General features: G+C 34.8%; 54 protein-coding genes (1 of these 54 running past the window's edge). 8 read left to right on the top strand and 46 right to left on the bottom strand.

Annotated features, from left to right (window positions below; genetic code table 11):
• The 3 genes from FOL89_RS11365 to tpx form a co-directional block, all read right to left on the bottom strand.
• Positions 1-531, bottom strand: partial view of an HD domain-containing protein gene (locus tag FOL89_RS11365; RefSeq protein ID WP_144282921.1) — the 5' portion only. Its footprint begins 54 nt before the window's first position; only the first 531 of its 585 coding nucleotides appear in the window; its start codon is at positions 529-531; the stop codon falls past the left edge of the window.
• 117 nt (positions 532-648) lie between these two features.
• Positions 649-2,661: an adenylate/guanylate cyclase domain-containing protein gene (locus FOL89_RS11360; protein WP_185146970.1), complete on the bottom strand. Its 2,013-nt coding sequence runs from the start codon at positions 2,659-2,661 to the stop codon at positions 649-651.
• A 548-nt stretch (positions 2,662-3,209) separates the two neighbouring features.
• On the bottom strand, positions 3,210-3,707 hold the full coding sequence (gene tpx, locus FOL89_RS11355) for a thiol peroxidase (protein WP_144282919.1): 498 nt from the start codon (positions 3,705-3,707) through the stop codon (positions 3,210-3,212).
• Between the two features lie 167 nt (positions 3,708-3,874).
• Here tpx and FOL89_RS11350 point away from each other — a divergent pair, with 167 nt between their 5' ends.
• Positions 3,875-6,094, top strand: coding sequence for an NADP-dependent isocitrate dehydrogenase (locus FOL89_RS11350; RefSeq protein WP_144282918.1), 2,220 nt, complete (start codon positions 3,875-3,877; stop codon positions 6,092-6,094).
• A 78-nt stretch (positions 6,095-6,172) separates the two neighbouring features.
• On the opposite strand, the gene FOL89_RS11345 is transcribed toward FOL89_RS11350, so the two are convergent.
• Both FOL89_RS11345 and FOL89_RS11340 read right to left on the bottom strand, forming a co-directional pair.
• A complete protein-coding gene (locus tag FOL89_RS11345; RefSeq protein WP_144282917.1) occupies positions 6,173-6,514 on the bottom strand; it encodes a phage holin family protein in 342 nt (113 codons plus the stop codon).
• A 50-nt stretch (positions 6,515-6,564) separates the two neighbouring features.
• Complete coding sequence (locus tag FOL89_RS11340; protein ID WP_144282916.1) at positions 6,565-6,987, bottom strand: PaaI family thioesterase; 423 nt, start codon at positions 6,985-6,987, stop codon at positions 6,565-6,567.
• Positions 6,988-7,065: 78 nt separating this feature from the next.
• Between FOL89_RS11340 and FOL89_RS11335 the strand changes: the two genes are divergently transcribed.
• On the top strand, positions 7,066-8,373 hold the full coding sequence (locus FOL89_RS11335) for a DEAD/DEAH box helicase (protein WP_144282915.1): 1,308 nt from the start codon (positions 7,066-7,068) through the stop codon (positions 8,371-8,373).
• 19 nt (positions 8,374-8,392) lie between these two features.
• On the opposite strand, the gene FOL89_RS11330 is transcribed toward FOL89_RS11335, so the two are convergent.
• The 7 genes from FOL89_RS11330 to namA all read right to left on the bottom strand — a co-directional run bounded on the left by FOL89_RS11330 (position 8,393) and on the right by namA (position 12,399).
• On the bottom strand, positions 8,393-9,400 hold the full coding sequence (locus FOL89_RS11330; protein WP_144282914.1) for a cytochrome-c peroxidase: 1,008 nt from the start codon (positions 9,398-9,400) through the stop codon (positions 8,393-8,395).
• A 14-nt stretch (positions 9,401-9,414) separates the two neighbouring features.
• Positions 9,415-9,714 (bottom strand): type II toxin-antitoxin system RelE/ParE family toxin, encoded by a 300-nt coding sequence (locus FOL89_RS11325; protein WP_144282913.1) that lies wholly within the window; start codon positions 9,712-9,714, stop codon positions 9,415-9,417.
• Positions 9,704-10,036, bottom strand: a complete 333-nt coding sequence (locus FOL89_RS11320) for a hypothetical protein (RefSeq protein WP_144282912.1) — start codon at positions 10,034-10,036, stop codon at positions 9,704-9,706. Before FOL89_RS11320 ends, FOL89_RS11325 begins: the two co-directional genes overlap by 11 nt.
• A gap of 107 nt (positions 10,037-10,143) precedes the next feature.
• Positions 10,144-10,527 carry a DoxX family protein gene (locus FOL89_RS11315; RefSeq protein WP_144282911.1) on the bottom strand — a complete coding sequence of 128 codons (384 nt, stop codon included), beginning with the start codon at positions 10,525-10,527 and terminating at the stop codon, positions 10,144-10,146.
• Positions 10,528-10,677: 150 nt separating this feature from the next.
• Complete coding sequence (locus FOL89_RS11310) at positions 10,678-11,010, bottom strand: CCC motif membrane protein (protein WP_144282910.1); 333 nt, start codon at positions 11,008-11,010, stop codon at positions 10,678-10,680.
• Positions 11,011-11,034: 24 nt separating this feature from the next.
• Positions 11,035-11,322: a DUF2752 domain-containing protein gene (locus FOL89_RS11305; RefSeq protein WP_144282909.1), complete on the bottom strand. Its 288-nt coding sequence runs from the start codon at positions 11,320-11,322 to the stop codon at positions 11,035-11,037.
• A 27-nt stretch (positions 11,323-11,349) separates the two neighbouring features.
• A complete protein-coding gene (namA, locus tag FOL89_RS11300) occupies positions 11,350-12,399 on the bottom strand; it encodes an NADPH dehydrogenase NamA (protein WP_144282908.1) in 1,050 nt (349 codons plus the stop codon).
• A 106-nt stretch (positions 12,400-12,505) separates the two neighbouring features.
• Between namA and cdd the strand changes: the two genes are divergently transcribed.
• Positions 12,506-12,988 carry a cytidine deaminase gene (gene cdd, locus FOL89_RS11295; RefSeq protein ID WP_144282907.1) on the top strand — a complete coding sequence of 161 codons (483 nt, stop codon included), beginning with the start codon at positions 12,506-12,508 and terminating at the stop codon, positions 12,986-12,988.
• 53 nt (positions 12,989-13,041) lie between these two features.
• Here cdd and gldG read toward each other — a convergent pair whose 3' ends face one another.
• From gldG to FOL89_RS11205, 18 genes are all read right to left on the bottom strand, one after another.
• Positions 13,042-14,709, bottom strand: a complete 1,668-nt coding sequence (gene gldG / locus FOL89_RS11290; protein WP_144282906.1) for a gliding motility-associated ABC transporter substrate-binding protein GldG — start codon at positions 14,707-14,709, stop codon at positions 13,042-13,044.
• A 4-nt stretch (positions 14,710-14,713) separates the two neighbouring features.
• Complete coding sequence (locus FOL89_RS11285; RefSeq protein ID WP_144282905.1) at positions 14,714-15,442, bottom strand: ABC transporter permease subunit; 729 nt, start codon at positions 15,440-15,442, stop codon at positions 14,714-14,716.
• Between the two features lie 82 nt (positions 15,443-15,524).
• Positions 15,525-16,073: a CopD family protein gene (locus FOL89_RS11280; protein ID WP_144282904.1), complete on the bottom strand. Its 549-nt coding sequence runs from the start codon at positions 16,071-16,073 to the stop codon at positions 15,525-15,527.
• A 51-nt stretch (positions 16,074-16,124) separates the two neighbouring features.
• The gene (locus tag FOL89_RS11275) at positions 16,125-16,562 is read right to left on the bottom strand and encodes a toxin-antitoxin system YwqK family antitoxin (RefSeq protein ID WP_144282903.1); all 438 of its coding nucleotides are present in this window, start codon (positions 16,560-16,562) and stop codon (positions 16,125-16,127) included.
• A 140-nt stretch (positions 16,563-16,702) separates the two neighbouring features.
• The gene (locus tag FOL89_RS11270) at positions 16,703-17,050 is read right to left on the bottom strand and encodes an arsenate reductase family protein (RefSeq protein ID WP_228444901.1); all 348 of its coding nucleotides are present in this window, start codon (positions 17,048-17,050) and stop codon (positions 16,703-16,705) included.
• A 9-nt stretch (positions 17,051-17,059) separates the two neighbouring features.
• Complete coding sequence (locus FOL89_RS11265) at positions 17,060-17,680, bottom strand: deoxynucleoside kinase (protein ID WP_144282901.1); 621 nt, start codon at positions 17,678-17,680, stop codon at positions 17,060-17,062.
• A 20-nt stretch (positions 17,681-17,700) separates the two neighbouring features.
• Positions 17,701-18,624 carry a hypothetical protein gene (locus FOL89_RS11260; protein WP_144282900.1) on the bottom strand — a complete coding sequence of 308 codons (924 nt, stop codon included), beginning with the start codon at positions 18,622-18,624 and terminating at the stop codon, positions 17,701-17,703.
• 87 nt (positions 18,625-18,711) lie between these two features.
• Positions 18,712-19,737, bottom strand: coding sequence for a glutaminyl-peptide cyclotransferase (locus tag FOL89_RS11255; RefSeq protein WP_144282899.1), 1,026 nt, complete (start codon positions 19,735-19,737; stop codon positions 18,712-18,714).
• Positions 19,738-19,817: 80 nt separating this feature from the next.
• On the bottom strand, positions 19,818-20,822 hold the full coding sequence (locus tag FOL89_RS11250) for a bestrophin family protein (RefSeq protein WP_144282898.1): 1,005 nt from the start codon (positions 20,820-20,822) through the stop codon (positions 19,818-19,820).
• An 8-nt stretch (positions 20,823-20,830) separates the two neighbouring features.
• Positions 20,831-21,505 carry a DUF2490 domain-containing protein gene (locus FOL89_RS11245; RefSeq protein ID WP_144282897.1) on the bottom strand — a complete coding sequence of 225 codons (675 nt, stop codon included), beginning with the start codon at positions 21,503-21,505 and terminating at the stop codon, positions 20,831-20,833.
• 117 nt (positions 21,506-21,622) lie between these two features.
• Positions 21,623-22,069, bottom strand: coding sequence for a VOC family protein (locus tag FOL89_RS11240; RefSeq protein WP_144282896.1), 447 nt, complete (start codon positions 22,067-22,069; stop codon positions 21,623-21,625).
• A gap of 82 nt (positions 22,070-22,151) precedes the next feature.
• Complete coding sequence (locus tag FOL89_RS11235) at positions 22,152-22,523, bottom strand: VOC family protein (RefSeq protein ID WP_144282895.1); 372 nt, start codon at positions 22,521-22,523, stop codon at positions 22,152-22,154.
• Positions 22,524-22,562: 39 nt separating this feature from the next.
• Positions 22,563-23,033: a hypothetical protein gene (locus tag FOL89_RS11230; protein ID WP_144282894.1), complete on the bottom strand. Its 471-nt coding sequence runs from the start codon at positions 23,031-23,033 to the stop codon at positions 22,563-22,565.
• A 33-nt stretch (positions 23,034-23,066) separates the two neighbouring features.
• Positions 23,067-23,522 (bottom strand): DUF1569 domain-containing protein, encoded by a 456-nt coding sequence (locus FOL89_RS11225; RefSeq protein WP_144282893.1) that lies wholly within the window; start codon positions 23,520-23,522, stop codon positions 23,067-23,069.
• A 137-nt stretch (positions 23,523-23,659) separates the two neighbouring features.
• Complete coding sequence (locus tag FOL89_RS11220; protein WP_144282892.1) at positions 23,660-26,278, bottom strand: fibronectin type III domain-containing protein; 2,619 nt, start codon at positions 26,276-26,278, stop codon at positions 23,660-23,662.
• A 164-nt stretch (positions 26,279-26,442) separates the two neighbouring features.
• Entirely contained in the window at positions 26,443-30,780 is a 4,338-nt protein-coding gene (locus tag FOL89_RS11215) for a fibronectin type III domain-containing protein (RefSeq protein ID WP_144282891.1), read from the bottom strand.
• A gap of 327 nt (positions 30,781-31,107) precedes the next feature.
• On the bottom strand, positions 31,108-35,775 hold the full coding sequence (gene dnaE, locus FOL89_RS11210; protein ID WP_144282890.1) for a DNA polymerase III subunit alpha: 4,668 nt from the start codon (positions 35,773-35,775) through the stop codon (positions 31,108-31,110).
• Positions 35,776-35,928: 153 nt separating this feature from the next.
• Positions 35,929-36,837, bottom strand: coding sequence for a DUF808 family protein (locus FOL89_RS11205; protein WP_144282889.1), 909 nt, complete (start codon positions 36,835-36,837; stop codon positions 35,929-35,931).
• Positions 36,838-36,974: 137 nt separating this feature from the next.
• Between FOL89_RS11205 and FOL89_RS11200 the strand changes: the two genes are divergently transcribed.
• Positions 36,975-37,862, top strand: coding sequence for an alpha/beta fold hydrolase (locus FOL89_RS11200; RefSeq protein ID WP_228444909.1), 888 nt, complete (start codon positions 36,975-36,977; stop codon positions 37,860-37,862).
• A gap of 29 nt (positions 37,863-37,891) precedes the next feature.
• Here the strand turns inward: FOL89_RS11200 and FOL89_RS11195 are convergent, their stop codons facing one another.
• The 8 genes from FOL89_RS11195 to FOL89_RS11160 form a co-directional block, all read right to left on the bottom strand.
• Entirely contained in the window at positions 37,892-38,608 is a 717-nt protein-coding gene (locus tag FOL89_RS11195; RefSeq protein WP_144282887.1) for a DedA family protein, read from the bottom strand.
• Positions 38,609-38,694: 86 nt separating this feature from the next.
• Positions 38,695-39,807, bottom strand: a complete 1,113-nt coding sequence (prfB, locus tag FOL89_RS11190; RefSeq protein ID WP_144282886.1) for a peptide chain release factor 2 — start codon at positions 39,805-39,807, stop codon at positions 38,695-38,697.
• A gap of 179 nt (positions 39,808-39,986) precedes the next feature.
• Positions 39,987-41,558 carry a ribonuclease Y gene (rny, locus tag FOL89_RS11185; RefSeq protein WP_144282885.1) on the bottom strand — a complete coding sequence of 524 codons (1,572 nt, stop codon included), beginning with the start codon at positions 41,556-41,558 and terminating at the stop codon, positions 39,987-39,989.
• Positions 41,559-41,858: 300 nt separating this feature from the next.
• Positions 41,859-42,146 (bottom strand): cell division protein ZapA, encoded by a 288-nt coding sequence (locus tag FOL89_RS11180; RefSeq protein WP_144282884.1) that lies wholly within the window; start codon positions 42,144-42,146, stop codon positions 41,859-41,861.
• Entirely contained in the window at positions 42,146-42,448 is a 303-nt protein-coding gene (locus tag FOL89_RS11175) for a hypothetical protein (protein ID WP_144282883.1), read from the bottom strand. Before FOL89_RS11175 ends, FOL89_RS11180 begins: the two co-directional genes overlap by 1 nt.
• A gap of 136 nt (positions 42,449-42,584) precedes the next feature.
• Positions 42,585-43,367, bottom strand: a complete 783-nt coding sequence (porT, locus tag FOL89_RS11170; protein WP_143883373.1) for a type IX secretion/gliding motility protein PorT/SprT — start codon at positions 43,365-43,367, stop codon at positions 42,585-42,587.
• A 3-nt stretch (positions 43,368-43,370) separates the two neighbouring features.
• Positions 43,371-44,102 (bottom strand): bifunctional demethylmenaquinone methyltransferase/2-methoxy-6-polyprenyl-1,4-benzoquinol methylase UbiE, encoded by a 732-nt coding sequence (gene ubiE / locus FOL89_RS11165; RefSeq protein WP_144282882.1) that lies wholly within the window; start codon positions 44,100-44,102, stop codon positions 43,371-43,373.
• Positions 44,103-44,105: 3 nt separating this feature from the next.
• Complete coding sequence (locus tag FOL89_RS11160) at positions 44,106-44,675, bottom strand: hypothetical protein (RefSeq protein ID WP_144282881.1); 570 nt, start codon at positions 44,673-44,675, stop codon at positions 44,106-44,108.
• A 100-nt stretch (positions 44,676-44,775) separates the two neighbouring features.
• Between FOL89_RS11160 and FOL89_RS11155 the strand changes: the two genes are divergently transcribed.
• Positions 44,776-45,843: a 3-oxoacyl-ACP synthase III family protein gene (locus FOL89_RS11155; protein ID WP_144282880.1), complete on the top strand. Its 1,068-nt coding sequence runs from the start codon at positions 44,776-44,778 to the stop codon at positions 45,841-45,843.
• A gap of 75 nt (positions 45,844-45,918) precedes the next feature.
• Positions 45,919-47,274 (top strand): metallophosphoesterase, encoded by a 1,356-nt coding sequence (locus FOL89_RS11150; RefSeq protein WP_228444900.1) that lies wholly within the window; start codon positions 45,919-45,921, stop codon positions 47,272-47,274.
• A 68-nt stretch (positions 47,275-47,342) separates the two neighbouring features.
• Here FOL89_RS11150 and FOL89_RS11145 read toward each other — a convergent pair whose 3' ends face one another.
• From FOL89_RS11145 to dnaA, 4 genes are all read right to left on the bottom strand, one after another.
• Positions 47,343-47,720 (bottom strand): hypothetical protein, encoded by a 378-nt coding sequence (locus tag FOL89_RS11145; RefSeq protein WP_144282879.1) that lies wholly within the window; start codon positions 47,718-47,720, stop codon positions 47,343-47,345.
• A 72-nt stretch (positions 47,721-47,792) separates the two neighbouring features.
• Positions 47,793-48,491 carry an SAM-dependent methyltransferase gene (locus FOL89_RS11140; protein WP_144282878.1) on the bottom strand — a complete coding sequence of 233 codons (699 nt, stop codon included), beginning with the start codon at positions 48,489-48,491 and terminating at the stop codon, positions 47,793-47,795.
• Positions 48,492-48,517: 26 nt separating this feature from the next.
• A complete protein-coding gene (locus FOL89_RS11135; RefSeq protein ID WP_144282877.1) occupies positions 48,518-48,973 on the bottom strand; it encodes a low molecular weight protein-tyrosine-phosphatase in 456 nt (151 codons plus the stop codon).
• Positions 48,974-49,068: 95 nt separating this feature from the next.
• The gene (gene dnaA / locus FOL89_RS11130) at positions 49,069-50,523 is read right to left on the bottom strand and encodes a chromosomal replication initiator protein DnaA (protein ID WP_144282876.1); all 1,455 of its coding nucleotides are present in this window, start codon (positions 50,521-50,523) and stop codon (positions 49,069-49,071) included.
• A gap of 136 nt (positions 50,524-50,659) precedes the next feature.
• On the opposite strand from dnaA, the gene FOL89_RS11125 reads away from it, so the two are divergent.
• Positions 50,660-51,070: an acyl-CoA thioesterase gene (locus FOL89_RS11125; RefSeq protein WP_144282875.1), complete on the top strand. Its 411-nt coding sequence runs from the start codon at positions 50,660-50,662 to the stop codon at positions 51,068-51,070.
• A gap of 283 nt (positions 51,071-51,353) precedes the next feature.
• Positions 51,354-51,791, top strand: coding sequence for a hypothetical protein (locus tag FOL89_RS11120; RefSeq protein WP_144282874.1), 438 nt, complete (start codon positions 51,354-51,356; stop codon positions 51,789-51,791).
• 40 nt (positions 51,792-51,831) lie between these two features.
• On the opposite strand, the gene FOL89_RS11115 is transcribed toward FOL89_RS11120, so the two are convergent.
• Genes FOL89_RS11115 through FOL89_RS11100 form a run of 4 tightly spaced genes read right to left on the bottom strand, consistent with a single transcriptional unit; the run spans position 51,832 to position 57,466 of the window.
• Positions 51,832-52,485, bottom strand: a complete 654-nt coding sequence (locus FOL89_RS11115) for a rhomboid family intramembrane serine protease (protein ID WP_144282873.1) — start codon at positions 52,483-52,485, stop codon at positions 51,832-51,834.
• A gap of 3 nt (positions 52,486-52,488) precedes the next feature.
• Positions 52,489-55,074 (bottom strand): DNA gyrase/topoisomerase IV subunit A, encoded by a 2,586-nt coding sequence (locus tag FOL89_RS11110; protein ID WP_394344717.1) that lies wholly within the window; start codon positions 55,072-55,074, stop codon positions 52,489-52,491.
• A 3-nt stretch (positions 55,075-55,077) separates the two neighbouring features.
• Complete coding sequence (locus FOL89_RS11105) at positions 55,078-55,560, bottom strand: hypothetical protein (protein ID WP_144282872.1); 483 nt, start codon at positions 55,558-55,560, stop codon at positions 55,078-55,080.
• Between the two features lie 22 nt (positions 55,561-55,582).
• Positions 55,583-57,466: a DNA topoisomerase IV subunit B gene (locus FOL89_RS11100; RefSeq protein WP_144282871.1), complete on the bottom strand. Its 1,884-nt coding sequence runs from the start codon at positions 57,464-57,466 to the stop codon at positions 55,583-55,585.
• Positions 57,467-57,671: the final 205 nt, after the last annotated feature.

Below are 57,671 nucleotides of genomic sequence, written 5' to 3'. Positions count from 1 at the left end.
TTTCCTTGTACTGATAGCTGTTTCTGTAAAATAATGATGACTTTCCAGGAATTTTTCCTGTAACAGGTTCCAGTCCCGTTCAGAATTGACAATCCCAAACATTGAAAGCTCTTCAAATAATTTATCTCCGATCACAAAGAAATCATTTCTGCCCAAATAATCCAAATCTGCATCAGCTAAAATCTGCTCCAGATGATTGTGTGGTGTCTGCGGAATTTTTGTCGCCATGATCATTCCTTTTATTTTGTCTGTTTGTGCCTGAGAATAACCATAATCTGAGAGATATTCTTCGGCAATTTCGCACGATTTTTCTTCGTGATTTTTAGATCCGAACAAAAACCCGGTGTCATGAAATAAAGCAGCTGTTTTCAGTAAAAGCAGATCTTCTTCATTAACGCCCTCTGCTTTTGCAATTTTTTCTACAGAATCAATTACGTCTTTCACATGCATTACGCTGTGGTAAGAAAGATGCTCAGGAAGATTTTCCCTGAGTCTATTGATGATGATTTTTTTTAATTTGCCGTATTCCATATTTAAAATAGAAAATATTTTTTTTATTTATTTAAACGTAAAGATTTCTTTGAATATTATTCTGTATATTTTTATTTCGCAAAGGCTTTTCAATGAGCTAAGGAAAACAATTGACGATCAATTTTTATCAATTTCAATTGCAAAATACATATCCATATCGCCTTTTCCTTTGGTGTGGATTTTCCCTCTGTATTCGCAGTTTATTTTTTCTTTTACCAATTGATACGTTGATTCTGATATATTTATTTTCCCTTTTTCACTATTCTGTTCCATTCTTGCGGCAGTATTTACGGTGTCTCCCCAAATATCATAAGCGAATTTTTTTACCCCCACAATTCCTGCAATCAGAGAACCTGAATTAATGCCTATTCTTATATCTAAAACATCCGGATTGGTTTTCTTTCTCTCTTCAATAAACTTAATGATATCAAAAGCTACTAAAACTGTCTGATAGGCGTGATTTTCGTTTTTAATCGGCAATCCGCAAACCGCTAAATAAGCGTCACCTATGGTTTTAATTTTTTCCAAGCCATGTTTTTCCATAATCATATCAAAGGCGGTAAAACATTCATTGAGCTCAACCAACATTTTTTCGGCACCCATTTTCTCTGAACTTTGGGTAAAATTAACAAAATCAGTAAATAAAACAGTAACCTCATCATAATACTTTGCTTTTGAGCTTCCGTTTTCTTTCAATTCTTCAGCTACTTCATGCGGTAGAATATTAAGCAGTAAATCTTCTGTTTTCTGTTTCTCTTTCTGCAGTTCAAAAGTACGTTCATCAACTTGATTTTCAAGCAAATCATTTTGATCCTGAAGAATCTGCTGTTTTTCCTGTTCCTGCTTTAAATTGATATCGGAAAGTCTTTTGACCTCATCCAACTGCTTTACTAAGCTTAAATTGGTTGAGGCAAACTGCCATCCCAGATAAGCAGAGATAGAAATAGGAAAGCTTACAAGTATCAAAATTAAAACAACAGTTCCGAACGTATCTTCAGAAAGCATTTTAGGAGTAGAAATATTTAATGAATCTAAAATATTAATAATGATGGCAAGAATAATAATAGCGAAGAAGGTAAGAATTCCTCCACCTACGATGAATGCAGATTTTTCTCTTCGTATCATGGCTCGTACAGTAAGATAAAATGACTCGAACCAAACGAAAAATATATAAAATAAAACACCACTTATGGCAGCACTTGCACTGAAATAATATAGAAGCAAAAGAAAAGCGGCAATGATTAATAAAACTTTTAATCTGATTTTACTTCTCCCAAATAAAGTGTTAACAAAGCCTGTGAGTGATGCTCCAAAAGCCAATATGGAAAGGAAAGAAAAGAAAGTATATGTATTTATATATGACGGATCTGTCATATCGTAAAACGAAAGAACCATGTAGCTAAGCAAGCCTATAGAAAGGTTATACACTGAAAAATACAAATTGTAAATTGCTTTTCTGTAAAATAAAAATAAAAGCAAATGAATGAAACCTAATGCCGAAAAAATACCACAAATCAACATTGTTATAAAGTTGAATCCCTGTACCATTTCCACTTTATCTTGCAAAAATTTATTAGCGGAAATCAAATTTACATCTAAAGCTACAGGACTGTAATTAATCGTCTTCGATTTCTTAGATTTTATGATAGGCAAAAATCTGATTGCTAAAACATTGACCTCGGTGTTATCAAATGTAAATAACTCCGGAATATTGTTTCTTATTTTAAATTTTCTTGAGTTCTCTGCCCCAATTTTGCCAATAGTTTCTATTTTTTCTCCATTAAGGTAAATTTCGCTGGCACCAAGCTGTTTTATATCCAGACATAATGGTTTATTTATTATTAAAGAATCTATCTTAAAATAGTACCGAACCCAATAAACCCGATCTTTATTATAAACATTTTTAGAAGTAAATTTTTTATATTCCCAAGCAGAATCGTTAAAGTCCTTTAAAGCAAAAGCAGGATTATCACCTGCAATAAATTTACTTGCTTCTTCAATGGATACTCCATCTTTAATTTCCTTCTCAGTAAAAACTTTTGGCTTTTCAAAAGAATTTTGGGCAAAACAAAAGTTCTGCAATACTGTAAATGCGAAAAGTAAAGATGTAAAAAGTATATTTTTTTTCAAAATTTTATCAATTAAATTTAAGTAGTCTAAGTTACAAAACATGTATCCATTGCGTCTTTACCGTTGATTTCTATCTTGCTCAATATTCAAAAGAAAATCACCTTCTATTAAGTTATACATTATCTCACAAGTATTCAGTTTTTATTCTTACAGCCCTATTTACCTTTCGCCCCAAATATCGTAAGCAAATTTTCTACACTCGTAGATACGGAATAAATTACTAATGTGATATCCAAAGCATTCGGGTTATCTTTTTTCTTTGTTGAATATATGAAAGATTTTTCAAATTTGCATTGAGGGCATTTTTCGTATGCTGACCATTATAACCCGGAATTCTGTGATCATCAGTTTTACCTAAAACAATTTCTCTTTCAAAATCAGAATCTCAATAGATTCCTACGTTTGAAGAAACATGTTTCCTTAAAAACAGAAAAACAAATGATTACAAACTTATTTTTCTAATTATGAGTTATTGTGTTTAGGTACAAAAATAAAAAAATCATTCTATTAAATAACAGAATGATTCAATTTCATGAGAAATAATTTCATTATTTTAAAGCATTCAGAGCTGCCTCATAATTTGGCTCGTCAGCAATTTCCGAAACCTGCTCAGTATAGATTACCTTATTATTTTCATCCGTCACGATCACGGCACGGCTTAGAAGTCCTTTCATAGGAGAATCGGTAATTGTTACTTCATAATCATCTCCAAAACTGCTTCTGAAATCTGACAATGTTTCCACATTATTTAAGCCTTCGGCAGCACAAAATCTTCCCAATGCGAAAGGCAGATCTTTAGAAACATTAATGACTACCGTATTGTCTAATGCAGAAGCCTGCTCGTTAAACTTTCTTGCAGAAGATGCACAGGTAGGCGTATCAATACTTGGGAAAATATTGAATACTTTTTTCTTTCCTTCAAAATTTTCAAGAGTCTTTACATTCAGACCTGCATCTACTAAAGCGAAGTCTCTTATTGTAAAACCAACTTCAGGAAGATTTCCTATAGTATTTACTTCGTTTCCTTTCAAGGTAATTTTTGACATAATTTATTTTTTATTTTCTCAAATTTATTCAAAATTCAGATGTTTTCGTTTGAATTAAAGGTTAAATAATTCTTAAAGTATAAAATCTCATTGATTATTAAAGTAAAAAAATTAAATTTTAACTAAATTTGTGAATCTTAAATTTCAAACAATAAACGAACAGTATAATGTCAGAAAAATCAAAAATCTATTACACACTTACGGATGAGGCTCCAATGTTGGCAACACACTCGTTTTTACCGATTGTAAAAGCGTTTACAAAATCTGCAAATATTGAGATTGCCGTTCCTGATATTTCTTTGGCAGGAAGAATCCTTGCCAACTTCCCGGAGTTTTTGAAAGAGGATCAAAAGATTGGTGATGCTTTGGCTGAACTGGGTCAATTGGCTACTCAACCTGATGCAAATATTATCAAACTGCCCAATATTTCTGCATCTGCACCTCAGTTAGATGAAGCAATCGCAGAATTGCAGTCTAAAGGTTTTGCAGTTCCCAATTATCCGGCAGAACCAAAAAATGAAGAGGAAAAAGCCATCAAAGCAAAATATGCCAAAGTTCTAGGAAGTGCTGTAAATCCTGTGTTAAGAGAAGGAAATTCTGACAGACGTGCTCCAAAAGCCGTTAAAAACTACGCAAAAGCAAACCCGCACAGAATGGGCAACTGGGCTTCAGACAGCAAGACTGATGTTGCTCACATGGAAAGCGGAGATTTCTACGGAACCGAAACTTCAACAACAGTAGAAAACGCAACAAAATTTAAAATTGTTTTTAAAGGAAATGAAGGCTCTGAAACAGTGTTAAAAGATTTTGCCAATCTTCTGAAAGGCGAAGTCATTGATTCTTCCGTAATGAGCTTAAACGCTTTGAAAGCTTTTGTAGAGCAAGCTATAGAAGAAGCTAAAAACAGAAACATACTTCTTTCTGCCCACCTTAAAGCTACGATGATGAAAATCTCTGACCCGATTATTTTCGGGGCTATTGTTGAGACTTTCTTCAAAGATGTTTTTGCTAAATATGCAGATACTTTCAAATCTTTAGATATCAATCCAAATAACGGTCTTGCTGATCTTTTTGAAAAAATCAAAGGAAATGAGAAGGAAGCCAATATTAAAAGTGATATTGAAGCTGCACTAGCCAACGGACCAAGAGTAGCAATGGTAAATTCAGATAAAGGAATTACCAACTTCCATGTTCCTTCCGATATTATTGTTGATGCTTCTATGGCAGCCTTGGTAAGAGGTGGAGGTAAAATGTGGAACAAAGACGGAAACGAAGAAGATACCGTATGCATCATTCCGGATCGTTCTTATGCAGGTTTTTATCAGGCTGTCATTGATGACATGAAAGCTCACGGAAAACTGGATCCTACCACAATGGGTTCTGTTCCGAATGTTGGTTTAATGGCTCAAAAAGCTGAAGAATACGGTTCTCACGATAAAACCTTTCAGGCATCAGCTGACGGAACAATTGAGGTTCAGGACGAAAACGGAAACGTTCTTCTTTCTCAGAAAGTAGAAAAAGGAGATATTTTCAGAATGTGCCAGACAAAAGATGCTCCAATTCAGGACTGGGTAAAATTAGCGGTAAACAGAGCAAGACTTTCTGATACTCCGGCAATTTTCTGGCTAGATAAAGGAAGAGCTCACGACAGAGAAATGATCAAAAAAGTTGAAAAATATTTAGCTGATCATGATACAAACGGACTTGACATCAAAATCCTTGACGTAAAAGATGCCATGACCGAAACTTTAAAAAGAGCAAGAGAAGGAAAAGATACGATTTCTGTTTCAGGAAATGTATTGAGAGATTATCTTACTGATCTTTTTCCAATTCTTGAGCTTGGAACTTCTGCTAAAATGCTTTCTATCGTCCCATTAATGAATGGTGGCGGTTTATTTGAAACCGGTGCGGGTGGTTCTGCTCCAAAACACGTTGAACAATTCATCGAAGAAGGTTATTTAAGATGGGATTCTTTGGGAGAATTCCTTGCTTTACAGGCTTCTTTGGAACATTTGGCACAAACTCAGGGAAATACAAAATCTCAGGTTTTAGCTGATGCTTTAGATGAAGCAAACGCTAAGTTTTTAGCGACAGATAAATCTCCGGCAAGAAAAGTGGGACAGATTGATAACAGGGGTTCTCACTTCTATTTAGCAATGTATTGGGCTGAAGCGTTAGCAAATCAGACTTCTGATGCTGAACTGGCTAAACAATTTGCTCCGATTGCAGAGACAATGAAGGAAAATGAAGAAGTGATCAATGCTGAATTGATTGGCGCTCAAGGTAAACCGCAGGAAATTGATGGTTATTATAAGACAGACACTTACAAAACTTATGCAGCCATGAGACCAAGTACTGTTCTGAATGAAATCATTGACGGAATTTAATTCTTATTACATATAAAGGAAAAGTTCGGCAAAATTGCCGAACTTTTTTGTTTTTAATCCATTGAAGAATTACGATCATTAATCTTCTGAAAACATGGAATTTGCCAGAGAAGTAATGACTGATAAAACAATACTGAATATAAAAGCCCACCAAAATCCGTCAACATTCATGCTGTCTATAAAATAATCTGCGATAAGAACAATAATTGCATTAATGACCAATGCAAAAAAGCCTAATGTAATGATCGTAAGCGGAAGACTGAAAAGACTCAGAATAGGCTTTACAATCAAATTTAAAATTCCCAGCACAACTGCGAAAATAACTGCCGCCGAAAAGCTCTGAAAGTGAACGCCAGGCAAAAGTTTCGTAAGAAAAAATGCAACTATTGCGGTAATCAGCAAACGAATAATAAGATTCATATATTAAAATTTATTTATTAAAATTATAAAAAACTTTTTAATTACAGCTGCTATTTAATTTTCATCATCGTTACCAAAGAAGTAGCCACATGACTTTCATGGTCATTATTGTCCTGAATAGTATAAATTTCAGTTCTGATCACACTGATTTTAGAACCTCCTTTTACAACATAAGATTTTGAAACCAAAGCATCGCCCATTGCAGGACGCAAATAATTAACTTTAAGCTCAACCGTCACAACGTAGCAATCTTCTTCGTAATGACTTACTGCTGCGTAACCGGAAGAAACATCCACCAGAGAAGCAATCATGGCACCGTTGAACATTCCTGCCTTTCTGGTCATAAGTTCCATTTTCGGAATTTTGATGGAAATAAAATCGGTTTCAGCTTCCAGTAATTCTGCTTTGTAGAATTTTAATGTTTCGGAACGGTTGAAACTGTCGGTAATGAGCTTTCTTTTTTCGGGAGACATTTTTTAAGCTTTAATTCTTAGCAAATTTCTTTAAATTTATTCAATTTACAGTAAAAATCTTTCGCTTACCTTTGCAGCATGGAATTACAGTCAATTTATCAGAATCTCAAAATTCAGGAGATGAATCAGATGCAGAAATCTGCATTCAAAGCAACAGAAAACAATACGGATGTTATTTTATTATCTCCGACAGGTTCTGGAAAAACACTGGCATTTCTGTTACCGGTTTTTAGAAATCTTAAAAAAGAATCAAGAGGAATTCAGACTTTGATATTGGTTCCGGCAAGAGAATTGGCGTTGCAGATTGAGCAGGTTTTCAAAACAATGGGAACAGACTTCAAAGTTTCTGTCTGCTACGGAGGACACGATAAAAAAATTGAAATCAATAATCTGACTGAAGCTCCTGCTGTACTTATCGGAACACCGGGAAGAATAAAATACCATCTTCAAAATAGAAATTTTGATGCTTCTACCATTACAACTTTAGTTTTGGATGAATTTGACAAAGCTTTGGAATTGGGCTTTCAGGAAGATATGGAATATATTATCGGAAATTTAAAAGGTTTATCCCAAAGAATCCTGACTTCCGCCACAGCGATGAATGAAATTCCAAAATTTACAGGACTTCAGAATGAAAAATTGGTTGATTTCCTGAAACTGGGAGAAAATAAACCCGATATTCAACTGAGAAAAGTAATGACCATTTCAGAAGAAAAACTGGATACTTTATTTCATCTGATTTGTAAAATCGGCAACAAAAGAACGCTTATTTTCTGTAATCACAGAGAAGCTGTTGACCGTATTTCCGAGCTTTTAAAAGATAAAGGCATTGACCGTGAAACTTTTCACGGCGGGATGGAACAGGATGAAAGAGAACGTGCTTTACTCAAATTCAGAAACGATTCCGCAAAAGTTTTAATTACAACAGATTTGGCAGCAAGAGGGCTGGATGTTCCTGAAGTGGAATCTATCGTTCATTATCAGCTTCCGCCCAAAGAATATGCTTTTATTCACAGAAACGGAAGAACTGCAAGAATGAATGCCAAAGGTTTTGTCTATCTTATTATGACGGAAGAAGAGAATTTTCCTTTCATCAAAAACGATATTCCGGTTGAAGACGTAAAAGAATTTTCCAAAGTTCCGGAAAAAACTCCGTTCCAGACGATTTATATCAGTGCAGGAAAAAAAGATAAAGTCAATAAAGTAGATATTGTAGGTTTTCTGATGAAAAAAGGAGAACTTCAGAAAGATGATGTCGGATTAATTGAAGTAAAAGACACGACTTCTTATGTTGCTGTTTCCCGAAGTAAAGTTAATTCATTATTGAAAAAGCTAAGCACCGAAAGACTCAAAAATAAAAAGGTAAAAATGGAAATTGCTTATTAATCATATTTAACTGATTTATCTATCTTTTCTGATACGCCGCATTTGAAATAAATGCAGAATCATTCAAAGCCGCCAAAAATTGCAGAAGATCAGCCCTCTCCTTTGCACTAAAAATAATTGGTTTTTGAAGCTGAGCTGATAAAGTAGGAGATTTTTCGATTCCTTTTTCGTAATGATCCAGAACTTCATCCAGAGTTTTAAACCTTCCGTCATGCATATAAGGATAAGTAAAAGCAAGGTTTCTAAGACTCGGGATTTTAAACATCTGTTTATATTTCGGTTCCATCGTCTTATTCCACCTTCCGTAATCATTAAGTGTCGGATCAATAGGAAGCCCGTTGTTGGCAAAATTATAGGTTGAAAAAAGCGGCTCTGTATGACATGAGCTGCAGTTTGATTTATAAAGCTTGTAACCAGCCTGCTCAGATTGGCTAAACTGAGCTTTTTTCTGTTTTACTTTATCATATTTGGAGTCAGCTGAAACAAAGGTGAGCTGAAACTGCGAAAGTGCTTTCATAGCACGTGCTGCTGTTGCAATGCTGTCACCGAAGCTTTTGTAAAAAAGCGTTTTATATTCTTTTGATTTATTCAGTCTTCTGACTACCGCATTGATGTCTTCTCCCATTTCTTTAGGATGATTGATCGGAGCTAAAGCCTGCACATCAATATTGGTCACCACTCCGTCCCACATGAAAGTTTTTTGCCATGCCAGATTAAAGATCGCCGGTGAATTCCTCTCTCCTATTCCATCTTCAATGCCTTTACTCAAATGATTTCCTGCGTGGGAAAATGCCTGTGCAGAATTATGACAGGAAGAGCAGGAAATAGTATTATTCCGTGATAAAACTGGATCATAAAAAAGCTTTCTTCCCAACTCTATCGTAGAACTCTTGAGCGGATTTTTCTTAAAACTATAAACCGGCTTAGGAAAATAAGACGGATATATTAGTTTAATATCCTGAATACCATAAAATCCCATCAGGACAAACAGGATAACAAAAATAATCGGTTTAAATTTTAAGTGCACAATTAAAAAAGTTTTTAATCTTTAATGGATTCATAGTTTTCTGATGGATCCTGATAATTTTGGAGAATTTTAATTATTTTTAAAACATTGTCTTCAACAATATAGATCAAAGTATTATGTTTTGTTATTAAAATTTTATGATATTTAGTATTTTCATAATTTTGGAAGATTACATTACCTTCAGCAATAATATCAATAACTTCATCTAATTTTATTAGAAAATTTTCAAAAACGCTGATATTCCATTTTTTAAGAAGATATTCTTCAATATTTCTTAAATCAGAAAGAGATTCGTCAGAAAAATTAATTTCCATTTTTATAGTTTTCCAAACGTAATCTTGTCATTTCCATTACTTCCTTGTAATCATGAACTCTACCATTTTGAAAATCTTCTTCACTTTTTTTTAGTGACTCAAGAATCTCTTCTTTAGTTTCGTTTTTCCAGATGGGTTCAATAGTTTTTGAAATGATTAAAAGTTCTTCAGGAGTAAATCTTTTCTCTTTTAGCTTTTTAAAAAATGTCGGCTTTTTAATTCCTGATTTTTCAATAATATAAGACATTTTAAAAGGAGATTTCTTTAAAATCTCCTCTATATTATTTTGTATTTCAATAAATTTTTCAATTTCAGCTATCATAATCTTATTTACTTTAATATAAAATACTGATACAAATATAATCAATTTCATATATCAATCATAAAAAAACCTGTTGTAAAACAGGTCAATATATTAATTTAAATTAATTAATCCGTAGATTTCACTGCCCAAAGCAAAAGAAGTGGCTGCATAAAAAGTCTGGCTAATCTTTTATGATCAGAATCAAGTCCGAAAGCATTTCTTCTTTCTTTATATTGGGTATAATTTCCGGGAAAAACCGCCGTAAACAATCCTGCAGCAATTTTTCCTACGAGAGATTCATATTTTTTGGGCGCTGCAATAATGGCTGTTCCCATCGCAATTTCTACAATTCCCGAATAAACAACAGTATCATCTTTTTCAAGCGGAACCCATTCCGGAACCTGTGCCTGAAATTCTTTTCTTGCAAAAGTCAGATGTCCGATTCCTGCGGTAATCAACATTGCACCTAATCCATATTTTGCGATTGTTTTAATGGTGTTTGAATTCATAATATGATTTTTAAGAAAAAAGCCAATAATTATTCCAAAAAGAAAAATAAGTATAAATTCAATTTAACAATGACTAAAGAAAATGGTCGATTACTCAAAAAAAACTGCTTTATTTAGAATAAAGCAGCGATTTTATTTATCTATAATATCTTATTGTCCTAAAAGCTCTCTCATTTTTTCCTGCATCAGTTCCTGATCAGAAAGTGCTTCAAAACCGAACACAGCAATAAAAATGATGTTGATTATTAAATAAAGAGCGCTTAATATCAAACCGATGATACATAAGATTCTACCCGTATTCAGATTGCTGTAATCAGAATAAAGAGACGGATTGGCATTATACAGTGCAATGTCTTTCTTGTAAAGCACAAGACCTACAATACCTGCAATAAGTCCTAAAACTCCATAGCAGCAACACCCCAGAATAGAAACAATTCCTAGAACAAATACGGCTGTAGCATTGGGTAATTTTTGTTGATTCATAATATAATTTTTAATGTTTATAGTTTAAAAGTTGAAGAAATGTTTATAAAAATAAGAAAAAACCATAATGACTGCATTAATTATAGCTAAAAATATCAATATCTGTCCGTAATTCCTTTTTTTATCTAAAAAATTGAGAGCTGCAAATGCAAAAAACATCAGAAGAGTATATACTGCAGGATACATCTGAAAAGCTTCCGAAAACTCTCCCTGAAATACCAAAACAATCGCTCTCTGTGTACCACAACCAAAGCATTCTATTCCTAAAAATTTTTTGCTTGGGCAAGGAAGCATAAAATCTTCTATGTGCATCGTCTGTTAATTATCTATTTCACAAATCTAAGAAATTTTTGCACGTAAATACTGATGCGGAAAGAAACAATCTTCCTTCATTTCAAATGATCCATGAACGGCAAGATAAGGATTTCTTAGTATCTCTCTTGCCACAAAAATAAGATCTGCTTCCCCATTCTGAAGAATTTCTTCTGCCTGCTTACTTGTCGTAATCAATCCTACTGCTCCTGTCTGCACATTTGCCTGATTTTTTACAGCTGAAGAAAAAGGAACCTGATATCCTTCAAATACAGAAATTTTAGCTCCATGAATATTTCCTCCACTGGAAACATCTATCAAATCTACTTCGTGATTTTTTAAAACCTGTGCAAGCTTTACGCTGTCATCAATATTCCAGCCATTTTCAGCATATTCTGTTCCCGAAATTCTTACGAAAAGTGCAACATTCTCATTCAGCTCTTCGTTCACTGCATCCACAATTTCAATCAGAAACCTGATTCTGTTTTCAAAACTTCCGCCATACTCATCATTTCTGATATTGGATAGTGGTGACAAAAACTGATGGATAAGATAGCCGTGTGCTGCATGAATTTCAATCACATCGAAGCCTGCTTTTACAGATCTTCTTGCCGCTTCTTTAAAATTCTGAACTTGTTGTTTTATTTCTTCAATAGTCAGCTCATGAGGAATTCTCTCCCCATGCTGATAAGGAATTGCACTTGGAGCTAAGGTTTCCCAGCCATCTTCAAGTGATATCTGAACATTATTCCAAGTTGAGGCCTTCCTTCCGGCATGAGCGAGCTGAATACCTATTTTGCTTTCCGAATGCTGATGTACGAATTGTACAATTTTCTTTAATTTTTCAGCCTGTTCGTCATTCCAAATTCCCATACAGTGATTTGTAATTCTGCCTCGTGGTTCTACACCGGTTGCTTCAACAATCAAAAGTCCTGTTCCGCCTTGAGCTCTGCTTCCATAGTGTACAAAATGAAAATCATTTGCTAATCCGTTTTCACACGAATACATGCACATGGGCGACATTACCCATCGGTTTTTCAGCTCTACATTTCTGAATTTTATTGGAGAATATAACATTAAACTTATTTTTTTAAAACATTAAAAATACAAAAAATAGATTGAGAAAGGTTTATTGCTCAAGTCATTAAAATAGTTTACATTTACGCCCCTTTTTAAATACATTATGAAAAAAAACATAGCAATAAAGTACGAACAGTATAAAAGCGGAATTGAACTTACAGAAACTGAGCAAAAACTTTTCGAACGGGCAAAAATCGCACGAAAGAATGCTTATGCTCCTTATTCTGATTTTTTTGTCGGCTGTGCAGTTCTTCTTGATAATGGTGAAATTTTTTCAGGCAACAATCAGGAAAACGCAGCTTTTCCCTCGGGTTTATGTGCAGAAAGAACAGCAATTTTTTGGGTTGGAGCCAATTTTCCTGATCAGAAAATTAAGAAAATATTTATTGTAGGCGGTCCCAAAGAGTTCTCGAAAAAAAATCCGCCAATTCCTCCTTGTGGAGCTTGCAGACAGAGTATTATGGAATATGAAACCAAACAGAATCAAAATATTGAATTGTATTTTGCGAATCTGAATGAGGATATCATCAAAGTTTCATCTATTAAGGATCTTCTTCCCTTTTATTTTGATTCTACTTTTTTGTAAATAACCAGATATTTTTAAAAAAAAGAGAAACTGTTGAGTTTCTCTTTTCTATTTTATCCAAATTTTTTCTTTCTTAGCCAGAAAAACAATCCTCCTAAAAGAGCAATAATTGCTAATGGCAAAAATAAATTCAGGTACTGCCATTTTGAGCGTTCTTCGTTGATTCTGTAGCGATCTAAGAGACGCTCTTCGATATTTCGGTTGCGCAGGTCCATAATATTGCTGTCATCCAAAAGATAGTCTAAGGCATTTCTGAGGAACTGCTCGTTACCAAACTGCTCATCAGTCAGCATATCAACCCCCAAAGGTAAAGGCTGACCTTTGATGACCTTGTTTCTACCCACGTCACCGTCTGCAATGACGATCATTTTGTTTTCAGGACTTGAAGCCCTAAAACCGGGATATGATTTTCTTTCTATCCTTGAAGCATAAGCGGAATTAAATTTACCTTCCAGAGCAACGGCAAAAATTTTGGGAGTACTTGGTTTTTCCATTTGTCCCAGACTGTCGACACTTGCAATTTCTTTCAGCTCAACATAGTTTGGAACCTGCTTCAGCAAAGTTCTTTCACTTGATTCAAATAGCACATGGGTTTTAAATTTCTTTCCGCCCAAAGTATCAATAGAAGTCGGAAATTCAAGTTTTACCGGATTGATGTTTTTTGTAATCGGATGCTCCTTCTCTGCAATTCCTAACGGAAAATATGGCCATGGAAGACTTGTATATTGTGCATTCCCTCCCACTTCGCCGGTTACAAGTTTCAGGAGTGCATACTTTTTTACATCTTTCACCAGCGCAGAATTGATTCTCAGACCATAGTTGAAGAAAAAATCTGTCATATTAATATCAATCGGAAATGGCATTACTTTTTTTGATGTCGTCAAAGTATCCATTTCGGCATTCACTGCATCAATCATCCAAAGTGTTTTCCCACCGTTCATTATATACTGATCCAGAATTACTTTTTCGCTGTCGGTAAAAGCTTTTCTTGGCTTTGCGATTACCAGTGCGCTCATTTTTTTCAACAGAGGAAGATCTGCCATTGTCAATTCAACATTATTCTGCGGAACTACAGGTCCTGCGTCATAATTTTCTGAAGCAAGCTGCATAAATCCTTCAAATTCTCGAGGACCCAGTTCATCCTGATTGACAAGAATACCTACTTTTTTTCTTTTATCTTCCGCAACAGATTTGATATTGGAAACTAAATTATATTCAAGATTCTCAATAGATTTTCTCAGCTGTTCTTCGGCATTGATGTTTGCCTGCTCTACCACCAAAGGAATAGAAACACCTCTTTGTTTATACTTTACCACCGCATAGGGAAACAAACGAATTTGAGTAACTTTCCCGTCTTTCACATCCGGAAGAATAGAAGGCTGCATTCCCATTGCCATCAAAGTATCCTGAGACATTTTGGTTTTAATAGGATCAATAAATTTGAAATCTATTTTAGGATTTATTTTTCTGAATTCTTCCAGCATAAATTTGGTTTCGTTCTGCAGCTGCTTAAAGCTTGCAGGGAAATCGCCTTCCAGATATACCTCAACAGTTAAAGGTTTTTTTACAGATTTTAAAACTTTCACAGTGCTTTCGGAAAGCGTGTATCTTTTTTCTTTGGTTAAATCTAAACGGATTCCGGAAAACATCATGATTACTACCAATGGTAAAATAATGATAAGCAAAATTCCGAACGGAGATTTTAGGTTGATCTTCTTCATATTCTTACTTCTTTTTGGTGATAAAATGATTGGATAATGCTAAACTTAAACCGATGATAAAAATAAAATAGGCAACATCTCTGAAGTCTATCAATCCTCTGGTAAACCCTAAGAAATGCTGGTAAAAACCTAAATTCTGTAAAATAAAATCTGCTCCGCCCAACAATTTATAGCTGGCTAACTGCTCAATTCCGAAATACATGATAAAGCACATAAAAACGCCAAGCAAATACGCCATAATCTGATTTTGTGACAGCGATGATGCTAAAATACCGACTCCTGCAAACGCAGCGATCAGCATAATGAGACCAAAATAACTTCCGAAAGTCATTCCCATATCAATATTTCCTTCCGGAACGCCTAAAACAAAGACTGTATAAAAATAGATAACTGATGGAATCAGGCAAAGAATCCCAACGATCCACACGGAAAAAAACTTACCAAATACCAGATCAGAAATTTTCATAGGTTGTGAAAAAAGCCAGTTTAAGGTTCCTGTCTGCTGTTCCTCAGCAAAAGTTTTCATAGACAATGCCGGAATGATGAACATTAATAGCCACGGAACCAAAACAAAATAGCTTTGTAAGGACGCAAGCCCGATATCGAAAATATTAGAATCGTTTTCGAAAAAAAACAAAAACAATGTTGTGATGAGACTGAATGCCGCAATGATTACCCATGCGCTCCAGTTCCCGAAGTAACTCCAAAGTTCTTTTTTTAAAATTGCAATCATGCTTTTTTAGTTATGAGTTATAAATTATAAGTTATGAGTATCATTGAATTTATAATTCATCACTCATAACTTATAACTTTTATTAATTTTTCTTTTTCCTATTCACCAGTTTTACAGTCATCATGATCAAAAATACCAAAACGAAAAATCCGGTAATTAATTGCCACCAATATTCAATAACTGAAGATTTTAATATGACGGTAAAAACAACAAGGAATAAAATAAATGTAGCAATTTCGTTTGCCTGTCTTAGTTTCAGATTAGCTGTCTCCAAAGTATTTCCGTTGAGTTTTACCAGCTGCTTTACTTTTTGCCAGCACCAGTAATGATAAGCGGCAAGTCCGAGTAAAAAAGTAAGTTTAAGATGAAACCAAGGAGATTTCATCAGCCCTGAGTTGAGAAAAATCAAGATTAACCCGCAAACTGCCATGATAACTCCTGCAGGAACGGTAATAATATTCCAAAGTCTTCGAGCCATAAAGGTATATTGCTCTCTGAGGATCTGTTTTTTTTGATCATGAAATGCATCGGTATCTTTGTAATACACAAAAATTCTTACGAGGTAGAAAATCCCCGCAAAATAGCTTACCATAAAAATAATGTGCAATGCTTTAATGATGGTATACAGCATCCTTTAAATTTGTCTGCAAAGATAATGATTTTCAGATGATGTATTCAATAATTACTCTTTAATAGAAATGCTGTCTGTTTTTTTACCGTTATTGTATTTTTTTATATATTTCAGTTTTCCGCTTTCATCATAAAATTCCCAATTACCGAAATAGTACCAATGTCGGCCATTTTCGGTAATATCAATTTTAGACTGCCCTTTTTCCATTATTTTTCCATTCGGATAAAATACTTTAGTTCTGGTTAGTCCATTTCTGGTTTTATCTTTCTGATAGAGCTTATCTTTATAGAAGGTTTTCCATACACCCGACTTTTCTCCATATCTATATTTCCCAGATGCAACCATTTCACCATCATTAACGGGATATTTTTCAATCCATTTCCCATGTCTTTGCTGCGACTTACCCGGGATTTTAACATATTGATTGACGGATGAATTGCAAGATATAAAAGCGATCAACATTATTGCAAAAAGAATATTATTTTTCATTGTAAATGTTTAAGTAAATATAACTACAATAATCAAATTCTACAAATGTAGAACAGTTAAATTAAAAAAATCAGCAGTTCAATTTCAGGCTGCTGATTTTTTATTTATTGCAATATTTAATTTAAAACTGAAACCATAACCTACTTTTCAATAAAAAACTTTACATTTTCTATAGGTCTTCCAAGCATGGCTACAGAACCCTTGATTATAATCGGTCTTTGAATAAGAGACGGATTTTCACATAAAATATGAAGCCATTCTTCTTCAGAAATATCTTTCCCTGCAAATTTTTCGAGATAAAGCTTTTCTTTTGTTCTTATAATATGAGAAACGGGCTGGTTAAGCTTCTTTAAAACTGTTTTGAGTTCCAAAATGCTTAAAGGATCTTCCACAATATTAATAATTTCAAACTGAACGCCGTTTTCATCCAGATATTCCAAGATGGCATTGGATTTTGAACAGTTTCCGTTATGCAAGACCTTTATCATGATAAATTTTTACTGATTAAATAAGCCGTTGAGTTCCGCATCAATTTTTTCGAGAATAAATCCAAAGTCTTCAGGCTTTTCTACAAAATCCAAATCATCTACTTCGATCACCAGAAGTTTTCCTTCTGTGTAATTGGCGATCCATTTTTCGTATTTCTGATTAAGTTTAGATAAATATTCTATGCTGATGGAGGCTTCGTACTCTCTTCCTCTTTTGTAAATTTTTTTTACGAGATTGGGAACATCAGACTTTAAATAAATAAGCAAATCGGGTGCCGAAACGAATGTCTTCATCAGATCAAAAAGCGAAGCATAATTATTAAAATCTCTGTCTGAAAGAAGTTTCATATCATTAAGGTTTTCAGCAAAAATGTGAGCATCCTCATAAATCGTACGATCCTGAATGATGTTTCTCCCACTTTCTCTTATTTCTTTTACCTGGCGAAACCTGCTTCCAAGAAAATAGATCTGCAATGCAAAACTCCACTTACTCATATCAGCGTAAAAATCTTCCAGATAAGGATTGTGGTCTACGTCTTCAAACTGTGCATCCCAGCCATAATGTTTGGCAAGCATAGTTGTAAGTGTTGTTTTTCCTGCTCCGATGTTTCCTGTGACAGCAATATGCATATTTATACGAAAATTTTTGTTTAAATACCAAAAGATTCTACGTTTGAAATTTCTTCGATGATCTTTAAAATATCACCTTTCTCAGCCTTTTCTCTTTCCAGCTTTTCTATCTCTTCTTCAAGCTCCTGTTTAGTTTTTTCAAGTTCTTCCAAAGATTTCTGAGGCTTTGCTTTCCGTAGATTTTCAAGGGTGTAAAGATAGAGTTTGTTGTCTTTTATTTCAAAATATGCCAGTGAATTTTTATCCACAATTTGTGTCTCGGGATCTTCAAATAATGTTAAAAGTTCTTGATCCTGGATGTATCTTACAACTGTATTTTTGGTAATAATCAGAATATTTTCATTTTCACGGCGGAATCTTTTAGCATTTTCCACCGGAGCTTCAAAAAGTTTTTCAAATTTCAGATCAAAAACCCTGAATGTATTTTTGGATAAAATATAAAGTTTATTTTCAAAAACAAGCAGATCAATTATTTCATCCATATTTACGTTATAAGGATAAGAATTGATGGTAATATCATTCCGGAAATTATACTGAAGAAGTCTTTTGGTACTTTCGTCAATCAGCCAGACCTGTTGCAGATCTTCTGCATACGCATGTTTAATAAAACCAAACTTTTGTTTAAAATCAAGTTTCTGAATTTCATTGAGATTTTGATCTACAAATTTCATTTCCTGAGCATTTTCTGAAAATAAAGCAATACTCAGAGGATTTTGTACTCCCTGAACTTTAAACGGAACGGTGAACATCATTTTACCAAGCTGCTTTCCCAGAGAGTCATATTTGGTAAAACTGAAATCTTTATTTTTGTATAAATACAGATTCCCGTAGTCATCTGCAAACATATCTCTTGTATCCTTCAGCCTTAAACTGTCAAAAGGAAGTATTTTCTGTGCCGATATTGTACAGAACAGAACAACGAACAAAAATTGTAATAATCTCAAATCTTCTTTACTAAGATAGCGTCCCTAAGGAACGCTACCAATTTACATTTTTTATTTATTGCAGAAAAATTATGACGCAGTTTTTAATTACTTAATCAGCACTTCATAAATTTTCGACCAGTTTTTACCGGTAATCAGCATATTATCTCCTTTAAAGGCAATGCCATTCAAAACATGCTCGCTATTATCGTCTGTGTAAGGCTGTGCAATTTTAGAAAAATCGAACTTTCCGACCACCTCTCCGTTTGCCGGATTGATTTTTAATATGATCGGCTTATGCCAAACATTAGCATAAATATGTCCTTTATAGTATTCAAGTTCATTGAGCTGATCATAAACACTTGTATTTCCTGCTACAGAAATATATCTTACCATTTTGGAAGGATCATTTGCATCAAGAAAATAAAGATTTTTGGTTCCGTCTGAAGCAATGAGACTTTTCCCATCATAGGTAAGCCCCCATCCTTGATTCATCATACTTATATAAGGAAACTCTGATTTCAGACTTAATGTATTTTTGTCATACACCAAACCTTTCTTATTTTCCCATGTCAGCTGAAAAATCTTGTCGCCAGCAATTGTACTTCCTTCCGAAAAAACATCATCCGGTTGTTTGGTTTGTTTTACAGGAATTGTATCGCCCAGTTTATAGGCAATTAATCTGGAAGATCCGTATTGTCCTTCACTTTCATAGATCAAACTTCCATCATACTGAAATCCCTGAACAAAATTGGCAGGATCATGAGGATATTCAGCAACAATTTCATAATTGATCGTTTTTTCAGGAGTTTTGCTGTAAACATTAATTGTTGCATCCTGATATAAAGTTTCCCCGCCTTTGGTTTTGATATTGAAAGTTACCGCATTATCACCTAATGTAAAATATTTCGGATCTATGATAAGACTATTCGATTCTTTTTCACCAAAACTTATGGTAATACTTTCTGCATTTTCCAGAACTTCCTGAGGCAAATTAAGCTTATCACCAAAATGATACCCCTTCTGCTCCATTCCATTATTGTAATCTGCCAGAGAAGACAGCATCTTATCATTATTATTACATGAAACAATCAGTAATAATGCTGCAAAGCCTGCTATTATTTTATTTTTCATTATGATTTCTAAAATTTTTTCAAAAATAGCAAAATTTATAACGCTCTGCTAATTGTTTCTTTAGATTAATCTATACTACACTATAAAACAATACTGTTCTGAGGTACAATTGGCGGTGGAAGATTGTCTTCATCAAGCATATCTCTCATGTCAATTTCTATCGTTCTGCTGATCTGCGTAATCGGAACATCATTCGGACTTCCTTCAAACGGATTTACAGACGCTTCTCCTACACTGTCCAAAGTATGAAAACACCACGTAACCAAAAGTGAAAACGGAATATTAAACCAAAGCGTATAATTTTCCAGCAAAGTTCCATCTCCCATTTTATCAAATTCTTTTACCAGTCCGTAAGGGACAAATACGATGAAAAGATGCAGCAGATAAGTGGTAATAGATGAAAAATTCCTTGGATAAGGAAAGTTTTTTATTCTTTCCGCTTTCCCCTGATTATCTGTGAATTTCACCAGTTGCTGATTGATTTGTGTCCACTGAAAATCATTAATTTCTCCTCTGGAGTAAGCTTCAGAAAGCTCTCTACTCTGAATTGCCATCAATTGTGTTGCACGGTTTTTTTTACTTAAAACATACTGAAGTTCTTTTTCGGAAAGAAATTTCTGCAACTCATCTTCTACTTTAAACTTTTTTTCCTCAACTTCATATTTTCTTGCATATTCTTCAAACTGAGCTAAATTTACTTTTTCCCAATCCCTATGTTCTCTCAACTGAAAACGAAGCGCCGTAAGCCATGCATAGTGCCGCTCAAACATCATTTTTACTTTGGTCGGATTTTTTCCGGATAATGCATCCCTCAAAATATAACCAAAACTTCTGCTGTCGTTGATGATTGCCCCATAAATCTGCCTTGCCTCCCAAAGCCTGCTGTAACTTGCATTATTTTTAAAACCTACAATAAAAGCGACTGCTGTTCCCATAATTGCAATTGGCTGCCAAGGAAACGACAGAAAAGTAAGTCCAAAATAATAAAGAATAGTGGGAACTGCTGCCCAAAGCGAAAGAACAAAAATGCTTCTTTTCGTCCAGATAATAAACTCTGTGGCACTAAATTTTTTTCCTGAATGCATATTGTGAATTAATTTTTTGTAAAAGGAATATTATTGTAAAAACCTATCTGTATTTGTCCTCGGTTTTTGTTTTCCTGAATCTGATTCATATATCCTGCCTCAATCCGCATATTTTTGTTAATGACAAATCCTACCGCTCCATAAACACGATTTCTGTCAAAAGCCGGGCTGTCAAAATGAAGAAAAATCTCATTGTAAGCGGAAGCATACCATGTTTTCGGAAGCATTTCTTTATTATTGATCGGAATATTTAATCCTAAAAGATACCTGAACCGCATTCTGAAATCATCCTGTAAAAAACGTTCTTCCAATCGGTAACGGTGCTGAACGAAAAATCTGCCGAATTTTTGCTTTGTGATATACTGCTGAAAGATTCTCTGTTCAATGTTTTCCGATTTTTCATTATTAATGTAAGGTTTACTTAAAATAAAACCGTACCCCAACAAGATATTATTATTGTTTTCTGTAAGATCATAGCCAATTCCCGTTCTGATGAGCAATTGTTCCAAATCTGCGCCTGCATCAAAATTTCTATATTGTATTTCGTTATGAAAATTGAGTTTTTCATTGATTTTATTATTTCCGAAATACATATACCAAGCTCCTAAATCACTCTTTTGAGCAATAACACCAGTTCCCAAAGCGCACATCAACACCAATATCGACCTCTTAAAAAATACCATAGTTTTTTATTTACATTATCTATCAATCAGCACAAAACTAATTATAATTATTTTATTAAAACAAAATTCAATATTTCAATACAAAAAACGACAGAACAAATCTGCCGTTTTTAATTGCTAAGGATGCTGCTGCTTTTCAGGATCGTCATAATTGACCATCCAGTTTATTCCAAATTTATCAGTAAACATTCCAAAGTAAGCTCCCCAAAATGTATCTGCCATCGGCATTGTAATATTTCCGTCATTTGAAAGACCGTTGAACAATTGGTCTGCTTCTTCTCTTGTTTCTGTATTAATTGAAACTGCATAATTATTACCTTCTTTAAATTGAGAAGCCCATTCACCGCCCGTGTCACTTCCCATTAACATTGTTTCATTAGAAATAGGAAGACAAACGTGCATGATTTTATCTTTTTCATGCTCCGGCATTTCTTTACCTTCCAGAGGTGGCATGTCGCCAAAAGTCCCCATATAAGGAATTTCTCTTCCAAAGACTGACTGATAGAATTCAAAAGCCTGTCTGCAATTCCCGTTAAATGTGAGATATACGTTTACTGTTGCCATAATTTGCTTAGTATTGGTTTATGATGACTATGAATTATTAGATTATATATCCATTATTATTGATTAGCCGTTACAAAACGATCTATCTGTGCTGATCAATGAGAATCATATTTCCATCCGGATCTTTAAGATATATATGTTCGGGACCAGAAGAGTTTTCGTCGGCTTCTTTTTCCAGCTCAACATTATGCTGCTTTAGATGTTTCTGAATTTCCCTTACATCATCAAACGATTCCAAATTCTGAGCGTTCTGATCCCATCCCGGATTGAAAGTCAGCATATTCCCATCAAACATTGCCTGAAAAAGACCAATTAAGGTGTTTTCATTTTTCATGATAAGGTAACTATGCTCCATACTGCCTCCCATAACACTGAAGCCAAGTTTTTCGTAAAATTCCTTAGATTTAGATAAATCTTTCACACTTAAACTGATAGAAAACGCTCCCAATTTCATTTGATTTAATTTTTAATTGATTGTCAGTTCTTTAAAAAATCATAAATTTTTAAGTTTTGTTTCAAACTCTAAACTTCTGTCATAGCTTTTCCAGTCGCCTATGAGTTCAATGGAAGGATTTTCGATTTTCTCTGTCTTTTTATTCCATTTAAAATGATAAATAAACTTCCCTGAAAAAATACCGGAATGTTTCCCTTTGCTTTCTTCAGCTAGTTCGTAATCTCCATATACAACTCCGTTTTTCTTAGCATTTTTATATTTGGTAATAGCAAATTTGCCTTCAAACTTTGTGTAATTATTATCAACAAGAGAATATCCAGAAACAAAATATTCCTGATCATTTTTTTTATTTTGCTCAGCAATATTTATTTTAAGTTTAATTTTCTGATTTCCATTGCCTATCGTTCCAACATACGGATTGGAATTATTAAGCCACACATTGGAAATATCCGGCATTTGCGAAAGCAGGAAATAAGGGATAAATAATAAAAGAAATAAAATTTTTTTCATAATGTTTTTAATTTATATGCAATGAAATAGATGTTAAACTCCGAATTGGCTCAAGTGATGGTTAAGGTGCTTCGCAAACATATTACTCCATTCCTGAGAAGAAAGTTTTCCGAAAGAGAAAGACTCTTTTCCATCAAAAGCCGAAGCTCCTAATTGCTGAGTTTTCTGAATAAACCCAATAAGCCTTTTCTTTTCTTCATCAAAATTTTTTCTTTCTTTAATTAAAAACTGTGGTGCTGTGGGAGAGTCTTTAGAATAAGATTTTTCGCTAACCACTTTTGGTTTTACAAATGTTTTGAGAATGAACTTTGCTATTGCTCCGGGTTTTTTGTGTTTTTCAGGTTCGTAAACCATTTCATAACTTACCGAACAGTGAGCCAACATTTGATCGACCGTCATCTTACCCCACAAACCATGGGTATCTTCTGCTAAATTATTGATTCTGTTGATATAATTTTGGGCATCTTTTGGGTCAAATACGTTTTCCATAATGGTTTAATTCTTTTAAACAAATATATCAGTTTTTTTTGTGGTGTGAAATATCAGCATGCAATACTCTAATCAAAAAAAGGATAAAAAAAAGAGCAGAAATTACTTCTGCTCTTTTTTCTAAAATATTTTAAAGGTTATTTTTTAATGGCTTTAATGGTTTGTTTAGTACCATCATTCATATGAAGAACAACAAGATATACTCCTGCATTCAATTCTCTCAAATGAAGAATGTTACTTGGTTTTTCAAATGATTTTACCTGTCTTCCTGCAATATCCATCACGGCAATAGATTTTACATTTTTGATATCTGAAATATTTAAGACATCAACAAACGGATTCGGATAAGCCTGAATTTTATTTCTATCTAAAGAATTTTCAGCGGTAGACAATGTCGAAGTTATAGAGAAATTATCTACAAAGAAATCATTATCCGCAGTATCACCAACAGTTCCAGAGGTACCGTAGAATGCAAATTTTGTCTGAGCTGTTGCCCCTGTTACCGTGTAAGTAAATGTTGTAGAAACATTCGGAATATTGGTAGACTCGTCCCAAGACTGAATAGAAGTCCAGGTAGCACCGTTATCCGTTGACATAAGAACCTCAATTCTATCGTCAGAACCAAGCGTTGCTGAATTAGTTGAGCTATATTCTGTCATTGCATAATCGAAACTAAGCGTATAAACTCCGCCTGCTAAGTTGAATGCAGGAGTGATGAGCCATCCGGTTATATTAGTACTATACAAGTTAATTTTTGCTGCCCCACTGCTTCCTGCGTTTGCAAATCCATCAGCATACCAATATGTTGAGCTTCCTGACGGACCTGTTGCAGAAGAACCATCAGATCCCTGATTCCAGCAAGCCGTATCAATTGATGAAAAATCATTGGTATACGGTGGAGCAATCGCATCACATTGTGTAGTAAAACTTCTTACCGAACAATTGCTGGAAATGGATACAGCATTATATGCATTAACAGTGTAGTAATAAGTGGTATTATATGCTAACGGACTACTAAATGTGTAAGTTGTCATATTACCCAAATCTGCATTATTAATAATATCTGATCCTCCGGAAGTAGTTCCTACGGTAATTCTATAACCGACTGCTCCATTCATTGGATCCCATGTAATTGTTGGCGTTAATGATGTCCCACTTATGTCGTTTGCAGGACTAATAACAGTAGGACAAAAGTTTTCTGTGGTAAAAGTTGCTATGCCAGACCAAGAACTTTTATCTGTCGCACTACACAATGATCTTACCCAAATATAATATTGTGTAGATGAAGCTAATGACGAGAGATCTACAGTTGTTGATGTTGCCGTACCTGTTGCAGTCGTAGATGCAGTAGGTGGAGTATTGCTCGTTGAAAGATAATACTCATATCCGTTTGCAGGTGTTGTTGCAGGTGCCGACCATGAAACTGTTGCAGTAAAAGGCGTAACCGAACTTGATGTAAGAGCAGTAGGTTCAATACAAGTAGGATTTACTTCTACGATAATATCATCTACATATAAATCAAGCATATTTGCATCAGAATAAACATTGAATCCAAAATAATAAATTCCGGTTGATGCTGGAGTAAATGTATAAAAATCTGTCTGCGGCGTTAATACATTTACAATACTAGGATAATCATGTATTATGGTGTTTTGTGAAGCCACATCAGCAGCTGTACCATAAGTAACTTTCATTTTTTCTACAAATACATCACTGTTGTTACCATAAGTATATTTAATTCTATACAATGTACCTGCTGTAAGATTAATTCCGTTAGTAAAGAACCATGCATCAGCATTATTTTGCCAGTCATAATTATAGGTAAGTGTTTTATTAGTAAAACCATTTCCTGGATCATTTTCAATAACCCAGTTATTACCAGAACCTACATTGACTTCCGACGTACAATTTGGCATTGCAGGAACTGCTGCACTTTCAAAATCCTGAAGATAAGGTACATTTGCAGCAACACAATTGGTAGCAAAACAAACATTTACCCAATTACTCGCATCTGTTGTGGTACATTTAGATCTGATCCAAACACAATAATTACTACCCGATGTAAGGTTATTGATTGTCACTGTAGGATTCACTACATTCAAAATTGGTGCAGTTGCAGCCGTTGGAATAGCACCTGCATTCGAATAGAAGACATCATATCCGGAAGAAGGAACTGAGGAAGGAGCTGTCCATGAAACAGTAACACTATTTGCCGTAATTCCCGATGCCGTAAGCGAGGTAGGAGCAAAGCATGTAGGCAGCGCAGTTACCGTAAGTTTATAATCATGAGCCTCACCATAACCCGATGTATCACACGAGGTTGGATCAGTATTCCATCTGTCGGCTACTCTCATACGATAATTTCCGGGAACAACTGTTGAAGGTATTGAAATGACACCATTTGTAATCATCGTTGTACCGCTACTGCCTGAACCAATCAATTCTGAAGTTTCATCAAAAGTTCCGTCATTATTAAAGTCAGCATAAATTCTGATATTCTGACTTTCATAACTATGCGTAACTTCAAAATTATAAGAAATTGTTGGTGATAAGGTTATGGTTTGTGTCGCAAAAAAATCACCATAAGTGCCTGCAGAGCATCCTGTCCCCAAATGACTGAAGCCTGCAGTTGGAATTTTAAAATCATTAATTTGATCTCCGCCATCACAACCACTTGCATAGCTTGGAGTACAATAAGTTTGTGCGTTCATCCAAATCGCAGAAAAAAGCACAAAAAACAGATAAGTTTTCTTCATAATATTAATTTTGAATTTAATAATTAAAAGTAAAAAATTAATACCACATCAACAAAAAATAAAACACTTTTTTAACTAAAATTCACACATATAAACATTCAAATATAATTAAATAAAAAAGGTGGTCTAAAATGACCACCTCTTATTATATAAACATTTAAAAATTATTTTTTGATAGCTTTTAAAGTTTGCTTAGTTCCATCGTTCATATTAAGTACTACTAAATACATTCCTGAATTTAATTCGCTTAATTGAAGACTAGTAGTAGGTTTCTCAAAAGATTTAACCAATCTTCCTGCAATATCCATTACAGAGATAGATTTTACATTCTTGATATCTGAAATATTCAATACATCAGAGAATGGATTTGGATAAATTTTGATATCATTCTTAGTTTTCACAATTTCTGAAGTTGATAAACTAGCATCATATGCTGAAACTTGAATTTCTCCATTTGAACCATTAGTTGAATATCTATAAACACTTGCATAAATTACTTCTCCAGGAGTTCTTCCAGTAAGAGATACTCTTGAGAAAATATTAGATCCAGAAGTAATATCATCATTACAACTAATTGCTGTTAATGAACCACAAGTACCACTAAATAAAGTTAATACAGAATCCGTAAATTGAGAACCTGTCACAGCACCAGTTTCTACAGTAATACTACCTGAAGCAGGAACTACCACACTGAACCAAACATTACTCACAGCGTTTGAAGTCGCACAAGATGAAGCAACATCTGTTGTTGCTCCAACATTTGTTGAAGTTATAGCATTCTGGGCAAAGTTTGCACCAGGAGTTAATGCAATTGCACCTGAACATTCATCGTTTGCTGGTGCTGGGAAAGGTATTGTATAAGTCACAGGACCAGCCCATGCGCTGCTTAACGTAGACGTACATTCAGATCTTACCCAAACATAATATGTTGCACCCGCTGTTCCTGGAACAACTTGGGAAGTTCCTGTAACATTTGTATAGGTAGGAGTTGTGGAAGCTGTAGGAGCTGTATTTGTTGTAGCAACATATACACTGTACCCACTATTAGGTGCAGATACTGAAGCAGTCCAAGAAACTGTTGCACCGTTTGAGGTAATAGTATTTGAATTAAGCGCAGTAGGTTCCGCACAAGTAGGTATTGTTTCAACCACAAAATTGTCTACATAAAAGTTATAATCTTCAGAATCATCTACTGTTCCATCTGAGCCATAGACTGCAAATTTAACCTGATTAGAAGTAGAAGTAACAGGATATACAAAAGTATTATTTGTATTACTTGGTGCGTTATTAGCATTCCATGTCTCAATCACAGTCCAAGTTGTACCATTATCCGTAGACATCAATACATTAACAATATCATCAGACCCCATTGCAGAGGAAGCTGTACCAGTATAGGCAGTAATACCATAGTCAAATTTCACTTGATATCCTCCAGCTGTTAAATTAAATGTTGGAGAAATTAACCATCCCGCTCTATTATTAGAATACAAGTTGATTCTTGCAGCCCCAGCAGTAGTATTATTTAAAAATCCATCTTCAACCCAGTAGTTTGTAGTACCAGTTCCCGGACCTGATGCAGGAGTACCTCCGTTCGCTAAAGTCCAGCAAGCTCCTGGAAATGTTGAGAAATCATTTGTATAGTTTGGTACGAATACGCTACAAGCAGTTGTAAAGCTAGCAGACGTACTCCAACCGCTCTTATCTGATGAACTACAAACAGATCTTACCCAAACATAATAAGTTGTATTGGCAGTCAATCCAGAAACTGGCGCTGAAGTTGTCGTAGAAACGACAGAATTTGTTGCATCTAAAACAGTTGTTGCTGTAGGCGCAACATTTGATGTACTATAATATACCTCATAGCCGTTAGACGGTACAGTCGGAGGTGCTGTCCAAGCTATAGTAACTCCGTTCGCAGTAATATTTGAAGTAGTAATTAAAGTTGGTTCTACACATGAAGGCAGCTGTTCCACAATAATATCGTCTAGACGTATAGATCTGTAAGTACCTCCTCCAGCATGTCTGAATGCTAAATACTGATTTGTTCCTGAAGGAATATTTACCGTATATTGTGTCATTGTTGTTGTTAAACTTATACCAGTACCGATAGCTACGAATGTACTTGCATCATTAGGATCTGATAATGTTCCAACTTCCATAGTGTAATTAGCTCCGCCACCATTTGCAGAGAATTTAACTCTATAATTACCACTCATTAAATTAGTAGTTGGTGGAGATACTAGCATTCCGCCTCCAGTTGATGCTGCATCAGAATAAATGTAATAACCATTCGGAGCAGATGTAAAAGCAGTAGTAGAAACATAACCATAGCCAGCCCAGTTTGCAGGCTCAAGATATTTCCAGCAATTAGGTGCATTGGTATTAGTAGAAGATCCTACAGCAGTTGAATCAAAATTTTCTGTATATGGAGCATTGATTGCTATACATGTAGTCGTAAAACTAGCAGAAAGAAGACTCCAAACACTCTTATCTGATGAACTACAAACAGATCTTACCCAAACATAATACATAGTATTTGCAGTCAATCCACTAATTGGCGCTGAAGTTGTTGTAGAAACTACAGAATTTGTTGCATCTAAAACAGTCGTTGTTGTAGGTGCCACGTTTGAAGTACTGTAATAAACCTCATAACCATTAGCTGGCACCGTATTTGGCGCTGTCCATGAAACAGTAGCTCCGTTTGATGTAATTGAAGAAGTAGTAATTGTTACTGCACTTGGCTCTGAACAACTTGGCATCAACTCATATATTACATCATCAATTAAAACACTGTAAGCAGGAGAACCTGTGTGTCTGAATGCAAGTGTAGTAACCCCTGAAGGAGCTGTGATATTATTTATGACAAAATTATTTACTGTCGAAGTACTTGTGGTTGTAAATGATTGTAAAGATGTAAATGTCGCCTGATCGGCAGGATCAGTTAAATATCCTACTTGAACAACACCCCCTGATGTAGAATTTGATCTCGCTTTGAATCTTAATCTATAATTACCAGACTGCAAAGTATTTAATGGTGGCATTGAAACCATTGCAATACTCGTAGCAGATGAAGAATAGATATATAAATTGTTAGGACTGCTTATAGCTGTACTTGCCTGTGCATATAAACTACCTGTTGTACCCACTTTTGCCCAACAAGAAGGTAATGGTGTGGTAGAAGGATTTAAGCTGTCAAAATTCTCTGAAAAAGTTGCTGACGAACCGCATGGATTAACAACAACTGAATCTGAATTTGCTGATTGCGAACTGTTTGTACAGGTAACAACGCATCTATAATACATTGTGGTACCCGCAAAAGCTACCGGAGTATAAAAAGTTGTAGTTGCACCAGTTCCTGCCGTAACATTCGACCAACTGCTGTTATCCGGAGATTGTTGCCACTGAAAAGAAAGCCCTAAAGCACCAGAAGAATAACCGCTTAATGATAACATTGCAGGAGTTTGTCCTGAAACTAGAGTTTGTGAAGACGGAGACACTGTGCCTGCGGTTGGAGTACCCGTACAAGGTACCGGAGGAGTCCAAGTAAACGTTAATCCAGAAGCTGGAAAATTTACGTTGTCTCTAGAAACACTAGCTGAATTCGTAGTCCCTGATAAAGTAGCGTTCCATGCTGTGGTAGAACTACCACTTCTGTTATTAAAATCACTATTTGTAGCTCCTCTTAAACCAATTTCGTTAGTCCTAACGGTTGTGTTTACGTTATATGACGGTCCGTAAACTGTAGAAATAATATTTGTAGTTTCTGCTAATCTCAACTGAAAATTAAGATGATTACTTCCCGTTACACTTGTAGAATAATCATTATATCCAATCCATTCTATTACAAAAACTCTGTTTGGAGCTGATCCTATTGTAGAAGTAAAAACTTTACCGGATCCATACCTAACCACAGCTGAACTCGAACTTGAAGTTGCAGGTGCTGACATAGTAATCGTTCCCGCAACTTCATCGAAAGCTGTTATAGTAGCATTTGTAGGAATACCATTAACATTATTGAGTGCTTTACCTACTGCAATTCCTTGAAATGAGGCAACATTTGTGATTACATTGGAACCACTTGTTGTAACTCCTGAAGTGATAAATACACCCCACAAATCCCTGTTCATAACCCCAACTGCACCTCCATAAGCTGTGGATGAGGATATCACCGTAGATGCGCTACTTGTTGTTGTACCAAAGATAGCACCACCGTTAGAATTCACATACATTGATGTGTAATCAGTACCATTAAAATTAAACGTAAATGGTAATGTGACAGACCAACCAGTAGTATCATTCGTAGTGGAAGTTGTTGCTTCGCTACCCGTCACTAAAGTTCCAGTTCCTGAAATACTGGTGAAAGAACCTGTATTTTGTGAAAAACTGTAAGAAGAAACCTGTGCATCTAAACCCTGAGCAGCCCCAAAAAGCATAAGAATAGGTATTCCTAACTTTTGTAAGCCGCGAATCCATTGCTGCGGTTTTTTGTAAAAAATTTTCATACTCAGTTAAAATTAAAATTAGGGGATAAAATTAATAAATATTAACATTAAACATTAATATAATGATGTATTTATTTTACGAATTATCCAACCCATGTTAACTTTTAATAAATATTTATTAAACACTCATTTGATTAATTTGTTTTGTACAAGTTCTATACAGTAAACAATTTCATTAGTATCAATAACTTGCAAGATTTTTTCAGTAAAATAGTTAACAATAAATTCTATTTTTCTTAGAGAACTTTATACATATAATATATTGTAATACGAATCTTAATAAAAAAAAACAATCGCATAGTCTGCGATTGTCTTTTATTGGTAAGTTTAATTTAAATAAAATTCATATTTGTTTAAAAGCGATATCTCTTTAATCAATTCTCCGTTAAGATTTACAGATTGTTTCATAGACTGTAACTCAATCTGAGATTCATCCTCAATATTTTTAATGTAAAATTTAATTTTTTGTGAGCCTTGATTTTGTTCTAAAACTCTGCGGAAAAAATTAAGATCCTCAGGACGGAAATCCATTACGTCCATTATTAGAGAAATACTCTTGGCGTATCTCTCAAATGCTTCCTGAAGCTCAATCACATCAACTACATTTACAAATACTCTCCCATCTTTTACCTGCGCAAATTTTATTTTCAAGATTACAAAACGCTGTACTTCAAGTTTTTCTTTCAATTTCATATAATCCCGATCTCCCAATCTGAATGAATAGGAACCTGAATAGTCTTCAAGTGTAAGAAATGCTACTTTTTCTCCACTTCGAAAACCATCTTTTACAACATATTCTGTAATCAAACCCGCTACAGTGTATTCTTTTCCTCCGCCACCATTTTCTCTTTCTTTTTGTATCGTTTTCCAGTCTTTTTTCTTTTCTTCAAATAACTCCTCCTGTTTATTAGCAAAAGCCTGTTCTTTGTAAGCATCTACCTCATCAAGATTCAGGAAACCAAAAACTCCCTTTGGTTCGGCTTTTTTCAAAACTTCTTCTATAATTTCTTCTTCACCGGTTAAGATTTCATCAGAAACGATTTCTACCAGATCAGCTACATCTTCAGGAGTATCCTGTTCAAGCATCGGAACTTCATCAATAACTACCTTCACATCCTCACCTTTTTCCAGTACTGCTTTTTTTGAAAGCTCTCCCTGCATAAACTGAAACTGAAACTTAAATTCATCAAGCGGATGTGCAGAAAGATAAAATCCGATAATTTCCTTTTCTTTATTTAGCTTATGCATATTTGGCCATTCAGGGCAAGGGAGCAGTTTAGGCTGTTCAATCTTAACTTCTTCAGCAAAATCAGCAAAAAGAGAATTTTCCATTTCATTTTTACTTTCCTGAAAGCTTTGCCCGTACCGGATCAGTCTTTCAAGATTAGTTCGTCCAGACATATCAATATCAAAATATTGACCCCGGTGATAAGCATCCAGTTCGTCAAAAGCACCTGCCAAAACCAAACTTTCCGCTACCCTTTTATTCATTTGAGACGGTAAAATTCTTTCAAAAAAATCATAAATATTTTTAAATCTACCGTTTTCTCTTTCTTTGGTAATGGCTTCACTCGGACCTTCTCCAATTCCTTTAATTGCACCCAGACCAAAACGAATCTGCCCTTTTTCGTTTACCGAAAATTTATACTGAGATTCATTCACATCGGGTCCCAAAACATCTACACCGATACTTTTACAATCTTCCATAAACATAGTAATTGAATCGGTATTGTTGATGTTGTTACTCATCACACTCGCCATATATTCTGCCGGATAATTGGCTTTAAGATATGCCGTCTGATAAGCAATCAACGCATAACAGGTAGAGTGAGATTTATTAAAGGCATACTCGGCAAATGCCTTCCAGTCGTTCCAGATTTTTTCTAATCTTTCTTCGTTGAGATTATTTTTCCTTCCGCCTTCAATAAATTTTGGGTACATTTTATTCAGAACATCAATCTGCTTTTTACCCATTGCTTTTCTCAGCGTATCGGCTTCACCTTTAGTAAAATTTGCCAGTTTTTGAGACAAAAGCATTACCTGTTCCTGATAAACGGTAATTCCGTACGTTTCATTTAAATATTCTTCGGTTTCCGGTAAATCGTAGACAATTTCTTCAATTCCATGCTTTCTGTTGATGAAGTTCGGGATATATTTTATCGGACCTGGACGATACAAAGCATTCATGGCAATAAGGTCGGCAAAAACAGTGGGTTTCAGCTCCCTCATGTACTTTTGCATTCCCGGACTTTCATATTGGAAAATCCCGACCGTTCTTCCTTCTTTAAACAACTGATAGGTTTTAGAATCATCAAGCGGAATGAGATCAGGATCAATATCCACTCCATGCCTTTCTTTTACAAGCTTTAATGCATCTTTTATAATGGTTAAAGTTCGCAGACCCAAAAAGTCCATCTTCAAAAGTCCTGCACTTTCAGCTACCGAGTTGTCAAACTGAGAAACGAGAATATCTGCATCTTTTGCAGCAATCGTTACCGGAACAAGATTACTTACATCTTCCGGTGTGATGATTACTCCACATGCATGGATTCCTGTATTTCGGATACAGCCTTCCATTTTTTTAGCACTTGCCAAAACACTGTGCCGTGGATCATTGGGACTGTCTAAAACAAGTCTCATTTCATCCACAAGTTGCTGTTCTTCAGGCTTTAACTTATCATATTTTGACAAAGCCTTGGCAATATTCATTCCCGGACTTGGAGGAATCAGCTTGGCAATATTATTGGTATCAGGAATTGACACATCCAATACTCTTCCGGCATCTTTTATAGCGGATTTACCACCCAAAACAGAATAAGTAATGATCTGTGCTACCTGACTTTGTCCATATTTTTCAATTACCCATTTGATGATTCTATCTCTTCCTTCATCATCAAAGTCAATATCAATATCAGGCATGGAAACCCTTTCCGGATTAAGAAACCTCTCGAAAAGAAGATCATATTTAATGGGATCAACATTGGTAATTCCGATACAGTAAGCTACCGCAGAACCTGCTGCAGAACCACGACCGGGACCGACCCAAACTCCCATTTTTCTTGCTTCATTACAGAAATCCTGAACAATCAGAAAGTAACCCGGATAACCAGTATTGGCAATAACTTCGAGCTCAAAATCCAGACGCTCTTTTATTTCATCTGTAATTCCGGTTTCTATATATCTTTTTCTGGCTCCTTCGTAGGTCAAATGTGTTAAATAAGCCATTTCACCTCGTTTGCCGCCATCAATCTCATCTTCCGGATGAACAAACTCCTGCGGAATATCAAATTTCGGAAGAAGAACATCTCTTTTTAGAGTATAAGGTTTGAATTTCGCTGTAAACTCTTCGTAAGCATCAAATGCATCCGGATAAGCCAGAAAAGTTTCTTTTATTTCATCTGCATTTTTGATGTAATATTCTCCAGTTGCCAATCCTCTTCTTTTTCCAAAGCCTTTTCCGACAGGTGTTGTCAGCTTCTCACCGTCTTTAATGCAGCTTACAATATCCTGAATATTAGCATCATCTTTATTGGTATAAAAAGTTTCGTTCTGTGCTAATATTTTAACATTATACTTGTCTGCAAAATGCAGCAAAACATCGTTCAAATGTTCTTCCTCGGGCAGTTTATGATTTTGAATCTGAACATAAAAATCATCTTCAAAAGTATCTTTCCACCATCTGAAAAGCTCTTCTCCTTTCTGCTCACCGGTATTTAAAATCGCATCAGGGATATCTCCGTTAATTCCTGAGGTTAATGCGATTAATCCTTCTTTATATTCAGCAATCAAATCACGGCTGATACGAGGAACGCCGAAGTAAAAACCTTTTAAAAATCCTATGCTGGAAAGTTTTGCCAGGTTTTTATATCCGTTAAAATCTTTTGCCAGCAAGACAACCTGCGTTCTTCTGTCAGGATCGTCTTTGGTAAATTGTTTTTGTTCATAACGGTCTGAAATATAAAATTCGCAGCCAACTACCGGAATTAACGATTCTGAAACTGGTTCAGGCTCATTAAACTGAATTCCGTTTTCTTCTGCTTCCTGCTTTTTTACTAAATATTCCTTATGTTTTTTTGCCCTGTCGCCATTTGTTGCTTCTACTGCGGAAACAAATTTAAAAGCTCCCATCATATTTCCCAGATCGACCATTCCGACCGCTGGAAACTGATCATCCGTTGCTTTTTTGATCAAATCATTAATACTGGAAGTCGCCGATAAAGTTGAAAAAACACTGTGATTATCAAAATTGAAATATTTTCCGAGATCAATCTCATCAACACTTCCGAAGTCTTTCTGTTTTTTCTTATTATTAAAATCTGCAACCTGTCTTCTGATAACGATATTGAAAGGTTTAACCGGGTCAGGATGAAGAGTTTTAAAATAAGTAAGCTGATCTTCTGAAATTTTTAAAATTTCTGCAGGAATAATTCCAATACGCATCATCTCAAAGAAAACCTGCGCAGTAGCGTTTACATCGGCTGCTGCGTTGTGGGCTTCATCAAATTTATGACCGTACAATTTTTCGTATAATTCCTCCAGTTTCGGAGATTTGTATCTTCCGCCTTTTCCGCCTCCCAATTTACAGAAATCTGTACCGAGAATCATTGTATCTGCCTTTGGTTTATCCTGAAGATTGTCTTTTACATTCTTGCGGAAAAATTCTGCTCCTACAATATTATAATCAAATTCTACATTGTGTCCGGAAACTACTCTTACTTTGTGAAGAACTTCAGCAAATTCGTTCAAAACCTCTTCCAGATCGCGACCTTCCTCATGGGCAATCTTTGTGGTAATTCCGTGAATTCTGGCAGCATTAAAGGGAATATCGTATCCTTCCGGTTTTATAATATAATCCTGATTTTCAATTAATGTTCCGTCATCATCATGAAGCTGCCATGCAATCTGAACCATTCTTGGCCAGTTATCTGAATCTGAAAGCGGAGCGTTGAAATTCTTTGGTAAACCTGTGGTTTCGGTGTCAAAAACTAAATACATGTAATTTTCTTAGCTTTTTAATTTAAAAAAGAATGTAAAGTTAGGGTAATTTTTTAGTTATAACAAGATATGATTCAACAGTTGTCAGCTAAAAATTTAATCAAAAATCCTCTTACCAAAAGGAAAGAGGATGATATATTTAAAAGAAAAAAATTATGCTTTTTTAGTTGCCAGCAAATATATTTTTTTTCCTGTTAAGATAATCAATAAAGCAATCAAGCCACCCGTCAAACCAAAAAGAACTTGCTTGAGCATTTCATTCCAAGTTGGCAATGCGTGATGCAGATAATCAATATTATGATCGAAAATTCCTCCTGCAACCAAAATCAAAGCGATTGTACCAATTACTCCCAAAGCTTTAATAACCCATGGAAGCGCTTTTACAAGCAAATGTCCTAATTTTCCCAACAAACCTTTATCATTACTTTTTTTGATCAATTTAAAACCTGCGTCGTCCATCCTCACAATTAATGCTACAATACCATAAACTCCTATTGTTGCAATAATAGAAACTATAGAAACAGTGAAAATTTCTACAAGGAATGGATCAAATTGTGATTTTAGACTGTCATATCCGTCTTTCGCTGCTGCTAAGGCAATAATTACAATCTCAAGAGAGAGAATAAAATCTGTGGTAACGGCAGATTTTACCTTAGTTTTTTCAGCAACTTCTCCATCTTCTATAATATCATCAGATTCTTCAATTACTTCATGCCCTTTTTTCTTCTTATGAAATAAAAACTCTATAATTTTTTCAACACCTTCATACGCCAGATAAAATCCGCCAATAATTAAAATAATTTTAATTGCAGGCGAATACAGCCATTCCAGAAGAAAAACAAAAGGAACAATAATGAGTTTATTAATAAAGGAACCTTTCATAATTTTCAGTAACACAGGAATTTCTCTGGATGAAAGAAAACCTGTGGCTTTCTCTGCGTTCACCGCCAGATCATCACCCAATATCCCCGCTGTTTTTTGGGTTGCAATTTTACTTGTAACCGCTACATCATCCATTAAAGCAGCAATATCATCCAAAATCGCAAAAAAACCTGATGCCATATTTTAATAAAATTTTAATCTTTGTTAAGTGATGCAAAAGTATATATTTTTCGGTACATAAATATATGTCATGATAGATTTATTTTACTGGTAACTATTTTACAGATTACTAAAATTCACTTTAAAAGCTTCAAGAGATTTATATTTCTTCTTACCTTTACTTTATGAAAAAACTGATTCTGAAGTACCCTATTTTTGTTTTAGGATTGATTGGTTTTATTCTCAATTCTTGTAATACAAAATTTCGGGTTTGGGTGGGAAACGATAGTCAGAAAATTTATAATTTGAAATACGGCGAACATAAACGCCATAAAATGGATATATTTTTACCGGCAGAATATCCGAGAGATGCTCCGGTAGTGCTTCTTGTACATGGCGGTGCATGGAAATACGGAAGAAAAGAACATATGATTAAAATTCAGAAACTTCTTTTTGAAAACAACATTCCGAGCATCAATATAAATTACAGGCTGGTTTCAAAAAAAATTACTTATCAGCAACAGCTGGAAGATATACAGTCTGCTATTGAAAAATTTAATTCCCTTTCCGAAAAAGCTGAGCTTACTCCAAATAATTATATAATTCTTGGTGAAAGTGCAGGTGGACACCTCGCTCTGCTTTACGGATATAAAAATTCCGACAAAATAAAAAAAATCATCTCACTCAGCAGTCCAACAGATTTTTATACAAGCGAATATTTTAATTCTTTTTATTCACGGTACACCTCCGGAACCATACAAAAAATGGTGGGAGCAAAATTTAACCGGAAAAATCTCCCGGAAGAATTTAAAGCAGCCAGTCCGATTGCAAATATCAGCAATGTTCCTACACTATTATTTCAGGGGAATCAGGATTTCCTGGTGAATTACAGACAAGGCTTAGCATTGGATTCTGCACTTACCGAAAAAAACATTCCGCATCAATTGGTCTTTATGGATAAAACGGGACACGCTCCAAGGTTCTTTAACCGAAAAAAAAGGGATACCATCATATATCCAGCAATTTTGGAATGGATAAAAAAATAACCTGCAAATGCAGGCTATTCATTTTATAATTAATCTTCTTTATCAATTAACTCATCCAGTCTTTCATCTTCCAGTTTAGGATCTCCTTTCGGTGCTCCAAAAACAAACTTCAAAATTACCGGAACTGTGGTAATTAATACAATTACGATGATGATAAATTCAAGCTTATCTTTTAAATCTATTCCAAACTGAGCTCTGAACAGCTCATTAAGATAATGCCCTGCAAAAATCAAAAGAAATGACCATAAGATACCTCCTATTACATTATCTCTTACAAACTGCTTTCTATCCATCTTTACAATTCCCGCAACAATCGGCATGAAAGTTCTTACAACCGGTAAAAACCTCGCCATGATAATTGCTAAAGCTCCGTTTTTCTCAAAAAAATCATGTGCCTGATACAAATATTTTTTCTTAAAAAGCATTGTATCTTTCTTGTTATACAAAGCAGGTCCGGTTTTGCGTCCGAACCAATATCCTACCTGATTCCCGACAATAGCAGCAATTGCAACTGCCGTTGCCAGTAGTGTAGTATCTAAAAAATCACTACCAGTAGAACCAAAAGTCTCACTGATGATTTCTACTGCATAAATTCCTGAAACAAAAAGCAGCGAGTCTCCCGGAAGGAAAAACCCTACAAATAAGCCTGTTTCTGCAAAAACAATAAATAAAATCAGCCAAAACCCTCCCATCTTAATGTAGAGTTCGGGGTTTAATAAATCTTTCCAGCTATTGATATCTTCCATATGTAATGATAAGTAGCAAAAATAAGCTTAATCCTCTTGAAAAGGAAATATATTAGCATATTTTAACGAAAATTCTTGTATGATATTTATAAGTCTAAATCATCATCTGAAACTGCTGTTCCGTCTGCCATTAAAAATGCTTTCAGAAACGGAGTCAGGTTACCGTTCATCACTGCATCTACATCTGAAGTTTCATATCCTGAGCGAACGTCTTTTACCAATTTGTAAGGGTGCATCACATAATTTCTGATCTGGCTTCCCCACTCTATTTTCATTTTGTTGGCTTCTATTTCATTTCTGGCTTTCATTCTTTCTTCGAGTTCCATTTCGTATAATCTGGATCGAAGCAACTGCATCGCTTTTTCTTTATTCTGAAGCTGAGAACGTGACTCGGAGTTTTCAATAATAATTCCTGTTGGGGCGTGACGAAGACGAACCGCTGTTTCTACTTTGTTTACGTTCTGTCCTCCTGCACCAGAACTTCGCATGGTTTCAAAAGAAATATCTGCAGGATTAATGTTAATTTCTATTGTATCGTCTACCAAAGGATAAACGTATACAGAAACAAAACTCGTGTGACGTTTGGCATTGGAATCAAACGGAGAAATTCTTACTAAACGATGGACTCCGTTTTCTCCACGCAGGTATCCGAAGGCAAATTCACCTTCTATTTCAAGCGTCACCGTTTTCACTCCGGCAACATCCCCTTCCTGAAAGTTGAGTTCACGAATTTTATAGCCTTGTTTTTCTGCCCACATTGTATACATCCTCATCAGCATTGAAGCCCAATCACAGCTCTCTGTCCCTCCCGCTCCAGCTGTAATTTGCAGAACTGCAGAAAGCTCATCTCCTTCGTTAGAAAGCATATTTTTAAACTCTAAATCTTCTATTTTTTCTAAAAGTTTGGGGAAAGTTTCATCCAACTCATTTTCAGAATCAGGATCTTCTTTAGCAAATTCCACCAAAACCTGTAGATCTTCAAACTGCGTATTGATTTCTTCATAATCTTCTACCCACTTTTTCTTAGAGCGGAGCTGCTTCAGGAAAGCTTCAGCAGTCTTTGGATTATCCCAGAATTCCGGAGCAGCTGTTTTTTCGTCATCATTTGAGATTTCTATCTTTTTTTTGTCAATCTGGAGATACCTGTGAAGGTCTTCAATTCTTGACTGTACTTCTTTTATCTGGTCATTATTGATCACGATTCTAAAAATTTTTGCAAAAATACGGATAAATTTAAGAGTGAAATGAGTAACTACAAAGTATCATTTGTAATTTTCATCACAAAATTTGTTAAATCCATAATTGAATTATTATTTAATTTTTAAACAAAAATCCTTTCAAATTTCTCTGAAAGGATTTTTTTATGAAAGAGCAAAAATTATCTTGCAATATTTACTGCCCTTGTTTCTCTTATAACTGTTACTTTTACCTGTCCAGGGTACGTCAGTTCATTTTGGATTTTTTCTGAAATATCATACGACAACTGAGAAGCAACCTCATCATTTACTTTCCCGCTTTCCACCATCACTCTCAGTTCTCTACCTGCCTGAATTGCGTAAGCCGAAGAAACTCCTTCAAAACTTAATGCTGCAGATTCCAGATCTTTTAATCTTTGGATATAAGATTCTAAAACCTGACGTCTTGCTCCGGGTCTTGCTCCGGAAATAGCATCCGCAACCTGTATAATTGGTGATAATAACGATGTCATTTCCACTTCGTCGTGGTGAGCTCCTATTGCATTCACAACTTCCGCATTCTCACCAAACTTCTCAGCCCATTGCATTCCTAAAAGTGCATGTGGAAGTTCAGATTCCTGCTCTGGAACTTTTCCGATATCGTGCAAAAGACCTGCTCTTTTTGCGAGTTTTACATTCAACCCTAATTCAGCAGCCATTGTTGCTGCAATATTGGCAACCTCTCTTGAATGCTGTAATAAGTTTTGTCCGTACGAAGAACGATATTTCATACGTCCTACAATTTTCACTAGCTCAGGATGCAACCCGTGAATACCTAAGTCTATAATTGTTCTTTTACCCACTTCAATAATTTCCTCTTCAATCTGCTTTCTCGTTTTCTCTACAACCTCCTCAATTCTTGCAGGGTGAATTCTCCCGTCTGTCACCAGTCTGTGGAGAGAGAGTCTTGCAATCTCTCTTCTTACAGGATCAAAACACGATAAAAGAATAGCTTCCGGTGTATCATCAACAATGATCTCAACTCCTGTTACAGACTCCAAAGCACGGATGTTTCTACCTTCTCTACCAATAATTCTTCCTTTTACTTCATCAGATTCAATATTAAAAACAGAAACTGAGTTTTCGATTGCCTGCTCTGTCCCGATTCTCTGAATAGTCTGAATAACGATTTTTCTTGCCTCACTTTTTGCATTTAACTGAGCTTCTTCCATGATACTCTGAACATGTGCCTGAGCTCTGGTTTTGGCTTCGGCTCTCATTGTTTCTACAAGCTCTGCTTTGGCTTCTTCTGCTGTATAATTGGAAATTTTCTCCAGCATTTCCACTTTTTTGGCAGTTGCGGAATCCAGATCATGCTGTTTTTTTTCTAAAACCTCATTCTTTTTTACATAGTCTGCAATCTGTCTGTCTAGATCTTTTTCAAGTTTCCCTGTTTTGCTTAGTTCATCATTCAGCTTATTTTCCTTGTCTTTGATTCTCTTTTCTGCCTCCTGCATTTTCTTTTCTCTGACCTGAATATCTGCATCATGCTGAGATTTCAGCTCCAAAAACTTCTCTTTTGCCTGAAGGTGCTTTTCTTTTTTTATGGATTCTGCCTGTACTGTGGCTTTTTCCAATAAGTTATCTGCATTTTTCTTTGCATCGTCTATGATAAATTTTGCCTTGGTATTGAGCGAACTTTTAGAGAAAAACATCCCTACTGCGGCTCCTATTACCAGACAAATAACGCTTATAATAATAGCGGTTGCTGTCATAATATATATTGAGTTTTAATTGTCTTACTATCTATTTTAATATTAAAAAGTGATAATGAAAATTTTATTATATTAATTTAATAAAATTTCACTATATCTTTTAATAATTCATAAAAAAAACCTACAGCAATCCAGTGATTTAGAGTAAACTCCTAATCAACACGATTTGAACTGATTTCCACTGTCTGTAATCCGGACGAACCGGCGCGCCATTCAATGGACATTTGTTCGGTAATTGTTTAGCGTTGAGTTTACCTTTAATGTGTTAGAATTACTGTAGGCAGATTTTCGGGAAAATTATTATTTTCCGAATTCTTCCAGCGACTGATTAATGCTTATTAGTCTCTCGGTGGAAGATTTTATATTTTTTTCATGATTCAGAGCAACAACTTCTGCATTGGTTCCCAGTTTGAGGGCACACATTGCCAAAGCATCCTGTTTATCTCTTACATCAAAATTCTGTTCAAAATCTTTAATCATATTTTCAATTTGCTTCCCCACTTTACGCAAAGTTTCTTCCTCGGCTGCGGGTACATTCAGAGGGTATATTCTTCCTGCAATATTGATGGTTATTCTCCTTACCTCCATTATAATCCGCTGTTTTGAAGCTGTGCAATACAAAAGTCTACTTCTTTTACCAATCTGTTGATATGGTTTTTCATGAGTCTGTTGTGCTCAGGATTACCTGATATTGCTGAATACAATTTTATATTTTTCTGTTCTTCTGCTAAAACCTGATTTTTTTTTCTTTCCTCCTCATATTTTTTCTTCAACTCTTGATGCTCGGTGGTAAGATCAGAAAATTTATCAGACAGACTTTGATAACTTTTTTGAAGATTCAAAATCTTTTTTTCCAGTTCTGAAAATTGAGTTTCTAATTCTTGAAGCATTTCAGGCTTTTATTCTAACTAATAGCAAAAATAGGAAAATATTACCATCAACAAAAATAAATGTCTCTATATTTTGACAAAAACAAAAAACGGAGATGCCATGCAACTCCGTTTTGTATTAATTTTTTGTTATTTTTTATTCAAATTTCAGTACAAACATAATTGCTCTTGTCTGTAAAGTAGAAATTGCCGCAGACCAGTAAGGTGGTGTCGTAGGATTATCCGCCACCATTTCGTTATTCATAAAGAAAGTTCCTCTGATCGCAGGAGTCAGTTTAAATTTATTAAAATAAAACTGAATACCCATTTCTGCCGACCAAGCAAAGTTATGAGTCGTAGATCTGAAAGTCTGCTGCAAATTATCGTCCTGAGAGTCTGAGTTTGACTGCAAATTCACAATATAATTTACACCGGCGGCAACATAAGGTCTTGAGTTATACCATCTGTCACCATGAAACTCCAAAAGAACAGGAACGTCTACCAATGTAGATTTAATATCTCTTATTCTGTCTTTATCCTGAAGAGCAATAGGAATAAACGGAGCATTAGTCAAACTTCCGTCTCTATAAATATCATTGGTCTGAGTATTAAAAGTCAATTGTCTCTGGGCAAACTGTAATCCCGGCTCCAATCTTACGTCCAGATAATCATTTAACCTGAATTTCGCAATTAGACCTGCCCCAAAACTGTAGCTTTCTGTAGATTTAACCAAATTATGGTTCTCAAACATTCCGTATCTGGGATCAAGAACAATGCGGTAGTCTAGCCTGTTTCCGTTCAAATAAAAACCCCAGCTGAATGTCTGCTGGTCAAAATCTTCCAGCTTGTCCATCCTGTTACGGGTTCTAAATTGAGCATCTGCAAAAATTGCAATATTTACTGAGGCTAAAACCAGAGCTTTTAATAGAAATTTATTCATAGGTTATTTTGTTGCTTTATAAATTGTGGCTATACCTAAACTTAGCTTTTTATATTCTACATTTTTAAATCCTGTGTCTATAAGAATTTGTTTCATTTTTTCTCCGTACGGAAAAGCATTTACAGAATCAGGAAGGTAGGTATACGCCCTGTTATCTTTAGACACCAATCTGCCGATTGCCGGCAATATATTTTTAAAATAAAACATATAAAAAGGTGCTAAAAAACCTTCTACTTTAGAAAACTCAAGAATGTATACGCTTTTATTTTCTTTTACCACTCTTCTTAACTCTGCCAAACCTTTGGTAAGGTTTTCAAAATTTCTCACCCCAAAGGCTACGGAAACTGCATCAAATCTATTATCTTCAAAAGGTAAATTTTCCGCATCTCCTTTTTGCATGGAAATTTTGCCGTCTAAATTAAGTTTTTTTATTTTAATAACGCCAACATTTAACATTTGTTGCGATAAATCTAATCCTACAACTTTTGCATCCGTTCCTTTTTCTACAGCGATAGCCAAATCTCCGGTTCCTGTAGCTACATCCAAAACTTCTTTCGGATTATCCTGCTTCATCCATTTTACCAGAACATTTCTCCACAGCACATCTACTTTCATAGACAAAACATGGTTGAGCAAATCATATTTAGGAGCAATATTGTCGAACATATCCTCTACCTGACTTTTTTTGCTGGAGTCAGAATTGTAGGGCGTAACTTGTGTAGTATCTTTTGTCAAAACTTAAAACTTATAATATTCTTTGTAATAATTGAGATAATCCTGCTTACGGAAAATCTTGGATCTGGACTCTACTTTCTGAATATTCTTAATCAGCTGATCATAATCTTCATCAATATTGTAATAAAAATCTTCTGTGTACAGCTTATTAAAATGCTTTGCCCCTCCAAAATAAGGTTTCCCGTCTATAATGGTTTTATCCAATGCCAAAAGTAATGAATCTTTTTTAAGATTGTAGCCATAATATTGATCATTGATATAATAATCTTTGTGAGCAATATTAATAAGCCCGCGAACTTTGTTTACATCAAAGGCAGAATCATAAAGCATTTTTTTGTTCTGATCAAACACTACAATGGAGTTTTTACCTTTCTGTAAATCTACCTGAACGTACTGACCACCGGAAATAATATTTTCTTTACCGTTATTTATTTTGAAGTAATAAGTATCGGGAGTAGGATTATCTACAAGGTAATAATTTTTTTTTGCCAAAAAGAAATAATAGATCGCAAAAGCACCTATAAATACTAGAATTGCAATGAGTAAGCCTTTTAATGAAGGATTGTTTTTCATAGATTGTTTGAAACAATTTTTGCAAATTTAATAATATTTTTAATTCTTTCTTGTTAATATTAATTATTAACTTTGCATCTTTAAAAAATTATACAAACGAATGCCGAATACAATCATTATAGGTTCCGGATCTTATCTTCCAAACAGCATTATCGGGAGAGATTTTTTCTTAGATTCTGAGTTCTATACAGAAGACGGGCTGAAGATTGACAAGCCTGTAGAAGAAACCATTTCGAAATTTGTAGAAATTACGGAAATAGAAAACAGAAGATTTATAGAAGATGACCTTTCTAATTCAAAAATCGGATATGAAGCCTCTAAAATAGCTTTGGAAGATGCAAATATTGATGGTGAAGATTTGGATTATATCATTTATGCAAGCAACTTTGGGGAAGTAAGTGTAAGTGGGGCAACTAACTTTATGCCTAATATGGCAGCAAGAGTAAAAAATCATTTAGGAATAAAAAACAGAAAATGCATCACTTATGATATGATTTTCGGTTGTCCGGGATGGGTTGAATCTATGATATTGGCAGATCAGCTAATCAAAGCAAAAGCGGCAAAAACAATTTTGGTGGTTGGCTCCGAAACATTAAGCCGTGTGACAGATCCCTATGACCGAAACAAAATGATTTTTGCAGACGGAGCAGGCGCTGTTGTTGTACAGGCTACGGAACAGGAAAATGTAGGAATTATCACCCATAATACGATCTGTGACAATGGTCCGGAGCTTGATTATCTCAGAAACGGATGTTCTTTGAATAAAGATTTCAATGACGGAAGAGTATATATCAGAATGATGGGAAGAAAAATTTATGAGTACGCTCTGAAAAACGTTCCGCCTGCGATAAAGGAAACTATTGATGACGCACAGCTTTCTATTACTGATATTGATAAAATTCTTATTCATCAGGCTAATGCAAAAATGGATTACGCAATGATCGAAAGACTTCATAAGCTTTATGATATAAAAAACTATGATCATTCTATTTCTCCAATGACGATTCAGGAGTTTGGTAATTCTTCGGTTGCAACTATTCCTACCATGTTTGATTTGATAATTAAAGGTAAAATGGATGGTCATTCGTTTAAAGAAAAAGGTAACATTGTAATGGCTTCTGTAGGTGCAGGGATGAACATTAATGCTATCGTTTATAAATTTCCTTAGAATATTATTTATTAATAAAAAATAAATCGGCACAAAGGAAATTTTTCTTTTGTGCTTTTTTATAGAATTTATTGTATGCAAAAAAACTTTTTGATTATTACCGGAATTTTTATTCTTCTGGAAATCTACGTTTATCAGGCAATCAGAACATTAACCGATCATTCATGGATTAGATGGAGCTATATTCTCCTCTACCTCATGGTTTATGGACTTTTCACTTATGAAATTCTGAATTTCCAGAGAAGCGACCGCGATGCAACGAGAGCGCATATTATCAGTATTTTGTTTCTGGTATTTATAATACCAAAAATACTGATCATCATAGGTTTATTTTTTGAAGATGTTTATAGAATTCCAGTCGAATTTTACAGAAATATTACTAATGATAATATTTCAATATTACAGTTAGGATTTTTATTTGTCTATTTATTATTTCTTTTTTTTGCACCAATATCTGTAAAAAACAAATCTACAATTACCTTTATACTTCTGGTAATCCTAGGTTTATATTATCGTAAAGAATTGTTTGTAAATGAAAGACCATACTTACCTGAGCGTCGAAAATTTATTTCTTTAATAACATTATCTTCTGCATCGATACTTTCACTATTATTTATTGATGGAGCCTTATTTGGAAAATACCGCCACAAGGTGCGAAAAGTAAGAGTAAAAATCGCAAATCTTCCAAAAAGTTTTAAAGGTTATAAAATCATCCAGATTTCGGATGTTCACAGCGGAAGTTTTTCAGACCCGGATAAACTGAAACATGCGATTGATTTAATCAACGAGCAGAAGCCTGATCTTGTTTTATTTACAGGAGATATGGTAAATAATGTTGCTGAAGAATTTAAACCTTTTATTGAGCTATTTTCAAAAATTGCGGCGAAAGACGGTAAGTTTTCTGTTTTGGGAAATCATGATTATGGCGATTACGTTACCTGGAAATCTCTTGACGAAAAGAAAAACAACCTTCAGACCCTTATTGATTACCAGAAAGAGGCAGGATTTGATATGCTGCGAAATGAACATAGAATCATTGATAAAAATGGCGAAAAGCTTTATATTTTGGGTGTTGAAAACTGGGGATTAAAACCATTCCCACAATTTGGGAAACTTGAAGAAGCTTTAGAAAATATTCCTGTTGAAGCCGCCAAAATATTAATGAGTCACGATCCTACGCATTTTGATTTTGTCGTAAAAAAACATCCTGTAGACATCCATTTAACACTTTCGGGACATACTCATGGGATGCAGTTTGGTTTAGATTTAAAAAATATAAAATGGTCTCCTGTACAATATCGCTATCCGAAATGGGCAGATTTGTACGAAAGCGAAGGCAAACTGCTATATGTGAACAGAGGTTTCGGAGTCTTGGGTTATCCCGGAAGAGTGGGTGTTTTACCCGAAATCACTTTATTGGAATTATCTTAAAAGTATATAAAAATTAAAAAATCCAGACCTTCTTGAGAGATCTGGATTTTTTAATTTTTTTAACTTATTTAAGCATTGAAATGACTTTTCACAGTTTCCAAAACCTCTTCATCTGACATTTGCTGAGCTGTATCTAGTGTTATATTCAAATTCTTGAATTGTGCGGTATCATGCAAATAATGCTTAAATTCTTCCTGAATATTTCCCGGTCCGGTAATATATACTTCTTCTGAATTTATAAGAAGGTGTTCAATCTCTTTAAAAAATTTAGCTTTATTAGTCTGTTCTGCATTATTTGCAGCATTCTCGCTTGAATTACCATGCTGGATAATTGCTTCAACGGGGCTGCACAAAAAGAACTTAAAAGCACATTGTGCATCGTGATTTTTTACAACTGTAGCTTTGTGGCTATCCATCCAAATTCCTGCTAATCTTTTTTCTGACATAATATTTTATTTTTTTGGTTATGAAAGATAGAAGACAATAATGATGCAAATTCATTGTTAATGGCTGTTAAATTATTTCCCTATTACAAAAACAGTGGGGATTTTGTGGAGTTCTGGCTTATGTCTTTGCCACTCTTTAATGGTCTTTGTTTTAATAAATTCATTTTCCGGATCATTAATGTTAGATGCGATACAAAGTTTCATATTGGGTGAAAGAAATCTGACCAAATCTTCCAAAAGTTGATTGTTACGATAAGGAGTTTCCATAAAAATCTGTGAATAACCCGTCTTCTGAACGGAATTTTCCAAGTGGAGAATCTGTTTTTTCTTTTCACCTTTATCAATAGGAAGATAGCCATTAAAAGTGAATTCTTGTCCGTTAAATCCACTGGATATCAATGCTAAAATAATAGACGAAGGTCCTGAAATAGGAATTACCCTGATATTTTTCTCATGACACCATTTTACCATCAAATTTCCAGGATCTGCAATACACGGAAGTCCGGCTTCTGAAAGCAGTCCGAAATCCTGCCCTTGCAACATCAGCTGTTGTGCTTCTTTAATATCTGCATTTTCTGTGTATTTATCTAAAAGAAAAAGCTTGAGATCTGCCTGTTTTTTTTCGGGAGCAAAAAATTTAACTACTTTCCTCGCTGTTTTTTCATTTTCCACGAAAAAGTAATCGGTCTGCATGATATATTCTTTGATGACCGGTGCAAAATGATTGACAGAGGTATTTTCTGAAAGATATGCGGGAATTAGAAATAACATAATTTAAACGTAGGATAATATTAAGACTAAGAGTATGAGAGTTTTTTCGAGATGATTTCACAGGCTTCGTCAATCTGATTAAAAACCTTTTCAAAACCTTCTGCTTCGCTCCAATAGGGATCAGGAACTTCATCAGGATATTGTTTCAGGTTTAAGCCATCCATTAATAAACTGACTTTATTTTTCTGCTCTTCATTTTTTACCATAGAAAGCACATCCTGAAGATTTTTTTTATCCATACAATAGATTTTATCGTAATAATCCAAATCATCCGGCTGAATAGGTCTTGAACATTGGGTTGAAATATCAATGCCGTTCTTAGAGGCGATTTCAACAGATCTTTTATCTGGATTACTTCCTTCATGCATATTGATTGTTCCTGCGGAGTGCACTTCAAAAGTATCAGGAAGTTTAGACTTCAAAATTCCCTCGGCAAGCGGACTTCTGCATATATTCCCAAGGCAGACCATTAAAATTTTCATCGAAAAAAAATTTATTAATAAATAATTGAAACACAAAACTAAATAAAAAATGGAGAATAAGCCTATCCTCCATTTTTTATATTTTGTAAAAACAATCAGCTTTTTATCTTTTCAGTAAGCTCTTTTACGTATTTTTTGACTTCTTTATCAATTTTAGAAACGTCTTTAATGGTTTCACAGGCATACATTACAGTAGAATGATCTTTACCTCCCATTTCTTCACCAATTTTGGTGAATGTTGCATTGGTAAATTCTTTTGCAAAATACATTGCCAATTGTCTTGGAAGAGCGATTTCTCGTTTTCTCGTTTTGGATAATAGTTGCTCTCTCTTAATTCCGAAATAATCACAAACCACTTCCTGAATGTAAGGAATATTGATAATTTTCTTCTGATTGGCAGCAATTTTATTAATCGTTTCCTTTAAAAGTTCTAAACTAAGGTCAGATTTGTAAATAGTAGAATACGCAATCACAGAATTGATAACGCCGATCAGTTCTCTTACATTGGTCTTAGCTTCCGAAGCAAGAAAATCCAGCATATCTTCCGTAAGCACAATTCCGTCACGGCTCAGTTTATCTTCGATAATTTTCTTTCTTGTTTCAAGATCCGGAGATTTTATTTCCGCAGAAAGTCCCCATTTGAATCGGGAAACAATTCTGTCCTGAATATCCATAATGTCAACAGGAGCCTTATCTGATGTAAGAATAATCTGTTTGCCGTTCTGGTGGAGATAATCAAAAATGTGGAAGAAACTATCCTGTGTTGCAGATTTCCCCGAAAGAAACTGAATATCATCAATAATCAAAACATCTACCATCTGATAAAAGTTGGCAAACTCTGTCTGCTTATGAGCTTTTGCTGCTGAAATAAACTGCTGTATAAATTTCTCTGAAGAAAGATAAAGCACCACCTTGTCCGGAAACTGACTTTTTACTTCCAGTCCTACAGCCTGACCTAAGTGGGTTTTCCCTACTCCATAGCCTCCATATAAAAACAATGGATTGAAAGCTGTTGCTCCAGGTCTTTTTGCAATTGATCTTGCCACGGTAGCTGCAAATTTGTTACTCTCACCTTCCACATAATTATCAAAAGAAAAATCAGCTTTCAGATTAGAATCAATATTTACTTTTTTGATTCCCGGAACGACAAAAGGATTGACAATATTTGACGAAAAACCTTGAGGCATGGTCTCCTGAACCTTTGGCGTAGGAACAGATTTCCCCTTCATATTCATAGTGACAGGCTTTTCCTGACCTGTCGGTTTGTTTTCCATTACAGAATACCAAAGTTTCACTCCTTTGCCAATGTTTTTCTTCAGGGCAGCAGAAAGCAATGACAGATAATTATCTTCAATATATTCTTTATAGAAATCGCTCGGAACCATCAACGTAAGATTATTTTCAACCAATGAAATCGGCTGAACTTTGTCGAACAGTAAATCAAACGATTTTTCAAGCTTTTTAAGATCAGAATTGTCTTCGGCTGCGTTAAGATTATCCCGCATAAACTGAAGGCATTTCTGCCAAACCATCATTAAATTTTCATCCATATTTTATGCCCTGATTTATACTATGATTATTTGTTTTTAGAAGGAAGACAAAGGTCTAATTTTTTATTTTCAAAAAAAAATATTTCTCATATTGATTATTTAAAAATATATTTGTATGAATAATTAAAGGCTTAAGATGATACACTCAATACACTCACTACGAGTGCGTTACGCAGAAACAGACCCTATGAAATATGTATATTACGGAAACTATGCAACTTACTTCGAACTTGGGCGGGTAGAGCTTTTCCGAACCATAGGAATCTCCTATGATGAAATTGAAAAACAGGGAATCTGGCTTCCGGTTTCAGATTACAAAATTAAGTATTTAAAACCAGCATTATACGATCAGAAATTGGAAATTCATACCTATTTGAAAAAAATTCCGGGAGTAAGGATCGAATTTGAATATGAAATTTACAATGAGGAAAAAATAAAAATTACGGAAGCATCTACTACCCTTTTCTTTCTGAATGCCGAAAACAGCAAAATCATCAAATGCCCCGACTTTCTTATGAAGCTCATTGAAAAGAACTGGAAAGAGTGATTAGTGTGAATTACTATTGTAGAACTTTGCGTTTATGATATATAACCAATAAATCGTATCACCACCTTACAATATTCTGACTTATTGTATTGAATTTCTATTCAGCATTTTAAGAATCTGGTGAAAACACTCATTGAGAAAGAGAAAAAGAAGAAACATGGATATGATTAAATATCAATAAAACAGGCTATTTTTTTGTTATTTTTAAATTATTCATTTTTTTTGATGACATTTTGCAAAAAATAACTATATTTATCAAGTTTTTAACAGTTATTTATTTACTATGAAAAAAATTCTATATTCTATCCTCATTTGTGCATCTGCTACAGTTTTTGCACAAAAAAACTCTAATGTAAAATTTGCTATTTCCAATAATGCGGTAGGTACGGTTGCCATGTTTGATGCACACAAAGAATACGTACAAAGCGTTAATGTGTTTAAAACAAAAGCAAACATTCCTCAAAGTTTGAAAAAATTTGATTATTTAGCCGACAATGGTTTGGCTGAAGTAAAATTTAAAAAAGATATGGGAACTCTGGACATGATGTCTCTTGCTATGTACAATTCGCAACACGGTATTCCGGAAAGTACACCTGTAATCATTGAAGGCTATGAATTTAAAGACACCAATACGATGATTTTTGCAGATATGATTGCTTCTACAAAAGTAGATATGATCAACGGCAAAAAAGTTTTAGTGATTACTACTGTTAGAAAATAATTCAGAAAAAAATCTACAATAAAAAGAATCGGTTAGAAAACTAACCGATTCTTTTCTTTATAAATATTTCGTAAGCTAAATAAATCAGCGGAAGAGACATGATTCCTATAAATAACGAATTCTGAATTGCACTTTCTGGCTGAATGATAATTGCATACAGCAATCCAAAAAAAGCTCCTCCAAGATGGGCTGCATGACCGATATTATCATTCATTCGAGGATTGAGCATCATATAAACTGAATAACTAAAATATAACAATCCAAAGATAAAACCAGGAATAGGAATGGGTATAAAGAAAAAATAAATTCCTATTTGAGGAGCCAATGCAATTGCAGAAAATAAAACTCCAGAAACACCGCCACTCGCTCCAATTGCCGAATACCATGATTGTTTCTGATAAATAAACAAAGAAAAAACATTACCCAAAAGTATCGCTCCAAAATAAATCAAGATAAATCCTAAGCTTCCAAAACCCTGTAAGATCACAGGTCCGAAAAAATACAACGTCATCATGTTAAACAAAAGATGCATAAAATCTGCATGTAAAAAACCTGATGAAAGCAACCTTACATACTCTTTTCTATACATAATTGCGCCTACATTAAACTTATATTTCTCAAAATTACTGCTCCCATTGGGAACCATGAATGTTATAACAGCTGTGATTGCAATAATTAATATAATAATATTCATTTTTTAGTTTTCTTGATTACTACCCGTTTCAAACAAGTCTCCGATTGTTCCGCCTTCATCATCTGACGAAGATCCGAAATCAGGTTCTTCATATATTTCCGGCTCCTCCTCTACCGGTTCAGGAATAGTAATATTAATATTTTTTACTTTAAATTTGGTGAATTGATTTCCAATAGCTCTTATTCCTTTTACAGAAATAAATTCGTCGATATTCACCGTTTCCGGCTCACGCTCTTTTCCTTTATCTTTTGCAAAAATAATTTCTGCGGTTGCATTATCAGATACAATAATTCGTTCTATAAAAGATTTTGGATGTTCAGATGGCATAAAAGTCTGAACACTCGTTGTGTTTTCCAGTAAAAAGCGTTTGATAAAATAAATATCTTTCTCACCGTCATAATAAATACAGGTAATAGCTTGCTGCGGCTTCCACTTTTCCAGCACTATATATTCATCATCAAAACGATTGCCGAGATCAAAGGTAACCAGTTTGGCTTCTCCCTGAGAATTAATGGTAAGAATTTTATCATCTCCTTTGAAATTCCCAAGAAAACTTCCTCTTGTATCAGCATTCAGCCTTCGTACCGTATCGTCAAACCAAATCTTTCGTGGAGCCAAAGTAGAAACACCTTCTTCTTTCAGATCAACTTTTTTTATAGAATATTTGGTTACCAGATTTCCTTTAGAATCACGACCTTTGATTGCCAGTTCCGAAAAATCAATTTCCATTTTATTTTTTCTGATTCGCGGGTTAGGTTTCAGAAGAACAGTAACAACCTCAGCTTCACCATTCGGATTTGCTGAAAAATACAGCATTTCAGAACCTTTTTTGTCTGAAGCCAAAGGGTAATCTGTATTTCTAGTAACACCTGTTACAGAAAATCTTTTCATATAATACGGTCCTTCCCTGCCTTCACGATAGATCATATTATACACAGTTCTTTTATCATTTTTCTTCCAGATTGCCACATGTTGAATATCTTTTCCGATAAAAGTTTTGGCTTCAACTTTTACTACTTTCATACTTCCGTCTTTTCTGAAAGTAATAATATCGTCAATATCCGAACAGTCAAAAAGATATTTGTCTTTTTTAAGTGAGGTTCCGATAAAACCTTCCTCGAAATTGGCGTAGAATTTCTCATTAGCAACCGCTACTTTTGTGGCATCAATGGTATCAAAAATTCTAAGCTCAGTTTTTCTCTCTTTTCCTTTACCGTATTTTTTCTGAATATTTGTATAATAATCTATTGCATAAGCCACTAAATTTGCCAGATTAAATCTTACCTGATCAATTTTGCCTTCTAAAGCTGCAATATTCTCTTTAAATTTATCCAAATCAAATCTGGAAATTCTTTTGATTCTGATTTCCGTCAATCGCAGAATATCTTCCTGTGTTACTTCTCTTAAAAGGTGAGCTGTATGTGGCTTAAGACCTTCTTCAATTGTTTTGAGAACGTCTTCCCAGCTTTTTACTTCTTCAATGTCGTGATAAATTCTGTTTTCAATAAAAATTCTTTCCAGAGATGAAAAATGCCAGTTTTCCTGAAGCTCGTGAAGTTCTATCTCAAGTTCTTTTTTCAACAAAGAAACTGTGTGATCTGTATTCATTTTAAGAATTTCAGACACACTCATAAACATAGGTTTATCACCTACAATCACACATGCATTCGGCGAAATGGTAACCTGACAATCTGTAAATGCATATAAAGCATCAATTGTTTTGTCTGGCGAAACATCATTATGAAGATGAATAAGGATTTCTACCTTATCCGAAGTATTATCTTCGATTTTTTTGATCTTAATTTTACCTTTTTCATTGGCTTTCAGAATAGAATCTATGAGATCGCCGGTATTTTTGGAAAAAGGAAGCTCCGTAATCATTAAAGTATGCTTGTCAACCTGAGAAATTCTGGCTCTTGCTCTTACTTTTCCGCCTCTTGCGCCGTCGTTATATTCAGAAACATCAAGATAACCGGCTGTGAGAAAATCCGGGAAAACCTCAAATTTCTTTCCTTTCAGGTAAGCTACTGAAGCATTGATCAGTTCGTTAAAGTTATGCGGCAGAATTTTTGTGGAAAGACCGACTCCGATTCCCTCAACACCTTGTGCCAACAGCAAAGGAAACTTTACGGGTAAATCTACAGGCTCATTGTTTCTTCCGTCATAAGATTTAGACCAAATGGTTGTTTTAGGATTAAAAACTACTTCCAACGCAAAAGGAGTAAGTCTGGCTTCAATATATCTTGCAGCTGCGGCAGAATCTCCTGTATATATATTTCCCCAGTTTCCCTGAGTATCAATCAGAAGTTCTCTCTGCCCGATTCCTACCATCGCATCCGTAATAGAAGCATCACCATGAGGATGATACTTCATTGTATTCCCTACAATATTGGCAACTTTGTTATAACGACCATCCTCCAGTTCCCGCATAGAATGCATGATTCTTCGCTGAACAGGCTTAAAACCATCATAAACAGATGGAATTGCCCTGTCTAAAATTACGTAAGATGCATAATCCAGAAACCAGTCTTTATACAGTCCTGAAACTTTTTTTAAGCTTTCGCCTTCGTGAGCGTTTTCTTCTATCATTATCTATTCTTGATGTCTTTTCTCCTCATTGGCTTTCACCACTTTGTTGAGAGAAACTTTTAAATCACTTATTTCTTTTCTGGTTAAATATGAAATTTCATATTTTAAAGTCGTACTGCCACTATTTTTACTTGATACCGTAACATACAACCGCTTAATGAAAAATATAACAACAATCTCAAATTTTATCAGTTTATATTTGGGAAACTCATCACTCAATTGTTTATGTATAAACGGAACGATATTTCTATTTTTAAAGTGTAAAGCCTCACCGTCACTGTCATATTCAAAAATCTGGCGTCCCACGAGATGGAAAATAATCAACAATGACAGCGGTAGTGCAATCAATGCGTAACTTATATTTCCTAAAATATCAAATTTCAGCTCATTGAAAATGAAGCCGATAATTCCCGCTGAAAATAATATTAATAATAATGTATTGAAAAAATTATAAACAGGTACTTTCTTTTTGTTGCTAAGCCTCATTCTATTTGTGTTTTTATGCTTTCTAAATTTCTATTTCATTCAAAATTTCCTTTTTATCAATATCAGGATCTTCTACCACCAGATTTTCAAGAATAAAAACCTGCCTATCCGGAGTGTTTTTACCCATATAAAATTCAAGAAGCTGCTCAATGGTCTGATCTTTCCCGATTACTACCGGCTCAAGACGAATATCTTTTCCGATAAAATGTTTAAATTCATCAGGGGAAATTTCTCCCAAACCTTTGAACCGTGTGATTTCAGGGTTTTTGCCTAATTCATTTAACGCTTTTATTCTTTCCTGCTCTGTGTAGCAATATCTTGTTTCTTTTTTATTTCTAACCCTGAACAATGGTGTCTGAAGGATGTATAAATGTCCGTTTTTAATTACATCAGGAAAAAACTGAAGGAAGAATGTAATCATCAAAAGTCTGATGTGCATGCCGTCCACATCGGCATCAGTGGCTATAATTACCTGATTGTAGCGCAGATCTTCAAGACTTTCTTCAATATTCAAAGCAGCCTGAAGCAAGTTGAACTCTTCGTTTTCGTACACCACTTTTTTGGTTAAGCCATAACAGTTCAGCGGTTTCCCTTTTAGTGAAAATACAGCCTGGGTTTCCACGTCTCTCGATTTTGTAATAGATCCTGAAGCAGAATCTCCCTCGGTGATAAATATTTGCGTTTCTGCTTTTCTTTCTGCTTTCTGGTCATTGTAATGCTGTCTGCAGTCGCGAAGTTTTTTATTGTGCAGCGAAACTTTTTTGGCTCTTTCTCTTGCTAATTTCTGAATTCCGGAAAGCTCTTTTCTTTCTCTTTCAGAAATTAAAATTTTTCTCTGAATTGCTTCTGCAATTTCAGGATTTTTATGTAAAAAATTATCTAATTTGTTTTTAAGAAAATCAATGATAAAAGTACGAACCGTTGGACCATTTGGTCCGATATCATTTGAGCCAAGTTTGGTTTTGGTCTGAGATTCAAAAACGGGCTCTTCAACATTAATAGAAACGGCAGCAACAATTGATTTTCTTACATCCGAAGCATCAAAATTTTTGTTGAAAAATTCTCGTATTGTTTTTACGAAAGCTTCACGGAACGCATTCAGATGAGTTCCTCCCTGTGTAGTATTTTGTCCGTTAACGAAAGAAAAATAAGTTTCCGTCTGAGATTTATCGGTATGGGTAATCGCTACCTCAATATCATTGTCTTTCAAATGAATAATCGGATAAAGCGTCTCATTCTCAAGTTCCTCATCAAGCAAGTCTTTAAGACCGTTTTCTGAGAAAAAAGTTTCCCCGTTAAAAATAATTTTCAGTCCTGGATTCAGGTATGCATAATTGCGGAGCATTCTTTCGATATACTCTTTTCTAAATTTGTAATGAAGAAAAATTTCCGCATCCGGAGTAAAAGAGATTTCGGTTCCGTTTCTGTCTGAAGTTTCTTTTTCCGGAAATTCTTCCGTAATTAAACCTCGGGAAAATTCCGCAACTTTCATTTTTCCGTCCCGGAAAGATCGTACACGAAAATAATCTGACAAGGCATTCACGGCTTTTGTACCCACTCCATTCAGACCAACCGATTTTTTGAAAGCTTTACTGTCATATTTACCTCCGGTATTCATTTTTGAAACCGCATCTACAACTTTTCCCAACGGAATACCCCGACCAAAATCACGAATCAGGACTTTTCCTTCATCTACTTTGATCTCAATTCTTTTTCCTGCTTTCATTCTGAACTCATCAATTGAATTATCCAGAATTTCTTTCAGCAAAATATAGATCCCATCATCAGCAGAAGATCCGTCACCAAGCTTCCCAATATACATACCGGGACGCAAACGGATGTGTTCCTGCCAATCCAGGGTTCTGATATTTTCTTCGGAATAGTTGGGCTGTAAATCTTGTGACATATATAAATTCAGTAAACAGACAAAAATACAAAATTTAACAAAAAAACACAGCAATTAGACACATAATTTATGATTGTATTTATTTCTCTTCAATTCAATAAAAAGCCGAAGAATATATTAACCTGAGTTCGGTTTAAGCAAAGTTTAAAAATAGTTGACCGTCATTTACCTTTTTCAAGTTGAGTGACGGTTTCTTTGGAAAGAA

The sequence above is a fragment of the Chryseobacterium echinoideorum genome, from assembly GCF_007474535.1.
Classification (GTDB): Bacteria; Bacteroidota; Bacteroidia; order Flavobacteriales; family Weeksellaceae; genus Chryseobacterium; species Chryseobacterium echinoideorum.
This window is presented reverse-complemented; position numbering and strand designations above follow the sequence as displayed.

Bases quoted from the DNA above. Each gene is read 5' to 3' on its own strand.
- FOL89_RS11345 (WP_144282917.1), bottom strand. From the start codon at position 6,514: ATGAATCTTATTATTCGTTTGCTGATTACCGCAATAGTTGCATTTTTT.
- namA (WP_144282908.1), bottom strand. From the start codon at position 12,399: ATGTTATATTCTCCAATAAAATTCAGAAATGTAGAGCTGAAAAACCGA.
- FOL89_RS11255 (WP_144282899.1), bottom strand. From the start codon at position 19,737: ATGAAAAATAAAATAATAGCAGGCTTTGCAGCATTATTACTGATTGTT.
- tpx (WP_144282919.1), bottom strand. From the start codon at position 3,707: ATGTCAAAAATTACCTTGAAAGGAAACGAAGTAAATACTATAGGAAAT.
- FOL89_RS11280 (WP_144282904.1), bottom strand. From the start codon at position 16,073: ATGCTGTATACCATCATTAAAGCATTGCACATTATTTTTATGGTAAGC.
- FOL89_RS11240 (WP_144282896.1), bottom strand. From the start codon at position 22,069: ATGGCAACAGTAAACGTATATCTCACATTTAACGGGAATTGCAGACAG.
- FOL89_RS11135 (WP_144282877.1), bottom strand. From the start codon at position 48,973: ATGAAAATTTTAATGGTCTGCCTTGGGAATATATGCAGAAGTCCGCTT.
- FOL89_RS11230 (WP_144282894.1), bottom strand. From the start codon at position 23,033: ATGAAAAAAATTTTATTTCTTTTATTATTTATCCCTTATTTCCTGCTT.
- FOL89_RS11305 (WP_144282909.1), bottom strand. From the start codon at position 11,322: ATGCACATAGAAGATTTTATGCTTCCTTGCCCAAGCAAAAAATTTTTA.
- FOL89_RS11110 (WP_394344717.1), bottom strand. From the start codon at position 55,074: ATGATAGAAGAAAACGCTCACGAAGGCGAAAGCTTAAAAAAAGTTTCA.
- FOL89_RS11245 (WP_144282897.1), bottom strand. From the start codon at position 21,505: ATGGTATTTTTTAAGAGGTCGATATTGGTGTTGATGTGCGCTTTGGGA.
- FOL89_RS11220 (WP_144282892.1), bottom strand. From the start codon at position 26,278: ATGAAGAAAACTTATCTGTTTTTTGTGCTTTTTTCTGCGATTTGGATG.
- FOL89_RS11315 (WP_144282911.1), bottom strand. From the start codon at position 10,527: ATGAATTCAAACACCATTAAAACAATCGCAAAATATGGATTAGGTGCA.
- FOL89_RS11125 (WP_144282875.1), top strand. From the start codon at position 50,660: ATGATACACTCAATACACTCACTACGAGTGCGTTACGCAGAAACAGAC.
- FOL89_RS11150 (WP_228444900.1), top strand. From the start codon at position 45,919: ATGCAAAAAAACTTTTTGATTATTACCGGAATTTTTATTCTTCTGGAA.
- rny (WP_144282885.1), bottom strand. From the start codon at position 41,558: ATGACAGCAACCGCTATTATTATAAGCGTTATTTGTCTGGTAATAGGA.
- FOL89_RS11325 (WP_144282913.1), bottom strand. From the start codon at position 9,714: ATGGAAATTAATTTTTCTGACGAATCTCTTTCTGATTTAAGAAATATT.
- FOL89_RS11205 (WP_144282889.1), bottom strand. From the start codon at position 36,837: ATGGCATCAGGTTTTTTTGCGATTTTGGATGATATTGCTGCTTTAATG.
- FOL89_RS11215 (WP_144282891.1), bottom strand. From the start codon at position 30,780: ATGAAAATTTTTTACAAAAAACCGCAGCAATGGATTCGCGGCTTACAA.
- FOL89_RS11235 (WP_144282895.1), bottom strand. From the start codon at position 22,523: ATGAAATTGGGAGCGTTTTCTATCAGTTTAAGTGTGAAAGATTTATCT.
- FOL89_RS11320 (WP_144282912.1), bottom strand. From the start codon at position 10,036: ATGATAGCTGAAATTGAAAAATTTATTGAAATACAAAATAATATAGAG.
- FOL89_RS11115 (WP_144282873.1), bottom strand. From the start codon at position 52,485: ATGAATATTATTATATTAATTATTGCAATCACAGCTGTTATAACATTC.
- FOL89_RS11140 (WP_144282878.1), bottom strand. From the start codon at position 48,491: ATGTTATTTCTAATTCCCGCATATCTTTCAGAAAATACCTCTGTCAAT.
- FOL89_RS11285 (WP_144282905.1), bottom strand. From the start codon at position 15,442: ATGATTGCAATTTTAAAAAAAGAACTTTGGAGTTACTTCGGGAACTGG.
- cdd (WP_144282907.1), top strand. From the start codon at position 12,506: ATGAAAAAAAACATAGCAATAAAGTACGAACAGTATAAAAGCGGAATT.
- dnaE (WP_144282890.1), bottom strand. From the start codon at position 35,775: ATGTATTTAGTTTTTGACACCGAAACCACAGGTTTACCAAAGAATTTC.
- FOL89_RS11250 (WP_144282898.1), bottom strand. From the start codon at position 20,822: ATGCATTCAGGAAAAAAATTTAGTGCCACAGAGTTTATTATCTGGACG.
- FOL89_RS11155 (WP_144282880.1), top strand. From the start codon at position 44,776: ATGCCGAATACAATCATTATAGGTTCCGGATCTTATCTTCCAAACAGC.
- porT (WP_143883373.1), bottom strand. From the start codon at position 43,367: ATGAATAAATTTCTATTAAAAGCTCTGGTTTTAGCCTCAGTAAATATT.
- FOL89_RS11160 (WP_144282881.1), bottom strand. From the start codon at position 44,675: ATGAAAAACAATCCTTCATTAAAAGGCTTACTCATTGCAATTCTAGTA.
- FOL89_RS11335 (WP_144282915.1), top strand. From the start codon at position 7,066: ATGGAATTACAGTCAATTTATCAGAATCTCAAAATTCAGGAGATGAAT.
- dnaA (WP_144282876.1), bottom strand. From the start codon at position 50,523: ATGGATGAAAATTTAATGATGGTTTGGCAGAAATGCCTTCAGTTTATG.
- FOL89_RS11175 (WP_144282883.1), bottom strand. From the start codon at position 42,448: ATGCTTCAAGAATTAGAAACTCAATTTTCAGAACTGGAAAAAAAGATT.
- FOL89_RS11310 (WP_144282910.1), bottom strand. From the start codon at position 11,010: ATGAATCAACAAAAATTACCCAATGCTACAGCCGTATTTGTTCTAGGA.
- FOL89_RS11100 (WP_144282871.1), bottom strand. From the start codon at position 57,466: ATGTCACAAGATTTACAGCCCAACTATTCCGAAGAAAATATCAGAACC.
- FOL89_RS11225 (WP_144282893.1), bottom strand. From the start codon at position 23,522: ATGGAAAACGTATTTGACCCAAAAGATGCCCAAAATTATATCAACAGA.
- gldG (WP_144282906.1), bottom strand. From the start codon at position 14,709: ATGAAGAAGATCAACCTAAAATCTCCGTTCGGAATTTTGCTTATCATT.
- FOL89_RS11340 (WP_144282916.1), bottom strand. From the start codon at position 6,987: ATGTCTCCCGAAAAAAGAAAGCTCATTACCGACAGTTTCAACCGTTCC.
- FOL89_RS11105 (WP_144282872.1), bottom strand. From the start codon at position 55,560: ATGAGGCTTAGCAACAAAAAGAAAGTACCTGTTTATAATTTTTTCAAT.
- FOL89_RS11180 (WP_144282884.1), bottom strand. From the start codon at position 42,146: ATGGAGGTAAGGAGAATAACCATCAATATTGCAGGAAGAATATACCCT.
- FOL89_RS11265 (WP_144282901.1), bottom strand. From the start codon at position 17,680: ATGCATATTGCTGTCACAGGAAACATCGGAGCAGGAAAAACAACACTT.
- FOL89_RS11270 (WP_228444901.1), bottom strand. From the start codon at position 17,050: ATGATAAAGGTCTTGCATAACGGAAACTGTTCAAAATCCAATGCCATC.
- FOL89_RS11145 (WP_144282879.1), bottom strand. From the start codon at position 47,720: ATGTCAGAAAAAAGATTAGCAGGAATTTGGATGGATAGCCACAAAGCT.
- FOL89_RS11275 (WP_144282903.1), bottom strand. From the start codon at position 16,562: ATGAAAAATAATATTCTTTTTGCAATAATGTTGATCGCTTTTATATCT.
- FOL89_RS11350 (WP_144282918.1), top strand. From the start codon at position 3,875: ATGTCAGAAAAATCAAAAATCTATTACACACTTACGGATGAGGCTCCA.
- FOL89_RS11120 (WP_144282874.1), top strand. From the start codon at position 51,354: ATGAAAAAAATTCTATATTCTATCCTCATTTGTGCATCTGCTACAGTT.
- FOL89_RS11195 (WP_144282887.1), bottom strand. From the start codon at position 38,608: ATGGAAGATATCAATAGCTGGAAAGATTTATTAAACCCCGAACTCTAC.